At 34.3% G+C, this 57671-nt stretch carries 36 protein-coding genes, 2 pseudogenes and 1 riboswitch (1 of these 39 running past the window's edge); of the genes and pseudogenes, 25 read left to right on the top strand and 13 right to left on the bottom strand.

All coding sequences use genetic code 11. The features are described 5' to 3' along the window. The 6 genes from ACQKMV_RS15365 to ACQKMV_RS15340 all read left to right on the top strand — a co-directional run. Window positions 1-2621, top strand: the 3' portion of a protein-coding gene (locus ACQKMV_RS15365; RefSeq protein ID WP_427505004.1) for an S-layer homology domain-containing protein. Its footprint begins 1738 nt before the window's first position; 2621 of the gene's 4359 nt are visible here — the last part of the coding sequence; the start codon falls outside the window, past its left edge; it ends in the stop codon at window positions 2619-2621. A gap of 360 nt (window positions 2622-2981) precedes the next feature. Then, window positions 2982-3893 carry a peptidase domain-containing ABC transporter gene (locus tag ACQKMV_RS15360; RefSeq protein ID WP_427505002.1) on the top strand — a complete coding sequence of 304 codons (912 nt, stop codon included), beginning with the start codon at window positions 2982-2984 and terminating at the stop codon, window positions 3891-3893. A 521-nt stretch (window positions 3894-4414) separates the two neighbouring features. Continuing rightward, window positions 4415-4585 carry a hypothetical protein gene (locus ACQKMV_RS15355; protein ID WP_427505001.1) on the top strand — a complete coding sequence of 57 codons (171 nt, stop codon included), beginning with the start codon at window positions 4415-4417 and terminating at the stop codon, window positions 4583-4585. Window positions 4586-4680: 95 nt separating this feature from the next. Next, complete coding sequence (locus ACQKMV_RS15350; protein ID WP_427505000.1) at window positions 4681-5538, top strand: polyprenyl synthetase family protein; 858 nt, start codon at window positions 4681-4683, stop codon at window positions 5536-5538. A 9-nt stretch (window positions 5539-5547) separates the two neighbouring features. Then, window positions 5548-7674: an ATP-binding protein gene (locus ACQKMV_RS15345; protein WP_427504998.1), complete on the top strand. Its 2127-nt coding sequence runs from the start codon at window positions 5548-5550 to the stop codon at window positions 7672-7674. Beyond that, complete coding sequence (locus ACQKMV_RS15340; RefSeq protein ID WP_427504997.1) at window positions 7664-8269, top strand: response regulator; 606 nt, start codon at window positions 7664-7666, stop codon at window positions 8267-8269. Before ACQKMV_RS15345 ends, ACQKMV_RS15340 begins: the two co-directional genes overlap by 11 nt. Before the next feature lie 247 nt (window positions 8270-8516). Here ACQKMV_RS15340 and ACQKMV_RS15335 read toward each other — a convergent pair whose 3' ends face one another. From ACQKMV_RS15335 to ACQKMV_RS15325, 3 genes are all read right to left on the bottom strand, one after another. Continuing rightward, window positions 8517-10673, bottom strand: a complete 2157-nt coding sequence (locus tag ACQKMV_RS15335) for a peptidase domain-containing ABC transporter (RefSeq protein ID WP_427504996.1) — start codon at window positions 10671-10673, stop codon at window positions 8517-8519. Between the two features lie 72 nt (window positions 10674-10745). After that, window positions 10746-13898, bottom strand: a complete 3153-nt coding sequence (locus ACQKMV_RS15330; RefSeq protein ID WP_427504994.1) for a type 2 lanthipeptide synthetase LanM family protein — start codon at window positions 13896-13898, stop codon at window positions 10746-10748. Window positions 13899-13976: 78 nt separating this feature from the next. Then, entirely contained in the window at window positions 13977-14195 is a 219-nt protein-coding gene (locus ACQKMV_RS15325; protein WP_427504993.1) for a plantaricin C family lantibiotic, read from the bottom strand. 183 nt (window positions 14196-14378) lie between these two features. Here ACQKMV_RS15325 and ACQKMV_RS15320 point away from each other — a divergent pair, with 183 nt between their 5' ends. Genes ACQKMV_RS15320 through ACQKMV_RS15310 form a run of 3 tightly spaced genes read left to right on the top strand, consistent with a single transcriptional unit; the run spans window position 14379 to window position 16775 of the window. Beyond that, window positions 14379-15299: an ABC transporter ATP-binding protein gene (locus ACQKMV_RS15320; RefSeq protein ID WP_427504991.1), complete on the top strand. Its 921-nt coding sequence runs from the start codon at window positions 14379-14381 to the stop codon at window positions 15297-15299. After that, on the top strand, window positions 15292-16026 hold the full coding sequence (locus tag ACQKMV_RS15315) for a hypothetical protein (protein ID WP_427504989.1): 735 nt from the start codon (window positions 15292-15294) through the stop codon (window positions 16024-16026). The genes ACQKMV_RS15320 and ACQKMV_RS15315 overlap by 8 nt, the downstream gene beginning before the upstream one ends. A gap of 14 nt (window positions 16027-16040) precedes the next feature. After that, on the top strand, window positions 16041-16775 hold the full coding sequence (locus tag ACQKMV_RS15310; RefSeq protein WP_427504988.1) for a hypothetical protein: 735 nt from the start codon (window positions 16041-16043) through the stop codon (window positions 16773-16775). Between the two features lie 118 nt (window positions 16776-16893). Here the strand turns inward: ACQKMV_RS15310 and ACQKMV_RS15305 are convergent, their stop codons facing one another. Together ACQKMV_RS15305 and ACQKMV_RS15300 are read right to left on the bottom strand one after the other, a co-directional pair. Next, window positions 16894-17901, bottom strand: a complete 1008-nt coding sequence (locus ACQKMV_RS15305) for a sensor histidine kinase (protein WP_427504987.1) — start codon at window positions 17899-17901, stop codon at window positions 16894-16896. Beyond that, window positions 17898-18563, bottom strand: a complete 666-nt coding sequence (locus tag ACQKMV_RS15300; protein ID WP_427504985.1) for a response regulator transcription factor — start codon at window positions 18561-18563, stop codon at window positions 17898-17900. Before ACQKMV_RS15300 ends, ACQKMV_RS15305 begins: the two co-directional genes overlap by 4 nt. A 224-nt stretch (window positions 18564-18787) precedes the next feature. Between ACQKMV_RS15300 and ACQKMV_RS15295 the strand changes: the two genes are divergently transcribed. Next, complete coding sequence (locus tag ACQKMV_RS15295) at window positions 18788-19555, top strand: ABC transporter ATP-binding protein (protein ID WP_427504983.1); 768 nt, start codon at window positions 18788-18790, stop codon at window positions 19553-19555. Then, entirely contained in the window at window positions 19542-21542 is a 2001-nt protein-coding gene (locus tag ACQKMV_RS15290) for an FtsX-like permease family protein (protein ID WP_427504982.1), read from the top strand. Before ACQKMV_RS15295 ends, ACQKMV_RS15290 begins: the two co-directional genes overlap by 14 nt. A gap of 371 nt (window positions 21543-21913) precedes the next feature. Here the strand turns inward: ACQKMV_RS15290 and ACQKMV_RS15285 are convergent, their stop codons facing one another. The 4 genes from ACQKMV_RS15285 to ACQKMV_RS15270 form a co-directional block, all read right to left on the bottom strand. After that, window positions 21914-23308, bottom strand: a complete 1395-nt coding sequence (locus ACQKMV_RS15285; RefSeq protein ID WP_427504981.1) for a nucleoside recognition domain-containing protein — start codon at window positions 23306-23308, stop codon at window positions 21914-21916. Continuing rightward, window positions 23280-24005, bottom strand: coding sequence for a FeoB small GTPase domain-containing protein (locus ACQKMV_RS15280; RefSeq protein WP_427504979.1), 726 nt, complete (start codon window positions 24003-24005; stop codon window positions 23280-23282). Before ACQKMV_RS15280 ends, ACQKMV_RS15285 begins: the two co-directional genes overlap by 29 nt. Then, window positions 24002-24256 (bottom strand): FeoA family protein, encoded by a 255-nt coding sequence (locus ACQKMV_RS15275; protein WP_427504978.1) that lies wholly within the window; start codon window positions 24254-24256, stop codon window positions 24002-24004. The genes ACQKMV_RS15280 and ACQKMV_RS15275 overlap by 4 nt, the downstream gene beginning before the upstream one ends. A 416-nt stretch (window positions 24257-24672) precedes the next feature. Further along, window positions 24673-25971: a hypothetical protein gene (locus ACQKMV_RS15270; RefSeq protein WP_427504976.1), complete on the bottom strand. Its 1299-nt coding sequence runs from the start codon at window positions 25969-25971 to the stop codon at window positions 24673-24675. Window positions 25972-26616: 645 nt separating this feature from the next. On the opposite strand from ACQKMV_RS15270, the gene ACQKMV_RS15265 reads away from it, so the two are divergent. The 3 genes and pseudogenes from ACQKMV_RS15265 (at window position 26617) to hepT (ending at window position 31427) form a co-directional block, all read left to right on the top strand. Next, window positions 26617-30369 carry an S-layer homology domain-containing protein gene (locus ACQKMV_RS15265; protein WP_427504974.1) on the top strand — a complete coding sequence of 1251 codons (3753 nt, stop codon included), beginning with the start codon at window positions 26617-26619 and terminating at the stop codon, window positions 30367-30369. A gap of 248 nt (window positions 30370-30617) precedes the next feature. Further along, a complete protein-coding gene (mntA, locus tag ACQKMV_RS15260) occupies window positions 30618-31031 on the top strand; it encodes a type VII toxin-antitoxin system MntA family adenylyltransferase antitoxin (protein WP_427504973.1) in 414 nt (137 codons plus the stop codon). Next, window positions 31024-31427, top strand: a pseudogene (gene hepT / locus ACQKMV_RS15255) (type VII toxin-antitoxin system HepT family RNase toxin). The gene mntA and the pseudogene hepT overlap by 8 nt, the downstream one beginning before the upstream one ends. A gap of 147 nt (window positions 31428-31574) precedes the next feature. Here hepT and ACQKMV_RS15250 read toward each other — a convergent pair. Then, a complete protein-coding gene (locus tag ACQKMV_RS15250; protein ID WP_427504972.1) occupies window positions 31575-34649 on the bottom strand; it encodes an ATP-binding protein in 3075 nt (1024 codons plus the stop codon). Window positions 34650-34764: 115 nt separating this feature from the next. Here ACQKMV_RS15250 and ACQKMV_RS15245 point away from each other — a divergent pair, with 115 nt between their 5' ends. After that, complete coding sequence (locus ACQKMV_RS15245; RefSeq protein ID WP_427504970.1) at window positions 34765-35925, top strand: response regulator; 1161 nt, start codon at window positions 34765-34767, stop codon at window positions 35923-35925. A 96-nt stretch (window positions 35926-36021) separates the two neighbouring features. On the opposite strand, the gene ACQKMV_RS15240 is transcribed toward ACQKMV_RS15245, so the two are convergent. Further along, window positions 36022-37923 (bottom strand): S-layer protein, encoded by a 1902-nt coding sequence (locus ACQKMV_RS15240; protein WP_427504968.1) that lies wholly within the window; start codon window positions 37921-37923, stop codon window positions 36022-36024. Between the two features lie 251 nt (window positions 37924-38174). Between ACQKMV_RS15240 and ACQKMV_RS15235 the strand changes: the two genes are divergently transcribed. From ACQKMV_RS15235 to thiC, 3 genes are all read left to right on the top strand, one after another. Then, window positions 38175-40277 (top strand): methyl-accepting chemotaxis protein, encoded by a 2103-nt coding sequence (locus ACQKMV_RS15235; protein WP_427504967.1) that lies wholly within the window; start codon window positions 38175-38177, stop codon window positions 40275-40277. A gap of 191 nt (window positions 40278-40468) precedes the next feature. Continuing rightward, complete coding sequence (locus tag ACQKMV_RS15230; protein WP_427504965.1) at window positions 40469-41398, top strand: AEC family transporter; 930 nt, start codon at window positions 40469-40471, stop codon at window positions 41396-41398. Window positions 41399-41691: 293 nt separating this feature from the next. After that, a riboswitch (TPP riboswitch) is annotated at window positions 41692-41806 on the top strand. Between the two features lie 139 nt (window positions 41807-41945). Then, complete coding sequence (thiC, locus tag ACQKMV_RS15225) at window positions 41946-43724, top strand: phosphomethylpyrimidine synthase ThiC (RefSeq protein WP_427504964.1); 1779 nt, start codon at window positions 41946-41948, stop codon at window positions 43722-43724. 132 nt (window positions 43725-43856) lie between these two features. Here the strand turns inward: thiC and ACQKMV_RS15220 are convergent, their stop codons facing one another. Next, complete coding sequence (locus ACQKMV_RS15220; RefSeq protein WP_427504963.1) at window positions 43857-45362, bottom strand: catalase; 1506 nt, start codon at window positions 45360-45362, stop codon at window positions 43857-43859. 489 nt (window positions 45363-45851) lie between these two features. Beyond that, window positions 45852-47306 (bottom strand): helix-turn-helix domain-containing protein, encoded by a 1455-nt coding sequence (locus tag ACQKMV_RS15215; RefSeq protein ID WP_427504961.1) that lies wholly within the window; start codon window positions 47304-47306, stop codon window positions 45852-45854. 259 nt (window positions 47307-47565) lie between these two features. Here ACQKMV_RS15215 and hutH point away from each other — a divergent pair, with 259 nt between their 5' ends. The 7 genes and pseudogenes from hutH (at window position 47566) to ACQKMV_RS15180 (ending at window position 57158) form a co-directional block, all read left to right on the top strand. Then, window positions 47566-49080, top strand: coding sequence for a histidine ammonia-lyase (gene hutH, locus ACQKMV_RS15210; protein WP_427504960.1), 1515 nt, complete (start codon window positions 47566-47568; stop codon window positions 49078-49080). 101 nt (window positions 49081-49181) lie between these two features. Then, window positions 49182-50506: pseudogene (locus ACQKMV_RS15205) on the top strand (YjiH family protein). 15 nt (window positions 50507-50521) lie between these two features. Then, a complete protein-coding gene (gene hutU / locus ACQKMV_RS15200; RefSeq protein WP_427504959.1) occupies window positions 50522-52192 on the top strand; it encodes a urocanate hydratase in 1671 nt (556 codons plus the stop codon). Next, on the top strand, window positions 52189-53475 hold the full coding sequence (hutI, locus tag ACQKMV_RS15195) for an imidazolonepropionase (protein ID WP_427504958.1): 1287 nt from the start codon (window positions 52189-52191) through the stop codon (window positions 53473-53475). Before hutU ends, hutI begins: the two co-directional genes overlap by 4 nt. Before the next feature lie 78 nt (window positions 53476-53553). Beyond that, window positions 53554-53919 (top strand): hypothetical protein, encoded by a 366-nt coding sequence (locus tag ACQKMV_RS15190; RefSeq protein ID WP_427505094.1) that lies wholly within the window; start codon window positions 53554-53556, stop codon window positions 53917-53919. Then, on the top strand, window positions 53919-54533 hold the full coding sequence (gene nadD, locus ACQKMV_RS15185) for a nicotinate-nucleotide adenylyltransferase (RefSeq protein WP_427504957.1): 615 nt from the start codon (window positions 53919-53921) through the stop codon (window positions 54531-54533). Before ACQKMV_RS15190 ends, nadD begins: the two co-directional genes overlap by 1 nt. A 747-nt stretch (window positions 54534-55280) precedes the next feature. Next, complete coding sequence (locus ACQKMV_RS15180) at window positions 55281-57158, top strand: SLC13 family permease (protein ID WP_427504956.1); 1878 nt, start codon at window positions 55281-55283, stop codon at window positions 57156-57158. Window positions 57159-57671 lie beyond the last annotated feature (513 nt).

Raw genomic sequence — 57671 nt, 5'->3', positions numbered from 1 at the left:
AGGTAGATTTCACTTCAGATAAAGTTGGAACTTATTACTATATTGTTCGTGAAAAAGGCGTCGATGCACCAACGAAAAAAGAAATGGTAAATCGTATTTCTACTGACAATGTGGCAAGTGGAACAGGCGCAGCAGTGATTAACAAAAACACATTTAAAATCACTAATTTAGGTGAGAAAAAAGAATATGTAGTTTATGTGATGGTCGTGGATGGAGCGAAAAATGTTTCGGATATTAAATCAAAAGAATTCAAAATGAAGGATACTATAGCACCTGTAGTGACATTTAAATCTGTAAATCCACTTCCTGGAGGAAAAAGGGCAGAAGTAACATTTAATTCAACAAAGCCTGGGGAATATTTCTATTTAGTGCGTAAAAAGTCAAATAATACTCCACCGACTGCAGAGGAAATTATTTCAAAACCAACAGATAAGGGTAAGGTTACTGGCAATACTCCCGCCGAGTTAACAAAAAAAATACTGCTAGAAAATCTAGAGGCCAAAACAGAGTATGACTTCTTTATAGTAGTGAAAGATAGCTCAGGTAATATATCGAAGGTTGCTTCAACGTTGATCTCAACACTTGAGTTAGATGAAATACATCCATTTGTTGTAGGTTCTGCGCCAGGAAAAGATAAAGATTTAGTTCCAATTGGCGATAACCAATTTTATATTTATTTCAATGAAGAGTTAGATGAGTCTACTGCCAATGATCCTAAAAATTATGATTTATCTGGTACAGTTATTATTAATATATCAGGTCGTCCAACTATTAAACCATCAGCAGCTGTTTACTCTAAAAACGGAACAGGTTCTAAAGTTTTACTTACAGTACCATCTCAAACAGGCTTCGTAGAAGGTGATACATTAAAAGTAACTGTATTACCGGGTGTAAAAGATAGAGCAGGTAATGAGTTTGAAAATAAAAACACTGTACCTGTTGGTATGGTTCCGAATAACTATGCTGAGTATACGCATAATGATAAAGTTGAACCGAAATTATCGATTAAAAATGTAATAAGAAAACCTGATGAATCAGATGGAAGAGTTAAAGTGGAGGTTGAATTTGAACCTAAAAAAGCTGGTACTTATTACTATATGGTGATTCCTGATACTATTGTTATAAATGGGGAAAATAAAAAATTTGCTGATTTGGGAATTGATCAATTAGATTTTGTAAATGAATTTGAAGCAGATTCATCCAAGCATTCTGGCAAATTCCAAGTGGATGGTAAAGACATTTATATCCAAAAAGAAGGTCCAAAGTCTGCTAATTTAGAGAATACAACAATGAAGTATGACATTCTTATTCCAAAAAATAATCTCAATCCATTTTTAAGTTATAGCGTATACATGGTTCTAAAAGATCGTTCTGGTAAAATTTCGTTAATTGATTCGAAAAAAATGGTGGGAGACACAGAGGCTCCTCTTGTTACAGGTCTTGAGATTAAACCTATGCCTGAAAATGACAAACAGGCTATTATTAACTTCAATGCTGATGAAAAAACAACTTTATATTATTGGGCTGTACCAAAGAAAAATTCAGATGGTTCAGCTAATCCTAATGCGAATTTAACAGATGAAGAGGTTTTGAAAAAGAATTTAATAGACAATAATAAAAAAATCGGATTAGATGCGGCAGGAGCTAGTGGCGATCGAAAGATAGATGGCTTAACCCCCCATACAGAATATGTTGTATATTTTGGAGCTGAAGATACTTATGGAAACTTTACAGTGTTAGGAAAAAATGAAGGAAGTACTTTCCCTAATCCTGCACGTGAAGGAATAATGAAAAGAGAACTATATACTGATGGCACAAAGCCTAAAATAGAGCCAATGATAAAGAAAATCACAGAAAAAGATTTTAAATCTTTCAGTCAAAATCCATTAACTTCAGATTCTATGACATTTAGTGAGGATAAAACATTTGTAGTGACGTTCTCAGAAGCGCTAGATATTACAGATGCTCAATTACTTTCTGCATTAAATACTAAACTAGATGGTACAACTGCAACGATTAGTAAGATAGAATGGGAAGACACATCAAAAATTAAAACATCGGAGCCACGCCGACTCTTAATTCAATTTAATCAAAATGTCTTAAGTAGCTTTACACTTGATATGAACAAAGGAACAATTGTGGTTAAAGACTTTGCTGGCTTAACGTTCGATAAACCACTAGGAGAGTTTAAATATCAAAATATGCCTGGATTCGGTATTTCTGGCGCAGGTTTAATAGGGAATCTTACAAAGAATTCAAGCCTTCCTGCAACATCCAATAGAATTCAAGTAGTATACACTGCAAACTCTAAAGTGCATAATCCAAAATATTATTATGTAATGTCAAATACAGACTATGACATTACATCATCAACAAATATTTTAACAAAGCAACATATCATTGCAGGTATTGATCCAGAAAATAATCTAGCGTTTGATGTTAAAGGTTCTGATATTATGTCCGGAAACTCATTACTAAATATTCTATTATGGCCAGATAATTTGATTGGTACTAGCAATCAACCTGAAAAAGTATTTATTGAAGGTAAATACATCTATATGGTGTTGATGGATGACTATGGAAATATTTCAGATATAGCTAAAACGACTATAATTAAATAGTAAAAAAGACACCACCTGCTGTTGATCCAAAATATGATCCAGTATTTACAAAAGGTAATAACTTCTTTATCTTCACAATTGACCAATATGGAAATATTGTATGGGCTAATGATAAAAATAATCCTAACAATACCTATTTTAAACTTGGTTCTAATATTAAACCTTAATATATCGAAAACCTCAGTAAGGGTTTTAGAATATCAACAAAAGGCATTGAGAAGTGTATGTTCTCAATGCCTTTTGTCATTTTTTTATTCTTGGAAAATCCCTTATTATGCGAGAGGTCCAGCAAACTTTTAGCTAGATACTATACTTTTTATTTCTATCTATTTTGCTTCTATAGGTGATATTTCAGTTGGAATGATTGTCTCAATATATTCTTTAAGCACTATCTTTTTTGGACTTTCGTCAACTGTGTTAGATACCTTTACAAGTTTTATAAATAGTAAAGTATATTTCTCAAGAATAGCTGATATACTTACTAGCGATTTTGAAATAAATGATGGCGAAAAAAGAGAATTAGATGGAAGTATCAAACTAAAAAATGTTTCCTTTTCTTATACAAAGAATTCTAATAAAATTTTAGATGGAATTGATATTAATATTCAAACGGGTTCAAAGATAGCCATTGTTGGTAAATCAGGTTCTGGTAAAAGTACATTGTCAAAACTACTAGTTGGTTTATACACTCCAACAGAAGGTGAAATATTCTATAATAATATATCTTTTAATAAACTGGACAAAAAATCTATAAGGAAACAAATAGGAATTGTTCCACAAGATATAACCTTATTTAATAATAGTATATTTGAAAATATTGTAATGAATAGGTTAGATGTAACTGTAGAAGAAGTAATTGAAGCATGTAAAATAGCAAATATACATGATGAGATAGAAGCGATGCCTATGAAATATCATACTATCATCTCTGAGATGGGGTTGAATTTATCAGGTGGTCAAAGACAACGAATAGCACTTGCAAGAGCATTGGTGAATAAGCCTAAGATCATATTATTGGATGAAGCAACAAGTTTTTTGGATAATATAAATGAAAAACTGGTATCAGATGAATTTAAAAAAATTGGTGCTACGCAAATTGTTATTGCACACCGTCTATCTACAATTATTGATTCTGATATTATTTTTGTTCTAGAAAATGGATACGTAATAGAACAAGGTACTCATGAAGAGTTACTAAAACAAAAAGGACAATATTATTCACTGTATTCAAATAATGATATTACAAATAAAGGGGAGGTAGTATTATCGTGAACCGGTAATAAACCTTCTAATGTTTATTAAAGTGTAAACTTTATAAAGGACATTTTAAAAAAATCCCTGGGCAACTTTAAGAAGGTGATGTCTGTATTGTGCAGGCGTCATCTTTTTAGGCTCTACTGACCACGTGATGAGTGTACCCTGGATCATTTTCCTCTACTCATCAGTTTTAAAGATGTCTTCGACGATGAATCCTAATATTCTTTATATCGAATCCGGCATTTTTAAAGATTTGGTTAGAACATTTTCCCTTTTCATATTCCGCAAGCGTTATTGCCATAAATTCGCCTGTGTAAGTCTTCGCCATCTAGTTGTTATGTTCATTAAAAAAACGGTAATAGAGACTTTTTTATGTCTATCTTATAGGGGACATTATAGATTCATTAGGAGTTTTCAGTTATTGTAATATATTGGTGTTTAAAGTATTATTTAGGAATTCGTTGTTTAAAATATATAGTAAAATATTACAAACAGTGCTATATTATACATATATTATATTTTAAGGAGGATTTATTATGCATACAGCATTATGGAATGTTATACAAGTATTTAACGAAAGTGAAAGAGATAATATAGATTTAGAGGGATTAGGGTTTGCTAAGGAAATACTAGATGAAGAGACGTTTGCATTACTATTAGAGCATTTAAAAAGAAATATTAAAATAACTTCAGAACAATGGCTATAAATAGTTACAATATAGAAATCAAACAAAGTATACAACTTTTTATAAAAGAGTTTCTCAACAAAAGTAATCTACATAATGACATGAAAGAAACTATTTTGAAATTGTTATATTTAGAGGGTAAAATATTTAGTGTAACAAATTCCTATTTTACTTGGAGCGAATTTTCTTTCTATGTATCTTCATTACTCGATAATAAAACCCCGCATTTAAATAGAATTGCACAATCTGCTGCAATAGAATTACTTATTTTGTCAACAGATATTTTAGATGATCTTATTGATAATGATTTCAAAAGAGAGACACTCAACATTCTTACAAAGCCCCAAGCAATAATGCTATCTAATGCATTATTAATGGAGTCTTTAAATTTATTATTACAGAATACTAAAAGAAATCCGAATGAAATATTTTCACTTATTAATGAAAATTTGATTAACGCAAATAATGGTCAATGGGATGATTTATTCTTTACTTTAGATAAGCCTGGCGTTTCTGAGGAATTATATTTTCAATTGATCCAGCAAAAATCAAGCTCTCTTATAAAATTGATTTTTGATTTAAACAACTTATATTCCGAAAAGATTTCTGTACTAAAAGAGATTTCTATGTATATCGGATATGCAGGTCAAATTAGAAATGATGTCAAAGATATTTTTTCAACCATTAAGAACGATCTTATTGAAAAAAAAGCAACACTGCCATTAATAAAAGCTCTTGAATATAGTCAAGAGAAAGATAATGGCTTTTTACTTCAACAGTTGCAAACTATTGAAGTAAATAAAGAAAACCAAGTTCTTTTAAATGCAGTTAAAAAGTATATTACTAAAACAGGAGCAGTGGATTATTGTTTAATTTTATCGAAGTTATATATAAATAGAGCAAAAGAATTGTTACTTCAACATTATCCTAATAGTAGATTACATATTAGCTATATTATCAAACTTATTGATTAGGAGAATAAAATGTATAGAGCTGTTATTTTATTAATAATATTTTCTTGGCTTTTTAGTATTTATCTATTATATGATTCAATATTTTTTCATCAAAAATTAGAGCAAATACAACATAGTTTTGAATTGTTTATCTTATCTCCTAATATATCTAACTTCGGAACCCTAGTTCTATTAATCATTTATCATTATTCAACTTTTTTTATTGGAGCAGTTTATTTTCTAACGGGAATATATGCTTATATCCAAAAATCTACTTCGATTATCATTCGCAATTTTTTCTATCTGATGAGTGCAATAGGAATAGCTATCACATTTTCAAAGCCTTCAAGCTTCAACTTATCTTTGGCAAATGAAATTGAATTGCTATCAGTTAGTTTAACACCTTATTTTCTATTACTTTTTTTCGAATATTTTCCGTATTATAGCGAACGTCTCTTTTTAAAAAAAACTAAATATTTTCTTTTGAGTTTTGCGATTATTATTAATATTGTTTATTATAGTTCCCTCTATATGTATGGAGAAGACAGCTCACTAGTAATGTTATTCATAATATCAGCATTAGTAATCCAGATAGTATTCTCTATCTTCGCTTGTTTATATTTATTAATTAAATTATGGAAATCTAATTCTAAGTGGATTCAAAACCAATTAATTATTTTACTAGGAAGCCTTATTATTTCGTTTAGTCCAATCCTTTTCCTGAGTATTATACCAGGTAGTCTCTTACATCTAACTAATATACCGTTTAGTTATACTATTATTAGTATTATAGTATTACCTTTAACTTTAGCTTATTTATTGATAAAACAGGAAGTACTTGACTTTAACAAGAGTGTAAAAAGGTATGCCTATACTTTATTAATATTATTAGCAACGTTTTGTATAATAAATACTATCTTATTCTTTACTTCATTAAACTTTCAACAGATTATTTATCAAAATTTATTACTGATAGTGGCATTTTCATTATACGGCTGTTTTTATAAAATGATCGAACCAATAAGAACACGTAAATTGCAATCTAAGCTTTCGCAAATTCAAGAAGAAAAACAACTCATATTACGAGAAATTAATAGTGAAAAATTCCTTCAAACATGTGCTGAGCATATTACGAAATTAATACATAAAGTGGTAGACGTTAATGGAGCGTGTATTACCTGGGGAGAAGATAACCCTTTAATTTTATACGATTCTGGATTGTTTGAGAACGATGAAATAGCTGATAAAACAATTCATTCTTTGGTGGGAATCCCTCCTATATCTAGTGATTTTGTGAAAAAACCTCCGTATAATATATTCCCAATATTCAGGGGAGGAAAAATGTTTGCGGCAATAATAGTAGGGCAAAAGAGAAATTTAACAGCAATGGATAAAGAAGAAATAGTATTACTAAAAAAAATTCAAACAGAAGTATTTGACCTATTTATTAATGTACAAAGATTGCAAAAAATAGAAGAAGAATATAAATTATCACAACATTCTATATCATTAATAGAATACTTTAATTCTTATTTATTAAATGAGTTAGAAGCTGAGCGAAAAAGTTTATCGATTTTTTTACATGATGATATTCTCCAAAACTTAATACTATTATTAAAAAAGGTACAAGAGCTACCAAACTCAGTCAATTTTCAGGAATTTGAAAGGTATTTAAAATACTATATTAATGAAGTTCGAGATATGTGTAATAATTTACACCCAGTGTTAGTAGAAGATTTAGGTTTAGAGATTAGTTTAAAATCACTTGTAAAAAAAACAAGTAAAAATCATAATATTTTGCTAAATTTACATTACAACACATCACATAAAATTATACCAACTTCCTTATCAGTACATGTCTTTAGAATGATAAAAGAACTTATCAATAATGCTATTAAACATGCATCAGCAACCAAAATTGATATAAATGTAGAAGCATTTAACGATAATCTAACAATAAAGGTAATTGATAACGGTAAAGGGTTTTCGATTTCTGAAAATTATGATTTATACAATCAGAATAATTTTGGATTAATAACAGTGCAGAAAAAAGTAAATCAATTACAAGGAATATTTAATATAAATTCAACTTTAAATAACGGTACAACTATTACACTCACCTTACCTATTGATTGGAGTGAAAAAATTGGATATTAAAATTGTTATTATAGATGACCATATACTGCTATTAGAAAGTTTGAAAAATATCTTAATTAAAGATCCTGAAATCCAAGTTGTACATACTATTTCTAATCCGAAGTATCTTCTCAAGGATATTATGTTGCTGAATCCAGATATACTGTTAATGGATATTAGACTGAATTCATTTAACGGTCTAGAGTTAACGAAGAGCATCCTCAGTTGTATGCCACAAATTTCTATAATTATATTATCAGGTTATAATTATGAGGAATACATTGAAGCAGCTTATAATGTTGGGGCAAGTGCCTTTATAACAAAGGAAAAGTCAAATGAGGAATTAATAGCAACAATTAAGCAAGTATATATGGGATATAAAATATTTCCGAAGTTTGAAGTTAATCTTTTTTGCGAATCACTTACATCTAAAGAATGTGAGGTTTTGAAACATATAGCAGCTGACAAAACAAATATTGAAATTAGTGAAGATATGAGAATAGGAAAAAGAACAGTAGAGCATCATGTTTCCTCCATTATAAGGAAATTGGATGTAGATTCAAGAGTTGGTGCTGTCGTTAAAGCTATAAAAAGAGGATTACTTGATATTCATTAATATGAAATATTGTTCAATTTCTTTTTTAATTCACTTGTAAAAAAGGTATTGTTAATAGCATAAGTATTTTGCTATAGCTGCTGAAGTACCAAGGTCTTAATTACTTAGGTTAATATCTTTAGTCAAAGGAGCATCATATAAGGAATTTTTTCTTATAAATTGCTCCTTTTTAGAATAAAGAGGTTATCGTAATATGGAATGTTTGTTGATAAATTGAGAGATTGTTATATAACAAATGAAAATTAGATTAAAATGTATCTGGTGTTTCTAAATCGGTACTACGATATAAATCGTAGTATTTTCCATGTAAATTCATAAGTTCAAAATGTGTTCCTTGTTCAATGATTTCACCTTTATCTAGCACATAAATAATATCACTATTTTTTATAGTAGATAACCTATGGGCTATTATTATACATGTGCATCCTAAACTAGTTAAATAATTAGCAATTTTCATTTCATTAATTGAATCTAAGGAACTAGTCGCTTCATCTAAAAGAATGATTTGATGTTTATTTATTATTGATCTTGCCAAGGCAATTCTTTGTCTTTGTCCACCGGATAGATTTGAACCCATATCAGAAATTAATGTATTATACCCCATAGGCATATTTTCAATCTCTTCTGCAATTTGAGTGAATTTAGCTGCTTTTTTAACCTTATCTATCCCTATATTTGAATTTCCCATAGTAATATTATTATAAATTGAGTCATTTAGTAATTGAATTTCCTGAGGTACTATTCCCATCTGTTTGCGAATATGTTTTTTACTAATATATTTTATATTGGTATCGTCATAAAGTATATTACCTTCATTTGCTTTATATAAGCCTATTAGAATTTTCCCAAGTGTTGTTTTACCAGACCCTGATTCTCCAACAATAGCTACTTTCTGACCGCTTTTAATGTTTAAATTAATATTTTTCAATACCATATTTGATTGGTTAGTATATGAAAAATTTATATTTTCTAATTTAATGTTTCCTTTTAATTTAGGATAAGGATTAGAATTTTCTACCTCTATATCATCTTCAATTTCAATATCCGTAATGTCCTTAATTCTTTCTAAATTATTTGAAGCAATCCAAAATGTACTCCAAACCTGAAAGAATGTGGAACTAGTTGAAAAGAAAATGACTGTTAAAGAATAGAATGCGAGTAATTCACCTATGGTTAATGTTCCTTTTAAAAATTGATTCATACCACAAACTAATACAATTAAAGGGGAAATAGTTAATGTTAGTTGATTCAGTGTATTATAGATATTAGATATTCTACTCTGCTTTTTAAATCTATAGAGTACGTCATCTAGTTTATTTACGTATTTATTGTTAATTTGATCTTCCATAGCTGAAACTTTAATACCAAAAATAGAGGAAATAGTTTCTACTTGGATTTTTGATAATTTACTTCGTTCTACAATTTCATATAAATTTAATTCTTTAATTTGAGGCCTAATCATAATGGTGATTAGTAAATAAAAACTAAATAATATTAAAATAACAAGAGTTAATGGTACAGACTTATACATTAAATAGGAAAACATAAATATTAGGGCTCCAAAATCAAGAATTCCTTTAATCATATTTTCAGCTAAAAGGTCTCTAACTATATCAAGACTACTGATGCGATATAGTATATCTCCTTTAGCTCTCGTCTCGAAAAATTTATATGGCACTTTTAATATATGATTGAATATATTTTTAAAGATTGAACTTTCCAGTATTGCTTTAATTACTATCAAGTAATGCCCTTTAATGTATAAAAATAATGCACTTAGAAAAATAAAGCCTATAAAAACTAATAATATAATCCAATCTAACTCGTTACTATAAATAACATTATCCATTAATTTTTGTATAAGAATAGGTAATGCTAGTGTAGATATATAAATAAGTAAGGATATTAGAAATATCATAGTAAATAACATCTTGTTATTTAAGATGTAAGGAACTAACATTTTAATTGCATACTCTTTTTTATTATAGGGAGAAAATGACTCATCAGGTGAAGGAACTAAGATAACACCTGTAAAGCTTTTTTCAAATTCCTCTTGCCCTAATGTTATTCTCCCAATAGCAGGATCTACAATGATAAATTTTCTACTCTTGACTTTTTCTAATACCACAAAATGATTGTTGTTCCAGTGTAATATAATAGGACTGTTAAATTTTTTTAACCCATCGACAGAAGTCCTATAAGCTTTTGAATAAAAGTTCATCTTTAAAAATAAATTATGTAATTGATTTAATGTCAACCCATCTCTTCCGGTTTCTGATATTTCTCTTAATTTATACATTGGCTGATAACTTTTATGATATCTTAAAATCATAGCTACACAGCATAATCCACATTCAGTTGGATGTAATTGTTCAATAAATGGGACTGATTTTTTTTTTTTCATCCTATCAAACCCTTTGCAATATTTGATAATAAGGCACTATTAATATTCTAATAGCACCTTTTTTGAAATCACTCACTCCATCCACAATATTTCAGGCATCTCTGCCTTGTGTCCATATTTCAATAAGCTATAACCGTATCCAGCTAATCCAATCATTAAGCCGTAAACACTTGCTGTTCTAAACGATGGTTTGTTCCAGTTTTGAGAGATATGATGATTAAATATCTCGTTAAAAGTCTCATTGCATTGTTCAAAAAGAGACTCATCATCTAAAACAGTGGCAAGATAAAACAAAACCCCTATACTTCCCAAATCACCATGACATAGAGTTATGTTATTTCCAAAACCTTTCTTAAGTGTAGTCTCTAATGCAATATTTATTTCTTCAGTGATTTCTTCATCAAAATAACCATGATTTATTAAAATACTTCTACTTAATAAAATGCCTGTAGCGCCATGGCACCATGCAATACTGTCAGAATCTCCACTGATTTGTGTTCGCCAATTTTTTGTTACTGGTGAGTACAATTCTCTCTCGAAATTTAAAGCTTTTTTAATCAATTGAGAGATGTTTTTATCTTTTGTAATTTTATAGAAACGGCCTAAACTTGCAATAATACCACTTGTTCCATGAGCAAAGCCTGTATAACCACCATCTCCATTAGTGTCAACCTGCCCCCAAAAAATTGAATTTTCATTGAATTCAATTGTATTTTTTGATATTTTTTCGAATATGCAGTAGCAAGATTTTAATAATTTGTTTTTAATTTTTTCGTTGTCTGAGACATTATATATAGAAATAAATACAGATAAAGCACCAGCCATTCCACCCAATAACTCTATCTGCGTATCATTATCTAAATGTTCCAGTGTGGTATCTATATGCTGTAAAGCTATATTTTTAAATTTTTCTATCTCCAAGATATTTCCTACATGATATACCGTATACAAAATACCGGATAGACCTGTAAAAGCACCAATATTCAAGGGTATTTCTTTGTGTTTATTAATACTTTCTAATACTTTTAGAGAAGGAGAAAGTGTTTCTATAGCAGCTTGTTTAAATCTTTCTAAATTAGTGATAGAAGCTAAATATGCAAAAAATAATGATATTCCACTATTCCCTTTATATACATCTACGTCTACGGAAGAAACATGAGATGTTACTTCATTTTTTCCATATACCATTAATCCAAACCAGGTTCTATCTCCAGATTCAGCATTATAAATACTTTCATTTATTAAACGATCCCCAATTTTGATTGCCGTATTCAGGAAATCAGATTTAGTAGGTTTTTCTACTCTACTAAAATCCCTAAAAGTTTTAAATTCTATATTTGTTTCTTGTTTTTCATCATTAATACTTGTATGCATATAGGAAAGATCAATTAAAGTAATTTGCTTATTTAAATCTGTTTCATTCATTTGTTGGATTTTAGTAATAACAGTTTCTATAGTGGAATGCTCAAATTCAAAATTAGGAATAATTTTGTTTTTTGAATCAACTAATACTTTTTTATCTACATACACAGAAAAGTAGGGAATGTCACCATTCATTAAATCTCTATGCTCTTGATATGAAAAATATTCAAATCCTTTTTTTAACTCTGACAAGGCAATTCTACTAAAGTAAACTTCTCTATGAATGGGGTTCCTTAATAAATCCGGATGATAACTAGATGTTAAAAGTTGAGAGTAAATAAACGTAGGCTTACAAACTACTCTACATTTTTCATTGGTATATAGTTCGCGGAGTTTATTTGTAAAACAAGTTTTATTATCCATTATCCACCTATACATATTTATAAAACCGCATTGTATATCATCTATAAACAATTCAGATTGAATCAATTCTTCATTAATGCGCGGATTGTTATCATTAATATCTAATAGACCATAATCTGTTATTACTCTAATTTCGTCTGAGTTTTTATTAATTATCACACTTGATTTTATAGGAGCTTGTTGTTTTGTAGATCCTGCCATTCCACCGAAGTCGACTACCTTGGTGTTATTTTCATTTTTATTAATCGTCATTCGACTGGGTAGAAGAAATATTGAATATACCGACTTATTAATAAAATCCTGTGTGGTATTAATAACAGTTTCCTCACGTAACTTATTTTCAAAATCGGGCTGTAATAAAGTTTCTAAATCTATTAAATAAGGATGCTCTCCTGAAGCAATTAAATTTTCACTATGGAAGTCTTTGGCGTTCAAAGCGTATAGCAAGCATAATAATTGTCCAGATCTAATATAAAAGAGTTTAACTTGATCAATATTGTTACATGATGTGTGTTCAATAAATTCCATCCAACCATGGTCATCTTTGGTATATACTTTAGCTGATTTTATATCTTTTAAATGTTCACTTTTATTATTCTCTATCCAAGATAAAAGCTCAGAATATTTTTGATCAAATGCTAAAGATCTAGGTTTATATACAACCTTTTTATTACCTTCGAATGTTAATATAGATACCGTTTTACCTCCGTTATGAGTGTCTCCCATATTTAATGAAACATTAATTAGTTTACCGATACATTCTGTATCGAACAGTGCAATAGATATATTCTTTAATTCTTGAGATGTGGTATGTAACATGTTAAAAAGAAAGTTTAAATAATTATTGATAATTGTAAATAATAAATTTGTTAATGATTCATATTCTATATATAAAGCTTTTAGATATTCTCTATTTTCTAATTTTACGTTTGTATAATATTGAAATCTCTCTTCTGAAGTTTCACCGAAAAGATTTCCTTGTTCTTTTTCATAATCAATTTCAAATATTAACGTTTTATAACTAACATTGAATGCAATATGGTACATATGAATAAAAATATCAGAATAAAATGAGTCCTTATTATATATAAAATTTAATTTGTCGAAATTTTCTGTGTATTTGTTAAGCTCGTTTAAGAAAATAGGTTTGAAAAAGTTTAAAAATGGGAAATCTTCTTTTTTTAAACTAGAAAGAATACAAGATAAATCTTTATCCGGATTAAAATTAAAAAAGGAATCAATCTTTTGCTTATTAAGAGCAAACCGTATTGATTCTTTTTCCCATTCTTCTTTGAAAACAGCAATGTCTTTATTAGTTGATTTGAAAATTATGTCTTCGAATTCGTTTGGGTCTTTTAATTCTGGGAAGAATTTTTTCCAATAATTTAGTACATCTTGAAAATCAATTTTTGGAATTTGTTCTCTCTCATTTATTATCATAATCTACTCCTATCTAAAAAGGGCGGTACCAAAATAGAGTACGCACCCTTTTCGAAAAACTTCTTTTTGACAAAAAAATTAGCAGGGAGTTGTTCCATTACATTCTGCAGACCAAGTACAAGCCATTCCATAATTGTTCCCTAGTCCAGCAGCCTGAGCAAGCGCTCTAGAGATAGCATCATTTGTTCCACCAGCTACTAATGACATGTCTTGTTCATTAATTTCTTCAAAAAGATTTCCTGCAGGATTGTTGTCATTTATTGAAAGCTTATTTTTAATAATTGGATTTTTCGTCATGAAAATCCCTCCTTTTTATTGTAATGAGATATCTCAAATACTATTATACGGATTTATTTTACAAAAAAATCCGTATTTACCGAAATTATATATAAAAATTATTTTATGTAAATTCGTTGATTGTATAGAAATGGGAATGTTATTATATGTAATTGAAACTATGCGACAGAGGGAGGAGAAGAATTGAGTAATATTTTAACGTTGTCAAATGTTACGAAGAGTTATAAAAATACCAAAGTTATTAATAATGTTTCTTTCTCAGTTCCAAAAGGGGAAGTAATAGGTTTAGTAGGACCTAATGGAGCAGGAAAGACAACACTTATGCGAATTATTATGGGGTTAATAACAAAATTTGAAGGTGAGGTTCAGTTTAATATTGAAAAGCAGTCTTTACCACAATCTCATGGAAAACGTATAGGAGGACTGATTGAATATCCTAGTTTTTATCCCCATATGAGTGGGATGGATAACCTTATTTATTTTTCAGAGATTTCAGGTGGGTTTGATAAAGACAGTGTTTTATCTATCATTCATTTATTGGGAATAGAGGGTTTTATTTATAAGAAAGTTAAGAAGTATTCTTTAGGAATGAAACAGAGATTAGGAATTGCACAGGCATTAATTAATAATCCTAAATTATTAATTTTAGATGAACCTACCAATGGATTAGATCCTGAGGGGGTTGCTGAAATAAGAGAGATATTAGAAAAAGTTTCAAAAGAGAAAGGCATATCAATTCTTATATCCAGCCATATTTTATCAGAAATAGAAGCTGTTTGTGATAAAGTCTTGTTTTTGAAGAAAGGAACAGTAGTAGATTATATTGATTTGAAAACAGAAAAACAGACTGAAAGAGAAATTCATGAATTTATCATAGAATCTAAAAAAATAGAAATGGTAAAAAAATTTTTAATTGATGTTAAGAAAATACCTATTATAGAAATAGATCAAGATAAAATAAAGTTTCAATATGTTTATAAGGAATCGGAATTGCTTATTGTGGAATTGGTAAATAATAAAATTAGTATAAATGCTATTTATCCTCTGAGAAAAGACTTAGAAAAGAAATTCTTTGAGTTAATGGGGGGAAATAAGATTGAATAGAGCTATAAGAGTATCAATATTAGAGGTTAAGCAATTATTCAAAAGATATGGGATATGGTTAAGTGTATTTATTGCAGTTATGTACACTATTTTAATTTATCTAAAAAAATCAATGTATCCATCTCCTTCGGATTTGGATACATATTACGATTATTTTGGTGATATTTCGTACTATATTATCCTTATTATGCCTTCTTTTATAGTATCAAGAGAGTTTTCATTAAAAACTTCCAGAATTATATTCACAGGATCTTTATCGCGTACAAATATAGTTCTATCTAAATTACTTACTCTACTTTTAATTGGTTGTATTGTAGGAACTATACACCGATTATTAGCAAATTTATTATGGATAATTGAACATAATAAATTTACCTTGGTTAATCTTACACACGATATATTAATTAATATAATAAATTATTTACTTATTTCTTTTTTTGTTTCGGGTTTATCTTTCATCATTGGGTTTATTACTTTTAGTCAAATCGCAACAATAGTTACCATTATTTCCGTATTCTCATTTGAAGGTATTATTAGAGGTATTATATTAGTAAAATTAGACGCTACTACAAGATTAGCTTTTTGGATTAGAGAGAATCCATTGGCTTTGGTTTATAAGGGAATACAATATAATGATATAACAATATCTAATAGTATTTGTTTAGCATTAACAGGTTTAGGATTATTTTTAATATCTTTAATAATTATTAATAAAAGAGAAATTTAGGAGATTGATAAAATATGACCGGAATTTTTTCTGTAAGTCGATTGGAAATAAAAAAAATATTTGATACTTCAACATTCGTTTTTTTATTATTATTAGCTATTACAACAATTGTGGATAATGTTATTTATCACCAAATGAACTTAAATAAAAGTGTAGAGTTAAGTGGTAATATTGGTATATCCTTATTTATTATCCAAATTTACTTCATTTATTTGGGAAGTAATATGGTTGGATCTGAGTTTGGTTATGGAACTTCGAACATAGTGTTTAGCAGTATATATAGAAGAAGTCAAATAATCCATATCAAGACTATTTCGTTTTTATTTTATACTTCTTTATATGGTATTTTTAATATACTAATTGGATTAATCATTCAACTTAGCATTGGTAAAAGTTTTACTGTTATGGAGATACTAAGTACGCTATTCTCAGTTTGGATTGTTTATATTATTTATTTCTCCTCGATCTTATCAGTAGGTCTTTTTACAATATCTATTACGTTTAATCGAGTGTACGCATTACTAATTGGATATGTTTTATACATATTTTTATATAGTATTGGTACACAAATTATAGATAGAGATGATAGTTGGATTAAGACGATTATGGAGTATACTCCGTTTTATATCGCTTCAGATGGTTTTAATGCGCTTAACTATAGTTTAAATGATATTGTTTATTTAAGTATTTTTTCAATTATAATTTATATTATAGGTCTCTATATTATGAAAAAGAGAGATTTGAAATGATATAAAGGATGAGTTGTTTTATTTAAAAGCTTTAGATTTAATTATCTTCTTGATTTAATATTGTTTGTCATCGTTATGATGGAAACTATGATTGAATTAAAAATAATACTATATTGTTTTATTGAAATATTCTCAGTTTATCCGGGAAGTATAATTTTAATGTAGTACCTATATTTTCTTGAGAATCGACACCTATTTGTAAGCCTAACTTTTGAGATAAAGTCTTACAAAGATACAAACCCATTCCAGTCGATTTAACATAGTTCCTTCCGTTAGTTCCTGTGAATCCTCGATTAAAAATTCTTTCAATATCAGCTGCTGCTATCCCTATACCGTTGTCTGATATTAACAATAAAGTACCGTTCTCTACCTTTTTTGCAATAAAAGATATTTTAAGTGAATTATGTCGATACTTAATAGCATTATCTATTAACTGTTTTAAAATAAAAACGATCCACTTTGAATCAGATGTGACTTTCAAATCAAGGTTATCCTTATGTACGTTACCATTAGCACGAATAATACTTAGTGATAGTGATTTAATGGCTAAATCAACAACAGTTTCTAGGGTAAATGTTTCAATTCTATAATCCTGATTTAAAGTACTACTTCTTGCAAAATATAAAGTTTGTTCAACATAACCTTCAATCTTTAATATTTCTTCTTGTATAGGGATATTTTCAGTCGTTTTATGATTGCTTAAAATTAACTTTAGAGCAGTAATAGGTGTTTTTATTTCATGCACCCATAATTCAATATAATCGTTATAATCACGTTGAGAATTTTTTAGTGAAAAAATACAATCGTTCATGTCTTTTGTTGCTTCTTTCAGGAAGTTGTAAAATAATTTTCCGGAGAAAAAGTGGGGTTCTTCTATAATGTCTGCAATATATGTTTTTTCTTTGATTTGTTTTGAAATAATTTTTATCTCATCATAATAGTTTTTTAATTGATAGTATTCTACACCTAATGGTATGAAGAAGAAAAAAAGGGAAATTAAATTGATTACTATTACTAAACTTCCATTTTCATTATACAAGTAGAGTATACAAGAAATAATAAACAATGAAAGAAGGTGAAATAGTACTGATAACTGTTTTTCCTTTAGGAATGCGGTTAAATTCATAATTGATAACCTTGTCCTCTCTTAGTTAGTAAATACCTTTTTAAACCAATGGATTCCAATTTACGTCTTAACCTTGAAATATTAACATTTAAAGTGTTTTCATCAACGAAATCACCATTCTGCCAAAGTTCATTCATTAATTCATCTCTAGAAACAACGTTACCTTTATTCAACATTAGAAGTCGAAGAATACATAGTTCGTTCTTCGTAAGTTCTATTTCTACTTCGTTATAAATCGCCTTGCTTTTTAATACTTCCAGAGTCAAATCTTTATATGTAAGAAGAACGCTTTTGGAAATTTCATATGTCCTTTTTAAAACAGATTGAATATGAGCCAAAAGAATTTGTAAATCATAGGGCTTTGTAATAAAGTCATCCGCCCCTATTTGAAGACTTAATAGTTCATCAAAGGAATTATCGCGGCTAGTCACTATAATAATGGGAACTGATGATGACTTACGAATCTCTCGACAGACTTGAAAACCGTCTCTAATAGGAAGATTGAGGTCTAAAAGTATTAAATGAGGCATGCTTTTTAATACATCCTCTTCAATTTTTGTAAAATCATCGCTACTTATGCACTCGTATCCATATTTAGATAGGAAATCAAAAAGTTCCTTTCTGATAATGGGATCATCTTCGATTATGAATATTTTCATCATACATTCTCCTCCGTAAAAATTTACTCTTCATGTTAATGATAACCCAATAACTGGATGAAACTCTATAGTATTCAACTAATTAGGGGCTATTATAGTGAAATGTTAGAAAAATTACAAAACAGTAATAAAATGATATAAAGACCGATATTTTATAAAATTGTTTAATGTTAATCTAATAGTAAGAGATGGATGAATGGCCCATAAAAGGGGGTAGTTGGAGATAAATGAATACAATATTAAGAGTTGAAAATATTGAAAAAGTATATGGAAATAAAGGGAATGTGACACATGCACTGAAAAATGTTTCATTTGAAGTGCAAAAAGGTGATTTTATTGCCATCATGGGGCCGAGTGGAAGTGGTAAATCGACCTTGCTTAATTGTATTTCAACCATAGATACTACAACTGCAGGTCATGTATTTATAGATGGTGAAGATATTACAAAATTAAAGGGCAATAAATTATCAAAATTCAGAAGTGAAAAATTGGGGTTTATTTTTCAGGAATATAATTTACTTGATACATTATCCGCATTTGAAAATGTGTCTTTGGCGTTATCTATAATCAATTATCCAGTAAATGAAATTGAATCCGAAGTCGATAGAGTTGCCGCTGCATTAGATATAAAAGAAGTATTATACAAGTATCCATATCAAATGTCGGGAGGTCAACAGCAAAGAATTGCAGCAGCTAGAGCAATTGTAACTAGGCCTACTTTGTTATTAGCAGATGAGCCGACGGGGGCTCTTGATAGTAAGTCTGCAAAAATGTTATTAAAGAATTTAGAAATTTTAAATCAACAACAGGAAGCTACTACTTTAATGGTTACTCATGATGCTTATAATGCTAGTTTTTGTAGAAGAATTATTTTTCTAAAGGATGGGCAAATTTTTAATGAACTAATAAGAGGAAACGATGATCGTAGAACTTTCTTTAATCGAATTATGGAGGTTGTCGCACTGTTAGGGGGAAATATCAATGATGAATTTTAAATTGATATATAAAAATGTGCGCAGAAGTATTAAAGATTACGCTATTTATTTTCTGACTCTTGCTTTAGGTGTTAGCTTATTCTATGCTTTTAATTCAGTTTCATCTCAGCCAGCCTTAAATAATTTAAATTATTCAATGGAGGTTTTTGGTGATGCGCTAGTTTTATATATAGGACTATTAACGAAATTTATTGCAATTGTTTTTGCTTTTCTCATTATATATGCAAATCAGTTTATAATGAAGCGAAGAAAAAAAGAGATGGGCATCTATATGACATTGGGGATGAGCAAATGGCGGATATCCTCTATTTTTGTAGGTGAGACCTTTTTAGTAGGCTTATTTGCTTTAATTATTGGACTTGGGCTTGGATTTTTAATGTCACAAGTAATTTCAATACTAGCTTTAAAAATGTTTGTAGGAAATGCTGTTGGATATAAACTGTTGTTATCTATAGAAGCTATAAAGGAAACCATTACAAGTTTTTCTATTATTTTTATTGTAGTGGCGCTCTTTAACACACGTAATATTATGAATATTAAACTTATCGATTTATTAATTGCAAATAGAAAAAACCAAGAATTAAAAGTTCATAACAAATGGGTAACAAGTATTCTTTTCTTATTATCAATTATTTCTATAATTTTTGGAACATTATTGTTAATGAAGTATGGGCTTGATAAGAAATACCTAACGGGAATAGTATCCCTTCTTGGTGTGGGTATTGTTTTGTTCTATTATACAATTTCTGGTGTAATGATATTTTTAGCAAAAAGAAATAAGAAAATGTATTTTAAAGAGTTAAATTCATTTTTATTTCGACAATTTGGAAGTAAAATGCAAATAAATTTTCTCGTGATAAGTATCTTATGCGCATTACTGATGGCTTCACTTGTTGTACTAGGGACAGGATTTAGTGTTACTAGTTCAATGAATAAACAAGTTACCTCGGCAACTCCATTTGATCTAACAATTGCTCAACCATATGAAGATAACATAGGTCTTTTAGAAAGAGCGGAACAAGATGATATTCCACTTAAAGAAAATCTTAAAGATTACGTTGAAATAAAGTTATACAATACCGGTTTAACATACGGAGATTTGTTTAAAGGGCAGCAAGTAGAACTATCTGACTTAGAACAAGAAATACTTATGTCGCAAGTTACTTTTATAACTGAAACAGATTACAATCAACTACTGGAATTATTAGGGGAAAAACAGATCAAGTTAGAGGAAAACAATTACATTATTAATGCAAGCTATGAACGTTTTATAAAGTATATACAGTATTTCCTCAACAATGAGGGGAAAGTTTCGATTGGAGACAATGAACTAATTCCTGCAGACAAAAATGTATTTGATAATATTATTTACTTAACAAATTCGACAACGGCAAATGATGTAGGGACAATAGTTGTACCAGATGAAATGAGTAGTTTAATGAATCCAGATAGTTTTTTACTAAATGGTATTTTTCCCTCACAAGAAATTGAGGGCAAGGTCTATAAAGTAATGAATAATAAATGGATTGAGAAATCTTTGGATGGCAGCATATACTATGTCACTAAAGGTGTAATACAAGACACATACTTCGGAGTGTTTGGTGTAATAGCTTTTATTTGCAGTTACTTAGGAATAGTATTAATGATTGTCACCTTATCAATATTAGCATTACAACAACTAACAGAAACACAAGATAACAAAGAAAGATATATGACATTATCAAAAATTGGTGCAGATAAAAAAATGATTAATAGGCTGTTATTTAGACAAATTGGGTTTTATTTTATTTCACCTTTAATTTTGGCTAGTATATTATCAATCTTTACTACTAAAGTAGTGTTGGAGAAATTAGAACCGTTTTTTGAAATCTCAATTAAACAAAATATGTTTGTCAGCTTTGGAATTATACTATTACTTTATGCAATATATTTTATTGCAACTTATCAAAGTGCAAAGCAAGTAGTCGTAGATGGTAGACTTAAATAAAGAAGGAGCAGATAGAATGACTGAATTTCTAACGAGTATGGGATTATCCAAAGGAATTGTTGAAACTATAAAGTGGTGGATACCATATTTAAGTTTTATAATGATAATTATTATCTTAACGGTTTTAATTAGAGTTATTCGTAAAAAGAAAAAAACTGAGATGTAATGGCACGATAAAGTACATACGATTTATAACCACATAGTACCAATTCTATATTGATATCATAGTAAGATTCTCAAAAATCCTTTGGAGCGTCCTTTTCAAAAACATCCGAGTGGATAAAGAAATACTATTTTATTGAATATCTAGTGGTTTAATAAAACGTAAATTTCATATAAAAAAAGAGGGGGGTTTAAACAACCCCTCATCATCAAACCCAACCAAACGCGCGAGCAATTGTCGCTGTTAGCCATGTCACACCAATGGCAATAACAGTTGGAATTAAAAATGACATAAATGTCCACTTCGCACTTTTCGTTTCTTTATAAATGTTGACTAAAGTCGTTCCACAAGGGTAGTGCAGAAGTGAGAATAACATCATATTTAAAGCTGTTAGCCAAGTCCAACCTTGGTCGATAAACACTTGTTTTAGCTTCGATAAATCCTCAATTTCCAGCATAGCTCCCTGAGATAAATACGCCATGATCAGGATAGGGATAACAATTTCATTGGCTGGGAGCCCAAGAATAAATGCAGCCATAATAAAGCCATCCATACCAAGAGCGTGACCAAATGGCTCTAAAAAGTTAACAAAATGCATTAGAATGCTCGTATCACCAACGTAAATATTGGCGAATACCCAAGTTAAAATAGAGGCAGGCGCTGCAACGATAACTGCTCTTTTTAATACATTCCATGCTTTATCAATACTTGCTCTTAAAATGGTATCCCAGAACTTTGGTCTTCGGAATGGTGGAAGCTCTAATGTGTAATGGGTTGGTACACCCTTTAAAGCTGTTTTAGAAAGAACCCAGGAAACGGATAATGTTACAACGACTCCTAACATAACAAATCCTATTAAAATGGCCGATGTTACAAGTGTACTTGTTGCACCTGAAAAACCAGTTACCATAAATAATGATGCTAATAAAATAAGTGTTGGCCATCTCCCGTTACAAGGAACAAAATTGTTTGTTAAAATGGCTAACATTCGTTCACGAGGAGATTCTATAATTCTCGTTGACAGAATAGCGGCAGCGTTACAGCCAAAGCCCATTGCCATTGTTAATGACTGCTTCCCGTGTCCACCTGCTCGTTTGAATAAACGGTCCATATTAAATGCTACTCGTGGTAAGTAACCGTAGTTTTCTAATAGAGCGAACATAGGGAAGAATATAGCCATTGGCGGTAACATAACGCTAATAACCCAACCGGTACCTCTAAATAGCCCAAGAATTAACATACCGTGTAGCCATTCGGGTGCGTGCATTGCTTCAAAAAGAATTGTTAGCTTACCTTCTAGATAGCCAAATAAGTTTGCTAACATATCAGATGGTATGTTTGCGCCAGCAATCGTAATGTAAAAGACAGTCCCAAGCAAGATAAGCATAATAGGGAATCCCCAAATGCGGGATGTGAAAATTTCATCTAACTTATCAGATCTGTACATTGCAGGCTGCTGCGTTACTACTTTTTTACATAAAGATTTGCTTTTAGTATAAATATCACTAACAATTTCATCTCGAATATCCTCATTCGATACCTCATTCACTTCAGCTAAAATACCTTTAAGCGAATTATGATTTAACACTGACTGGGACTCCATTCGTTCTCACCTCGTGCTGTTTATTATTCTTATGATTTTGCAGTTTTAAAATCAGTTCCTCATCACCATCAAGTAATCGAAGGGCAACCCATCTCGATGGATATCTTTCATCAAAATAACCTTCTAATTTCGATTCTATTTTTGTAATGGCTTCCTCTATTTCTTTCGAATATTTCATGCGATATGGAGTTGTCACAATTGTCCCACTCACCAGTTGACTTAATGTATCCAACAATCGATTAATACCTTTTTTGTTTCTTGCCGATATTTTTACGACTGGGACTCCTAGTTCACGAGCTAATTTCCTTTCATCAATTCGAATACCTTTTTTCTCAGCTTCATCAATTAAATTGATACAAATGATGACGTTATTAGTCATTTCTAAAACTTGGAGCGCAAGATTTAAATTTCTCTCTAATGAAGTTGCATCAAGCACAACAATCGTTGCATCCGGTTGGTCAAAAACAATATGGTCTCTTGCAACTTCTTCATCTGCTGAATTGGAAAATAGAGAATAGGTCCCGGGTAAATCCACGAGTACATATTGCTCTCCTTTGTGTTCAAAAGATCCTTCTGCATGAACAACCGTTTTCCCTGGCCAATTCCCAGTATGTTGCTTTAATCCTGTTAATGTATTAAACAATGTACTTTTACCGGTATTTGGGTTACCTGCTAAAGCTATTCTATTTACTTTCACTTTGTATTCCCCCTAACAATTTCGCCCAAAATCATAGAGCTTTCTTCATTACGTAATGCAATCATCGTATTACTTACGCGATATGCAACAGGGTCTCCTAACGGACTTTTGCGAAGAACAGAGATTTCTGCTTCTTTCACAAAGCCCAAATCTAATAATCTTCTTCTTAAAGGACCCTTAATATTTATTTCTTTTATTAAAAAGCAGTCTCCAAATGAGCATTCAGAAAGTGGTTTTAAGGTTTTTTCCATACGAATTTTTTATTCCTCTCTATAATAATATTTCCCGTACTTAATATTGTTTCTTTAAGGAAACTTTAATAATGATTATCCCTGTTTTATGACAATTGTCAATGGTTTTCTGAAAATTTTTAAAAAAATACAATTAAAGAGCGTACTGATGAAAGGAACAATGGCACATTGTTTAATTAGTTGTTGGACCAAGAAATGTTAAAAAGTTTGGCATACGAAGCAGGGCAAAATTGTTGATGTAATGATATAAAAAGGTCCTCTTTATGATGTATTAATGTAAGTAGGATTTCGTTACAGGTGCCTATAGAATTTTTGAAAGAAGAGGTTCTGCTTTGAAGAAGCGATAGCGGAGCAGAAAAAAATTATAACCCTCTGCTAAAGTATTGGCAGAGGGTCATGATTTTTTTACTTGGAGATTAATATCTAATTTGGAATGAACCAGATGTAGTTGTTTGAATGAAATGACGATTTCCTTCTATTGTGTAATCAGCTAGCTCTTGATCGCCAAAGTCATAGGTACGAACGATGGAGGCATTCGGTGATAAATTCTCGATAATGATTTCCATATCTGCCTCAAATTCAACTGGTTTTTTATTTAATGTTGCTTGGAATATGATACGATTCAAATTTCGCGTAATTTTAATTTCCATAACACCAGTATCCTCATTAAGAAGAGTTCCTAGCGGTGGAATAATAACAGTCATATTGGATTTTGTTGTTAAAACGAAGCGCTCAGTACCATTTTCCGAGTCGGCAACGTTTATTTTTGCTGTATAGGTATTTTTGTTTTTAGTCATAGCTGTAATTTTACCAGGTTCGGCTGCCGTATCCGATAAAATTGGAGTTTTTGTCCCGTTCCCCTTAGTTGGTAGCTTATATTTGCCGTTTACATAGTCTGCTAAAGTCCAGACATTTGGGACAAGCTGCTGTTGTACAGGTGTTAAAGCTTCAAAGGCTGTTTTGACTGCCTGTACATCTTGGGCAGTGGACGTTTTAGGCGATAAAGCTGCAATGGCGTTTTCCACTTCCTTAGCCGCTGCCTTATCCTTCACAACAAGCTGTTCGGCATCTAATAAAAGCTGCTCTATGCCAACAGGTAAAGAGACGTTTGCAAATTTTCGTAGTGCATTGAGCTCAGCCCTAGCATCAGCTACATCTTGATGGAAGCTAATACGAGAAGAGTTTAACAATTTAATTTTATTAGTCACTTTATCAATAGATGTATTTGGTGCGATAGTGGACGTCAGTATCTTTTGTGATGCAGCACTCACAAATGTTTTCTGTGCTGCATTTAACGTATTGTACCAATCTCTCGTTTCAATAACATTTTGATAGTAATTGACGGAAGTTGATTCTACCGAAGCTAATTTCTCTTCAATTTGATCAGCAAGCTTACGATACGCTAGTTTTGTCTGTTTATGATTTGACAGCGTTGAATAATTTGTGACGTACTCTTGTTCCGTTACGGTTAACGCATCGTATGCTTTGCTAGCAGTCTCTAAAGTTGTTTGGAATGAAGCGGTTGTATTATTAATATTTGAAATAAGTTGAACAACATTCGCAACGTTAGCGTTGTAGTAATAAGTATTATTGTATGTGTAGGCAGTTTTTACCTGTCCTGTTATATCAGCAGCTGATGCTGATGTAGGTGCAGTATAGATTAGTGAAGGAGCCGCAACTAGGGCGAGTAAGGCTAGTTTTCTTTTGTTTTTCATAATACGGGAAACCTCCTAATTGGTTTTTAGATAATTGCGATGGATTCAATCATAGGATTTTTATCCTAGATGAAATCTTTGATTGATTTGAGAAACGGTTTATTATTTACCAGTTGAAATGAGTCCTGTCTAGACGTAAATAACCTAATATATGTTGATAACCCAATTTTATCATAGCTTATGATTTTTTTATGTATATTTTTGGTGAATAGGTAGATGGGTTGTGTGTTTTATTTAAAGAATGTGTGTCTTATGTACTTAAAAGAGTCTAGAAGGTTAACGAAATATAGTGATAAAAACAGGTGATGTCGATGAAAGTGATATTACTTGTTTTTTTATGTGTATAGAAAGCGTTCTATTAAATGAGAATTGTGGATATTGTCATGGGAGTAATTAAAGTACCTGTGGCTATTTATTGTTGTAAATGTTTTGTATAGGTCGATTTTCTATAGTTAATGATGAGGGAATCTGTCGAAAAGTAACGGATTTCTTGGGGGTTTTTAGGAATCACTAAATTTCTTATAAAGATGCTTTTAACAAAAGGAGGATAACAGGAAACGGGAAATTGTTCACATTGTATTCAACAAACCTTTTTAGAAGAAAGAAATTTATGAAACTACTATGGAAAAAGGGAGAGAATAAAAGATGAAGAATAGCGCATTGTTTTACGATAAACTTTTTAAAACAGCAATGGCTACAGCAATGGCGACAAGTGCAATTGCTGTTGTAGCACCAGACGCGACCAAAGCAAGTGCAAAAGAGGCAGTATTTACTGATGTCAAATTGATCTCTGACTACTATGAATATGTTAATGAATTATTTGAGCGTGGCTTTGTAAGTGGATATGAAGACGGCTCTTTCAAACCAACAGGGCTATTAACACGCGCACAGGCCTCGAAAATTTTAGCACTCAATTTAGGATTAGATATTACTAAATCATTTAATCATACGTTTAAGGATGTTCCAACGACTGACTGGGCTTACCCTTACGTAGCAGCATTAAAAGAAGCGGGCATCATTGATGGATATCAAGACGGGACATTTAAGCCTAACGCGCCAATTACACGTAATCAAATGGCAAAAATAATTGTTAATGGCTACGGTTTAAAGCCAGCTACAGAAATTAATCTACCATTTACAGATACACAAGTAGAAAATAATTGGGCTGCTCCTTATATTCAAACGTTATTTGATTTAGGCATTACAAAAGGTCAAACTGCCACAACCTATGGTGGAAATTCAACAGTAACCCGTGCCAATATGGCTGCATTTACAATCCGTTCTGAAATAACAACAGATTACCGTGATAATCGTCGACCAGATGAAAATGTTATTTCTGCTATCGAAGGGAATAAAATTACAATCGACAGTCAAGTTTACTATATCAAAAAAGAACTACAGCCATTACTAAACGCTCGAAATATAGCTGTTTTAAATGAAGCAAACCTAGACTTTATTAAAATTGGCACAAAGATTGTAGGTATTCGTAATCTTGAATTATTAAACGGTGGTACGGCTGAAAATCCACTGACATTGGATTTAGCTGGAGGAACTGTTGAAGCAAATATTATGATTGCTGGTGATTATATTAAACTTGCGAATGCTAATATCACTGGCGATATTACAATTAAAAAAGGTGATCAAAAGCAAATTGAATTAAGTGGTCTTGAGTTAAATGGCCGTTTAATTATTGAAGGGGAAGCAAAACGTAATCAAGAATCTGTGATTAAGCTTACCAACACGACAGCAGATGAAATTGTTGTAAATCGTGACAAAACTAAAATATGGACAGATAATTCTGCAACAACTATTAAAGTAGGTGACAACGTCTCTGAAATTAAACCTGAAGGTAAAATAAATTCGATTGATTTTATTGGCAATCAGGACGTTTTCGTAAAAGGAACACTTGAAGCAAACAAATTAACAGTCGAAGCCCCTGTAAAAGTAACGCTTGAAAATAAAGCACAGTTACCAACAGTAGAAACAAAACAATATGGTAGTCAGTTAATTGTTCCGACAGACAGTACAATTGGCACATTAATTAAACCTGTCAATGTAAAACCAGAAGAAGCGGTGAAATTGCCTGCAGGTGGCATACCGACAATTGGTACTATCACTAATACATCGGAAGTAGTGCGACCAACAACGCCGCCAGTGACACCGCCAACAACAGGCAGTGGTTCGACAGGTGGCAGTTCAGGTGGTGGAGGAAATGGTGGTGGTGTGACGAATCCATTTGTTTCTCAAACATTATCCGTGAATAATGTCGTTGATGCACCAAATACAGATCCACTAGCGGTCGGCATGATTGGGACAACAACGACAACAAGCAATCCAAATGTCGCAACAGCTACACTAAAAGACGGCAAGATTACGATTACATCAAAAGGTCCTGGTACAGCTGTCATTACTGTAAAAGAAGGTGCGCCATCACTGAATGAGGCACAAATCCTTGTGACAGTTGATAGTTATGGGAAAATAACTCAGAAGATTAAGCGTCCGCTAGAAGTAGTACAGGAAAAACTTAAGGCAACTCCAACACCAGCTACAGAAGATTTAGTGAAGCTGTATGATGCAATAGACATTAAAGGCATTACACCAACAAATGTAGCCGATGTAACTGCAGCCGTGAAAAAGGCCATCGCAGAGAAAGGTAAGCCATTAACAGAGGAAGAATTGAAATTAACAGTCGATATCGCCTTACTACCTGAAAAAATTAAAAAGGAAAATCCAAGCTTACAGCAAGTTTCAACGCCACTAGACTTAATAGCAATGGGTCCAAACGGCACAGTCTTTGATTGGAAATCAGTAACAAAGGTTGGAAGCCATAATGCTAATATTGATTTAGCAACAGGTAACGTAACGCGCGATGATGCGGATAATGAAAATGATAAAGTAAAACTAAACGTTACGGCAAAAAATGGTTCGGTATCAAAGGATGCATCAATTGAGGCGACGATTTTAGAAGTTAAACTGCCTGGTCAAGAGTTAACAGGACCACTTAGTATTACAAGTGGTACAGATATTACCTCTGCTAAAATTCTAAATGAAGATGGTTTGTTATATTTGGTGAACATGGCTGATGTAAAAGATATAGTTGATGTTAAGAAAGGTGATCTTAACACATCGACCTCTGAAGTATATCCAAATAAAGAGTTAACTCAAGACGTACTGAATAAGTTGGTTAAAGCTGGAAAAGCCAAAAAGGTTGAAGCCATTAATAACGTTTATGCGACAACTCCTACAGACAGTCTAACATCGGGGATATACCGAATTATTGCAGTTGATAAAGCTGGGAATTTAGCAATTCGTTTTACAACGAATATTGTAGAGCTAAAAGAGGGTGCGGCTACAGACATTAATTCGATTGCGGATAATTTAACAGCAGATGTTATTAGAAATCAAAATCCATCATTAGACGAAGTAAGGACAGCATTGAATTTACCTACTTCATTCGGAGGTGCAACGATTGAATGGTCAGCGAATGCAGTTGATGGTGCAACGATTGCTCCTGAAGGCACAGTAACGAGAAGTGCTAATGATGATAAAGATGATGTTGTCACATTAACGGCAACAATTACATTTAATGGTATGACTACAACAAAAACGTTCCAAGTAACTATCAAAGAAAATAAAGCGCCTACTATTGTACGAGTAGAAACAGTAGATCAAGATTTTAACGGTAAAATAGACAGATTGAAAATTACACTTAGTGAAAGTATTAAAGATTCTACAGTTGATGTAAAAGATTTCACTATCAGTGGATACAATAATTTAGGGTTTGAAACAGGCGACAAAGAAGATAATAATGAAATCTACATTACATTTGATGAAGGGGCAGTTTACGATACAGGTCAAACGCCTAAGCTAACATATACTAAAGGAACATTAAGTGATTTATCTGGAAACGTACTAGCTACTGATTCAATTGAGTCATTAGACAAAGCAAATCCAATTCTTGTTGCTGCATCTATAAGTGATGATATGTGGAATACGATAGGTGACATACTTACATTAACATATAGTGAAACAGTAGAAATGGACACTAACTCAGAAATGTTTAGAGATAAATATCCTGATAGCGATGGGCTTCAAATTTATTTCCCAGCAGTAGATGCTCTCATTGGGCTAGATACAGCTAATTTTGGGGGGAATGCTCTTAAAAACACATTTAATATAAAGACTACACAAAGTAATGAAGGATCAAGAATAACAGCTGATGTTGCCGGAGACAAAATTAGACTTATTATAATACATCAGGATTTTATTAGCGGTGGTGTTCCAGCTAATGCAGCATTTAATATTATTGATAAAACTATTGATGACATTAAAGATAATTCGGATAACAAATTAAAGCATACAGTTAAAAAAATTACTGTTGAACAGCTTTCTAAATAAGGAATAGTTAAAGTAGGCTAGGGGAATCACGAGGGCACTGAAAAGGTCGATTCGTACTAAAAATATTAGTATGAATCGACTTTTATTTTTTTAAAAACTCGAAAATCACAATTTACTACTATGATTTTTTGAAGTTTCTTAGTTTTTCAGTAGCATCGGGAATCCCTTAGCCTGCTCTTTTTATCGAGACGGATAGAACCCCATACTTAGGGGCGAGTTTTGTTATAATGATTCTAAGAAGGAGCGGGGTGTTTTATTTGCAACGAAACTGGCAGAAGGTAGTTGTTGAAAAGTTAACTTTAGCTGTTAATCCAGCCTTTGTTATTGTTTTTGGTTCTTATGCGCGGGGTTCGGCACGTGAAGATAGTGATTTAGATATAGCGTATTTTGCAGATAAGCCTCTCTCAAGTTACGAACGTTTTCTATTAGCCGGAGAAATTGCACAGGCTTGTAATGTTGATATTGATTTAGTCGATATGAAGACGGTTGATACAGTGTTTGCAGCACAAATTTTTTCAAGTGGTATGGTCATTGATTGCCAAGATGAAAACAGCTTTGTTAAAGAACGAATGAAGGCCCTATCAATGTATGTAACGTTAAATGAACAACGTGCGGAGATTTTGAAATCAATTGAAGAGAGGGGTAGTGTCTATGGTGACTAATGATGTTGTACTAAATAAAATCGCTACAATTGAACGCTATGTGAAGCGTGTCAACGAAGTGTATGATGGTAATCCTGGAAATTTGCAAGATTTTACGAAGCAGGATAGTATCATTTTGAATATTCAAGTGCGTGTGAAGCTAGTATTGATTTGGCCATGCATATTGTTAGTGATTTAAAGCTTGGTTTACCTAAAACGAGTAGAGAAGCATTTAAGTTACTTGAGGAAAATAACATTATTGACCATGTATTAGCAAAAACATTAATGAATATGGTTGGGTTCCGAAATATTGCTGTGCATGATTATCAAGCTATAGAATTAAATATACTCCAAGCGATTATCGAGAATCATTTAAGTGATTTTAAAACCTATACAGAGGTAATATTGCTTACATAAAAGAAACAACAGGCTGTAGAGATTTTTCTAGCCTGTTGTTTTTGAATGTAAGGCGGATAGAATCGCCGAAGTGACGGATACAACCCTCTAACTGACGGGTAGATCAACCAAACCTCAAATAAATATAAAGACGAGATCGCCTTACTCCTATTTAGGAATTGGGAACGAAATGGTCGTGCCTTGTCCAATTACACTTTCTACCGTTAATTCCACGCCAAATAATTGCTTTAGGCGTTGTTCAGTGTTAACGAGGCCAACGCTTGATTTCTTTTTTGGGCCAGTGTTATCGAAGCCAACACCATTATCGGAGATGGCTATTGCAAAGTGCTCCTCGGCTTCTGCAATACGAATTGTAACGGTTCCTCCTTGTATGCGAGGTAGAATGCCATGCTGGATGGCGTTTTCGACCAGTGTTTGAATCGACAGTGGAGGGACTGATAGCTCTATATTTTCAGGGATGTCCCATACTACTTGAACTCTATTACCAAAGCGTATTTGCTCTATGGCTATATAAGAGCGAACAAGCTTTAATTCGTAGTTGATAGGTACAACTAAGTTGGCATTTTGGAAATCGAAGCTCATCTGTAAATAATCACTGAAGGCTAGCAGTAACTCTTCCATTTGCTCATCGTCTACTCCGTGTAGAGAAATAATCGAGTTAAGTGTGTTAAAGAAAAAGTGGGGCTGGATCTGTGCTTGTAGCCATGCTGCCTCGATGCGTAGACGTTCTTCACTGGATTGCTTAACACGAACGAGTGCATGGACCCTTGATTTAAGCTCCACATATTCCACTGGTTTTTTTACATAATCATTTGCACCACTTAAAAAGGCAAGCTGTATATCCTCTCTTTGCTGACGAGCTGTTAAGAAAAGTATAGGTAGCTCGGAAATAGAGAATCGCTCACGAATATGTTTTGCTAACTCATAGCCTGACATATGCGGCATCATAATGTCAGAAATGACTAAATCAAAACTGCCTTCTTGCAGTTTTTCTAGAGCCTCGGCACTACTTATTGCCGTTTCAATATCGTATGGCTCTGTAGACAGTACATTAACAAGCACCTGTAAGTTTACAGCGTCATCATCAACAATTAAAATACGCGAATGACTTGTCACAAGGGACTCTTGTTCGATAGTTGCAGCAATTTCGCTTTCAAACCTGGAAAAATTACTTAGTAATGAAACGTATTTTGAAAGAGTAGCATCATTTTCAGTGTTTAAGTCAGCTTCATCCACTGCGAATTCTTTGGCTATCGGTAACGAGAAAGTAAACGTAGAGCCTATGCCAACAGTGGATGTCAGCGATATCGTGCCTCCGTGTAGGATAACGAGCTCTTGGCAGATACTTAAGCCTAGTCCAAGTCCACCACCTATAGAGGTCATACTCGAATCAACCTGCTCATATGGCTCAAATATTCTTTCTTGCATATCCTTTTCAATACCAATCCCTGTATCTGTAATAGAAATATATATTTTTTTACCAACCACTTCTCCATCAAATGTAATAGAACCTTTTTCTGTAAATTTAATGGCGTTATGAATTAAGTTCGAAAAAATTTGAATAAGTCGAGTCTCGTCTGCTAATACAGGCGGTAAATCTTTAGGGATGTTTATTATTAGCTCTACTGGTTTACCTTTTAACATAAAAAGAAAAATGTTGCTTACACCGCTTGCTAAATTATAAACATTGATCGGCTTTGGCTGAAGGTGAATAGTTTTTTCCTTTAGATTTACTAAATCAAGTAAATCATCAAGCATATAGGACATATGATTACCGATTGTTAGCAGAAGCTTTAAATCATCATTATTTTTTTCAGCGAGCTGATGATCCTGCTTAACTAACAGTGTTTGTGCAATACTCATCATGCCGTGCAGTGGATTACGAAGCTCATGAGAGGTATTCGCAAGAAAATCATCCTTCGTGTTAATCTCTTTTTGCAGCTTTACTGAAAGCTTTTCAGTTTGCAGCGTTGTTTGGAAATATTGCGTAAACCAAAATGCTGATAAAGCAGTAATACCTATTAATAAGTCGAATGGGTAATGACTATAAGGTAATTGCGTTTTTTGACCTAATGAGAAAAATAACGAATTACTTGCAACTGCAGTACCTGTTAATAATAAAAATACTACTCCATTTCCTTCGTTAATTACTATAATCAGCATAAAAATAGTTATAATAATAGGTGAAACAATAAAGAGTATTGTAAAAATAATTTTAGTACTAACAAAATAATCGATAGGAGCTATGATAATAAATAGTAAGTATGCTGCCAATAGTATCGGAATAACATTTAATATTTTGGGTTTTGAATATTCCTTGACTAGATCGCGTAAAAATAAAAAGAAAAATAGCATGTTATTAATGTAAAAGAAATAATATATCTTATTCGCCCAAACCCAGTTAATGGGCATGTAAATATATAGAATTCTATTGCTCGAAACAAGTACGGTTATACAAGTAGAAATAATAATCATTGTGAAGTAAATAAGTGATTTACTTCGAATTCCTATCGCATAAAGTAAAACGGTGAAAAGTAAGTAAAATATAAATACTAGACAAACTGCGATCTGTGTTGCAATTGAAAAAAACTTTGAGCGTTCCATGGAGTGTAAATCGCCAAAAATAATATCTTTAGTAAAACCACCCTGTGCATAGTGATTTGTTTGCACACCTTGTATAATGATCTCGCTTTCATTGGAATCCAGGGTAAAATAATGTGTGATAGGTCTACCAATAGGGGTAGTTTTTTTATTATCTTTTGTAATGTCTCCTAGACCACCGATAAGCTGTCCATCAACATAAAGCTCATATGGTGACAGTCCTTCAGGTATGGTAATGCCATACAGTTGAGGCTTTTTGTGATCTTTTAAAATTGTTAAGCGATAAGAACCATAATGAATATCTTTTTCGTTGATAAAGTATTTATCCCAGGATTCTGGTAAAGTGGAATAAATTTTATGGCCATTCTGTTTAGATGGTTTTTGGTTTTCTGAAACGAGTAGGATATTCGGGTAAAACTCCCATTCACCCTGTAGCTTTCTTTGAAAATCTTTACTTGTTTCAATGCCTCTTAAATCGATAGTACCTTGTTTCGCAATTACTCCTTCTTGGACATTAATGAAATCCATCCAGGTAAATCGAAGTAATGCGAGTAAGCTAAAGAATAAGCTAGTAATCAGGAGAATTTTTAAATTTTTGGAGATAATTTTTGTTTTAATCATAGAGTGTAGTTTTCGACAGATTTCTCAAAACTCCTTCAAAAGTAATGTTTTTTATCAAATGTTTAAATAATTGAACGATATTAAGGGTATGGCTGATTTTTAAGGAGGGGATGTTATGAGAATTGTGATAGTTGATGATGAACATTTGCCATTAACAAGACTAAAAACCTTACTTGAAAAAAGTGGTATCCCGGGAATTGAGATAGTTGGAGAATATGTAGATTCTTTTGAAGCGATTGCTCAAATACAAAGTTTACAACCAGATGTTGTATTTTCAGATATTGTAATGCCTATTATGGACGGTCTTGTGCTCGGTGAAAAAATTCAAGAACTCTTACCAAACGTGGAAATTGTTTTTACCACAGGCTTTGACCAATACGCTATAGATGCTTTCAATTTGCATGCTATAGATTATCTATTAAAGCCTGTGCAAAAGCCTCGTTTACATAAAGCATTGGAACGGTTACAACGGATTATCGGAAAAAATCCGCCAATCACAACTAAGCATAAAACGATTCAGCTTTTAGGGGGCCTGAAGGTGGTTACGCCTGATGGTAATGCTCAATTAATGAAATGGCGTACATCGAAAGCAAAAGAACTGTTTGCTTATATGCTTAATCATCGCAATGAAATGATCTATCGAGATACCATTTTGGAGCTATTTTGGCCAGAATCTGATATAGATAAGGCCTCCAAGCAGCTATATACAGCTATTTATACCATCCGACAAACCTTTAAAAATTATGGATTAGACGGTGTGCAAATTTCAAGTCCGTTGTTGAATTCAGGCTATAAATTATTGTTGGAAGATGTAGTAATTGATGTAGAGCAATGGCTGGCTCAATTAAAATCTTTGCCTCTACTTGAACAAGGGACAATAGAGGAGCATGAGCTTATATTCCAAGCTTATACAGGACATTATTTGGGTGATAACGATTATATATGGTCAGAAAGCGAAAGAGAGCGACTGAGACGATTGTGGTTGCACCATGCTCAGCAACTAAGTGAATTTTATATTAAAAATAAAGACTATCAAGCTGCTGTGAAGGTGCAAGAAAAAGTTCAATCATTTTCTCCTGATGAGGAAGATAGCTATTTTACCTTGATGAAGCTCTATGATTTACTGAACAACGCTGCCGCAGTTGAAGAACAATATTGGCTGTTAACGAAAATGCTGCAGGAGCAATTAGCAGTGGAGCCTAGTGAGGAAATTGAAGAATGGTATAAAGAGTGGAGAAAAATGAGTGCAATTTCGGAGGTAGTTGTTTTGGGTTGAAGTCAGTATTTAGATAAAAGGGAAGGGACTCTGCGTTGTGCAGAGTCCCTTTATATTCTACTCTTTACAGTAAATATAGAGCTAAATCTTATTTTTTTAATAATACCATCCATATTTATAAGAATTTTTGTAATTCGTAATAGCAGCGTTCAGACTGTTGATAGCATTAGCAACGTCATTCTGTGTTACGTAATAATTATTGACCACAGATTGAGCAGATGAAACAGCAGAAGCCAAAGTATCTTTTTCTGTTTGAGTCGTCCAAGGTTCAGAGTTTACTGCTACATCACGGCCATTAGTCCAAGAAACGGTTACATACGTAACAGAATTAATAAGGTTCGTTAATTGAGATTTATCAGCGTAATTCCCATTCGTCCCGTATTTATAAGCATTCTTGTAAATCGAGATAGCATTGTTTAAATTATTCGTAGCATTGGTAATATCATTTTGAGTAGAGTAGTTATTATTCACAACTGTTTGAGCAGATGAAACAGTTGAATATAAAGCATTGTACTCAGCTTGAGTTGTCCAAGGCGTGTTATATGGAACGTTGTAGCCATCCGAAGAAATGGTTACATATTGAACAGAATTAATAAGTGATTGAAGTGAAGTCTTATCACCATAATTCCCGTTCGATCCGTATTTATAGGCATTCTTGTAAGTCGAGATGGCATTGTTTAAATTATTCGTAGCATTGACAATATCATTTTGAGTAGAGTAGTTATTATTCACAACTGTTTGAGCAGATGAAACAGCCGAAGCTAAAGCATCTTTCGCACCTTGAGTTGTCCAAGGCGTGTTATATGGAACGTTGTAGCCATCCCAAGAAACAGTTACATATTGAACAGAATTAATAAGCGATTGAAGTGAAGACTTATCGCCATAACCATATTTTGTTCCATTCTTTTGTCCTGCTTGATAAACGGCTAATGCATTTCTATACTGTGTAATTGCATTGTTTACTTGTTCCTGAGAAGCGTTGGAATTATTAGCTACTACTTTTGCGCTGCTTACGGCAGATTCGAATGCTGTACGTTCAGCTTGCGTCGTCCATTTTTCAGTTGTTAAAACGTCATATCCGTATATAGATACTGCAACGTACGGAGGTGTAGCTACTAAATTACTTAGCTCAGTTTTATTCACCACAGGTAATGTCACAGAGGCTTTATTATCATCCACTTGCACCTTGTTAATTAGATGTCCTGAATCTAATGCCACCTTTGCCCCGTGCTTAACGATTACTTGATCAATTTTACCTTCTCCGTAAAGACTAAAATCTTTCTCAACATCGATTGTTAGCTTATCAACATTGGCATTCACTTCAAATGCTGCAACTTTACCTACTACATCAACTTTAGAAATATTTTTGTCAGAAGTTACATTTACTTTAGTACGCTCTGAGTTAATGTTTGGAGATTTAATATCTTTTAGAGAGACATTTAACCAATTAATTTTTCTCCCTGTTAAAGGTTTAAATGTAATTGTATCCCCGATGGCAACGTTATCAATTGTAATTGCTTTTTTCACACGACTAGTTACGATAAGCTCATCTTTAATATTTACATTTTGAACTTTTACATAATCCGCATTTACAGTTAGGCTTCCGTCAATTTGTTCGCCACCGCCATCGAAATATACCGCTTTATTGTTTGTACCAGCTTTAGATAATATTAGTGATGTAATACTTGTAATTTCACCGTTCTGTACGACAATAGTAGCCTCAGCATTTGCCAATGCAGTGCTATTGGATGTACTTAAGAGAGGCTTCAACGACTGACTAATTTTAAATTGGCCATTGGATGTAAGTACTTTATCTTTAGTGATGTTGTTAATGGTAACGGTTTGCCCCTTAGCTTTTGCTGCAGCTACCTGCCCATCAATTTGAATTGAATGGTTTGAAGATGAATCATTAGAAGCAGCGTTTGCAGGTGACACCGGCAAAACTAATGATGCTGTAATAGCCGTTGCCATAAAAGTTGATAACGCTTTATTTTTCAAGTTAATCACTCCAATCGTAGTATTTAGTAGTTAATATATCATATATTTCAATATTTTAGTATATAAAGGGTAGGTTCTACTAGTCACAAAAAACAAATAGATAATTAGTCCTTTTTTATGCAATCCGAATTTTTGGAATAAAATCAGCAAAATTGTCTATAAGTTAGTAAAATTCTACTTAATTCGCTAAATATTTTATTGTGATTCAATCTTCCGTGCATTATTATTATGTATAAAAATGGGGTGATGTGATGGGGAAATCTAGGAGTATTGCATTAAAGCTATCTGCCCTAATTATAGGGTTATTTTTAGTGTTATTTATTACATATACTGTTATTACGGGTGTTATTTTAAAGACCCAAAGTGTTGAAGATGCAGAAAGTGCAACACTGAAAACTGCTGAATATTCGTCAGCAAAGATGAGCGAACGCTTTAAAAAAGCTAACACTACTTTACTCGCGACGAAACGTATAGTCGAGGGGATGGAGAACAAAGGCAAGCTTTCTGCAGAAGACATAATAGATATGATGGAAACTAACTTAGTTAATAACGAAGATTTACTTGGTGTAGGGGCTGTTTTTGAACAGAACTCCGTAAAGATAGATCCGACAATTCATGCTACTTTGGTGGATTCAAAAAATCGCTTTGTCCCTTACTTAAGTAAAGATGGGAGTAAAATAACAACTGCTTCACTTGAAGGCCTTGAAGATAAGAAAGTTTCTGAGTGGTATTGGATACCAAAAGAAGAAGGACGAGCAGTTCTAACGGAGCCCTATGATTATAATATAGATGGAAAAACAGTACGTATGACAACGATTTCTGTTCCATTAGTCGATTCTTCGGGGGTATTTTTTGGCACACTGACTGCTGATATATCTATTGATTATTTAAAGGGACTGACAGAGTCTGTAAAGCCAGATGGTGGTTATGCAGCTATTATTACTAATAAAGGCATTTTAACTGCAAATAGCTTTGGCGATACATTAGAAGGATTAAATATGCAGGATCATTTAGACTGGACAAGCATTAAACAAGCAATGGATAAGGGCGATCTAAAAAGTATGTATTTGGATTCCGACGAGCTTAAGGAAAATTCATTTAATGTTTTTGCTCCGATGAAATTAGACGGAATTAATGAAACTTGGACTGTACAATTAGTGCTACCAAAATCTAAAATCTTAGAAACCTATAATCATGTGCTTGTTTTTACCATCATAGCGTCGATTATTATGGTAGTTTTAATGACCGTCGCTAGTGCATTGTTTATCTATAAATTACTAAAGCCATTAAAGTTATTACGCAATTCGATTGAAAAGGCAGCAGATGGAGATTTAACTCAAAAAGTTGATGAGAAATATATTAAGCCTGATGAGATTGGTACTGTTGCTTTAGCTTATAATAATATGTTAGATCAAACGAATAGTGCCATTCAAACGGTACTGAATTCTACGACATTGCTCAATCAATCATCAAATCATGTTCATGAAACGTTTAATGAAATAGTGGCTTCAAGTCAAGAGGTCTCGGTAGCTATTAATGAAATTGCGCAGGGAGCATCGAAGCAATCTGAGGATACAGAAGAAACCAATTATCGAATGATTGATTTATCTGATCAAATTGATGCTATTACAACACTTTCGAATGAAATGGATGAGCTATCGGATAAAACGAAAGCAACTACAGACAAAGGAATGAAAGAAGTCGAAAGCTTACGTGAACGTAATTCAGAAACGAATGCAATGAATGAACGTATTCAACAGCAAATGGAGTCGTTGTCGTCAAATATTTCCAATATCAATCAGATTATAGCGTCTATTCAAGGTATTACCGAGCAAACGAATTTATTAGCCTTAAATGCAAGCATAGAGGCTGCTCGGGCTGGTGAACATGGTAAAGGTTTTGCAGTTGTCGCTGAAGAAGTACGGAAGCTAGCAGAGCAATCTAGAAATGAAACGGAGATCATTAAGAAAACGGTGGATAATATTCTTGAAAATTCTCAGCAAACAGTTGCTGTCATTACCTCAAACGCCGGCTTAATACAAGCACAAAATGAGTCTGTACAAGGCACAGAGATTGCATTTAAAGACAATAGTGAGCTTTCTAGTTCTATCGCAACATCAATTAGTGAGTTAATGAATAAACTTTCTCATATGCTAGACCATAAAAATCAAGCAATTATGGCGATCCAAAGTATTTCTGCTATTTCTGAGGAGACTGCTGCATCAGCAGAACAGGTAAGTGCATCTGCTATTGATCAACAAGCGGAACTACAAAAGGTTGCAGAATCCATCGATAATATGAATGAGATTTCAAAAGAATTGCAAGAGGTCGTTAATCGATTTAAGCTTGCTTAATAGCGTTTTCAGAAAGGCTGCTTCATATCTGAGGCAGTCTTTCCTTTTGTGATATTTCCTGATAACAGACATTGGATTAGTGTTGAGCATTTTTGGGAAAATGCCTTGTTAGGAGTGATGAGATAACGTTGAGGTGCATTGACCGAGCATAAAAACAGCACTACTATAGAAAAGGAAAGGGGGACATCGATATGATGTATCTCGGTATGATTTTCTTCCAAATAGTAGCTCCTATTTTAGTGCTTCTAGTACTTGGTGCAGTTTTACAAAAGAAATTTCGTTTTAATTTAAAGGCGTTATCTCAGCTTATTACATATTGCTTCATGCCAGCAGCTGTTTTTGTGAATTTATATGAAACGAGTATAGAGCTGTCAGTGCTTGGACAAGTTGCGTTATTTATTTTACTCTTTATCGGCAGTCAAATGGTGCTTAGCCATTTTATAGCAAAGGGACTTGGTTTAGTAAAAACAGAGGCTGCAGTGTTTAAAAATAGTGTTGTCCTTATTAATTCAGGCAACTATGGTATTCCGGTCGCGCAAATGATTTTCGTGACGCAGCCGATTGGAGTAGCGATTCAGGTCATTCTCGTGATATTTCAAAATATGACGACCTATACATACGGCTTATACAATTTAATTTCTTCAACAAAATCGGGCATGTCTATTGTGAAAGACTTCCTCAAAATGCCTATTATTCATGCGCTTATTATTGGTGTTGCAATGAATTATTTTAATATCACTATTCCACAGTTCATAAGAATTCCGGTAGATCATGTGGCAGATGGCTTTATCGCGGTGGCATTAATAACTTTAGGGGCACAACTATCACAGCTTGAAATCAAATCTATGTTCAATAAGATTGTATTCATTAGCTGTTTTACACGACTAGTCATAGGGCCAGCCATAGCATTACTTATCATTTTTACACTTGGCTTAGATGGTGTCGTGGCACAATCGCTTTTTATAGCTAGTTCGTTCCCAACATCCAGAAATAGTTCTAGTCTGGCATTAGAATATGACGTAGAATCGGCAACTGCTGCACAAACCGTGTTATTTTCAACGATTGTGAGCTGTATTACAGTGACGATTGTGATTTATGTAGCGGAGCTGTTGTTTACCTAACAAGTATAAGTTTATTAACAAAACGAGGGAATGAGTCACCCGTAGTTGATAAAAACTGAGATTGTTCTGATAAAACAAGATAATATTCCGATAAAATCTGAAATTGTTCCGATAAAATGAGATTTTGTTCCGATAATTCTTCAAAGACATATTTTCTCGAGGGCATCCGATGAGTCGCATCGCTTGCGCGCTCATGGTCTCATCTGGACGCTAACTCTTGATGATAAACCAAAAATAATCAAATGAAGCTTCCATCTCTTAGCAATATCTGCTACACTATCATCAAACTTAATAGTATTAACTAGGGGAGTCTGATGAGTCAGGCTGAGAGGGAAACGCTTAGAGGTTTCTTGACCCTTTGGACCTGATCTGGCTCATACCAGCGTGGGAAAGTTAACCATTATTGCACTCTATGTTATTTGCGATAACTATACCTTTACATTCTTAGCCGGATCCAAAATTTTTTTTGGATTCGGCTTTTGTTTTTGTTGGGGTGAGCTAGATTCGGTCCTTGTATAAAAATACGTAAAAGGGAGCGAATTAGTTTATGACAACAGTTACCGAAAAGAATATTACGATTATGTCAAATTTTGATGGAAGTAAAAAAGTTTATGTAGAAGGATCTCGACCAGATATTTTAGTGCCAATGCGCGAAATTGCTTTAAGTCCGACGACAGGAAGCTTTGGTGAAGAGGAAAATGCGCCAGTACGTGTTTATGACACGAGTGGCCCTTACACTGATCCTACGTATAAGGTGGATATTACGAAGGGATTGCCAGCTTTACGTAGGTCATGGATCAAAGAACGAGATGACGTTGAGGAATACGAAGGCCGTACTATCAAGCCAGAAGATAATGGATTCCGTAATGCTGAAGATCCACGAATTCAAGAAAATGTTTTCCCAGATTTATCTAGAAAGCCTTTGCGTGCGAAGAAAGGTAGAAATGTAACACAGCTTCACTATGCACGAAAGGGAATTATTACTCCAGAAATGGAATTTGTAGCAATTCGCGAAAATATGGATCCTGAATTTGTGCGCTCAGAGATCGCGGCAGGTCGTGCTATTTTGCCATCTAATATTAATCATCCTGAGGCTGAGCCAATGATTATTGGACGTAACTTCCACGTAAAAATTAACGCTAATATTGGAAATTCAGCGGTGTCATCCTCTATTGCAGAAGAGGTAGAGAAAATGACGTGGGCTACACGCTGGGGCGCTGATAACATTATGGATTTATCGACTGGTAAGCATATTCATACGACACGTGAATGGATTATCCGTAATGCCGCAGTGCCAGTAGGAACGGTGCCGATTTACCAAGCGCTAGAAAAAGTAAATGGTGTGGCAGAGGATTTAACGTGGGAAGTGTATCGTGATACGTTGATTGAGCAGGCCGAGCAAGGTGTTGATTACTTCACGATTCATGCAGGGGTACTGCTACGCTATGTGCCATTAACAGCTAATCGTGTAACAGGCATAGTGTCTCGTGGAGGCTCGATTATGGCACAGTGGTGTTTATTCCACCACCAAGAGAGCTTCTTATATACACATTTTGAAGAAATCTGTGAAATTATGAAAGCCTATGATGTTGCCTTCTCCTTAGGTGACGGTTTGCGTCCTGGTTCTATTGCAGATGCTAATGATGAAGCTCAATTTGCGGAGCTAGAAACGCTAGGGGAATTAACGCAAATTGCCTGGAAGCATGATGTACAGGTGATGGTTGAAGGACCAGGGCATGTACCAATGCATCTTATAAAAGAAAATATGGACAAGCAGTTAGAGCTGTGTAAGGAAGCTCCTTTCTATACCTTAGGGCCGCTGACAACAGATATTGCTCCTGGCTATGACCATATTACATCAGCCATTGGTGCTGCGATGATAGGGTGGTTTGGTACGGCAATGCTTTGCTATGTGACGCCTAAAGAGCATCTTGGCTTACCAAATCGTGAGGATGTTCGTGTAGGGGTTATTACGTATAAAATTGCTGCACACGCGGCTGATTTAGCGAAAGGGCATCCGGGAGCGCAGCAGCGAGATGATGCGCTATCTAAGGCACGCTTTGAATTCCGCTGGCGCGATCAATTCAACCTATCGCTGGATCCAGAGCGTGCAGTTGAATATCATGATGAAACATTGCCTGCAGAGGGAGCAAAAACTGCGCACTTCTGTTCAATGTGTGGACCTAAGTTTTGTAGTATGAGAATCTCACAGGATATTCGTACTTATGCAAAAGAAAAAGACTTAAATACGACTGAAGCAATCCACAAAGGTATGCAGGAGAAGGCGGAGGAATTTAAAAAGGCAGGCAGTCAAATTTATCAATAATTATCAGAGAGGGCTTGTGTCTATTAAATTAGGCACAAGCCTTTTTTGGGTCGTTAAGATAAAAAACTCCATGTGAAGTTGCTCTTCACATGGAGTAGAAAGTTGGATTTGGATATCAATAATCGTGGGAAATTAGACGTTAGTTGTTTGTTTTACGTATGGGTTTGAAAGGTCCATACCTTCTAATGAAAGACCCATAGCTTTTGCTACACCTTCACCATATGCTGGATCAGCTAAATAGCAATGAAGGATGTGACGACGTTTGATGAACTCTTCAACTGACGCCATATCGTTAGCTGTAGTTTCGAATAGGCGTTGTTGCTCTTCTGCAGTCATTAGAAGGAATAATTTACCTGGCTGCTCGAAGTAATTGTTGTCATCTTCACGGAAGTCGTGGATACCAGCATGACCGTCAATACGTAAGTCAGGTTCTTTATGGTCTAAATTATGCTCCCATTCGCCGTAGCTATTTGGTTCATAGCCCAAAGTTGAACCAAGGTTGCCATCGAAACGCATAGCACCATCGCGGTGGAATGAGCGGAATGGGCATTTTGGTGCGTTTACAGGAAGCGAGTGGTGGTTTACACCTAAGCGGTAGCGATGTGCATCAGCATATGCAAAGATACGACCTTGCAACATTTTGTCTGGAGAGAAGCTAATACCAGGAACAATGTTAGATGGTGCGAACGCTGCTTGCTCAACTTCTGCAAAGTAATTGTCTGGATTTTTGTTTAACTCGAATTCACCAACAGGAATTAGTGGGAAGTCTTTTTTATACCATACTTTTGTTAAGTCAAATGGGTTATATGGTAATTCACGAGCTTGTTCTTCTGTCATTACTTGAATGTACATCTTCCATTTAGGGAAGTCGCCTTTTTCGATTGACTCATATAGATCGCGTTGTGAAGATTCACGGTCTTTACCGATCAATTCCGCTGCCTCAGCGCCAGTTAAGTTTTGAATACTTTGCTCCGTACGGAAGTGGAATTTAACCCATACGCGCTCGTTTTCAGCATTAATGAAGCTATAAGTGTGAGAACCGAAACCATGCATATGGCGGTAGCCAGCTGGGATACCACGGTCAGACATAACTATTGTTACTTGGTGAAGTGCCTCTGGTAATAAAGTCCAGAAATCCCAGTTTGAATTTGCGTTTTTCATATTTGTACGTGGATCACGTTTTACCACGTGGTTTAAATCTGTAAAGTGTAATGGATCACGGAAGAAGAAGACAGGTGTATTATTACCAACTAAATCCCAGTTACCCTCTTCTGTATAGAATTTTAGCGCGAATCCACGAATATCACGCTCAGCATCTGCTGCACCGCGCTCACCCGCAACAGTTGAGAAGCGTGCGAACATTTCTGTTTTTTTCCCAACCTCTGAGAAGATTTTAGCTTTTGTATATTTAGTAATATCATGAGTTACAGTGAAAGTACCGAATGCACCTGAGCCTTTAGCGTGCATACGACGTTCAGGAATCACTTCACGGTTGAAGTTTGCTAATTTTTCAACTAACCATACATCTTGAAGTAATAGAGGACCACGAGGACCTGCTGACATTGAGTCATGGTTGCTTACTACGGGTGCACCACCTGCTGTTGTGAAGCGGCGGCTACGATCATTTGCGTTTGTCATATTAGTTTACCTCCTGAAGAAAAGATGAGAGTTGAACTCTTCATGAATTACTATAACAAATATAAAATAGAATTGCTAGTAAATTATAATGATTATTGTTAAAGAATTTTTACATTAAGATATAAACTATAAACATATGCAAGGTTTAAAGAGTTTATGAATAGTTTCTATATCGAATTTAGCTTTTTTAAACATTATTCGAGAATTATTTGAAAATGAGTTATAGAGAAGAGATAGCTCGAAATTAAAAGTGAATTCTTTTGTTTATCTATTCTTATTGAAAATAGGATGTGATAATTGAAAAAATGTTGATTTTAAAGGCTCATTATCAAAGGATGAGGATTACATTTGTTGGAACTTATTCCGTGTATCTAAGTAGATTGAAGTGAAGGCTGGACGACTCATTGGGAATCAGCGTTCCCAATGAGACCTTTTTCACCAAGCGGAGTTGGAACTGAAATAAACTTCGCGTTATGGTGAGGAGCCTTTTTAAGCTTTACGATATCGATTAGGAGTAATCCCAATTTGCTGTTTAAAAATTTTAATGAAATAATTCGCATCATCAAAACCATTTAAATATGCAATTTCACTAATTGCAAAATCTGTTTCTACAAGCATTTTTGTGGCATTATGAATTCGGACCTGCTGTAAGTAGCGCTTAAATGGCAAACCTTGTTTCTTTGGAAAAATTGTACTTAAATAATTGGGGCTAATCCCTAATTTATGGGCAACGAAAGGTAAAGATAACCCGCTATCCTGAAATTGTTGATCGATAATTTCTATGGCCAGTTCTACATAGTCAGCTCGTTTTTCCATTCGCGCCTCACGAGCCAATTCAATAAGTCTTTGTGTAAATGATATGATGCCATTTAAAATGGTGTAAAATATAGGATGCTCAATAATTAAATGAAAAAGCTGACGATAATTTTGCTCAATTGAAGCTTTCTCATGTAATTTATACTTCAGCATAAAGCGTCGAATTTGCGCCAAAACACTCGTTAGATGAATACGTAAGTCATCTTGCTCGTAATAAATTCCTTCATTAGATAGTCGATATAAAAATGCTTTAACGGCTTCAATATTCCCGTCCTCTAAACTACTTATTAGTAATTGTTGCTCTTCGGGTGTTAACAAAGGATCGAAGGGCTGTGTCTCTAATTGTTTACTCGCATAAAAAATGTGTCCATAGCCTTCGTAAAAGCTTTGATGAAGTGTACGCTTCGTTAAGGTATACATATTCTTCATGGTAGTAGGTTCCCCATCGTAAATCCCAATATTTAAAGAGCTATTATTTGTTAATCGCCATTCCTTCATTAATGTACGAACATCCTTCTCGACGATTTTTAAATCGTCTGTTTGGAATAAGCAGACAATTCTATCGGACAAAGGATAAATCTTCATATGATAATAAATAGGAGTTTGCTGAAGCCAGTTGTATAGTTTGTTAAACATTTCGGAATGCTCAGGCTCGATCATTGTGAAATGTATATTTGTCTCTAAGGAACTTGTTTTACTATCTAAAAATAGTTGATAGTAAAAGGATTCATCTGTAGCTTCTTGATACACTGCCTCTACCTTTGGTGTTCGAAGGGAAATGGCAGTGAGCTTTTGCTTTAATACTTCTAAATCAATTGGTTTAACGAAAAGATGTGCAACCTGCAAATCGATTGCTTTCAATGCATTTTTAAATAACGGCTCTGTCGTCATAGCTAAAATAGTCCCTGAATGTTTTTGTAAAACACGATAAAGTGCAGTTAAACGATTATTTGAGAATAAATCGATATTCAGCAGTATCACCTCGGGCTCGAATTGTTGGATACTTTGAAGTGCCTCATTAACAGTGGTACTTATTTCAATGGTTACATCCCCAGGAAAATATGTATGTAAAAACCACCGAATACCTGAAAGATCAGTGGGATCTCTGTCAATTAATAACAATCTCATAACGATCAACCTTCCTTAAAATTATCTAGTTTCTTAAAAAAATACTATTATATTATTAAAATAACAAAAAATCTGAAATAATTCATGTTTTCTCTTTTAAAATTCTCTATTTTCTGAAAAAGCAAATTTGTACAATGTAATTAGAGTAATTGCTACTTATCTTCTTTTGGCAAATCACTTCTGCGCGAAAGCGAAGCGGTAGTAATATTGTATTCTAAGCATTTTTTTCATAGCTTTAAAGGGAACAGGGGGATGTCATATGAAATCTATCATCGAGCTCGATGGCAAGACATTAACAAGACAGCAAATAGAGGAAATTGTAAACGGTCGTGCTACAGTAGCGCTATCTGAAGACAGTGTGGAGCGTATACGTTTAAGTAGGGAACGAATTGAAAAACGTTTAGCTGAAGGGCAAACGATATATGGTGTGAATACAGGCTTTGGAAAGCTAAGCAATATAAAGATTGAAGAAGAAGACATTGAGCTTTTACAGTTGAATTTATTGCGCTCAGATGCAACAGGTGTTGGTGAACCGTTCCCGACGGATGTTGTACGTGCAATGATGGTTTTACGTGCCAATGCTTTAGCGCGTGGTTTTTCAGGAATTCGTCTGGAAACAGTGCAGCTGCTATTAGACTTTATAAATAAGGGAGTACATCCAATTGTACCGTCTCAAGGTTCAGTTGGAGCAAGTGGAGATTTAGCGCCATTATCACATTTGGCTTTAGTGCTAGTGGGTGAAGGTAAGGCTGAGTTTAATGGAGAGATTGTCAGTGGCGGTACTGCTTTACAGCAAGCTGGGCTAGCACCTGTCCGACTACAAGCTAAGGAAGGACTAGCGCTTGTAAATGGTACACAAGCAATGACAGGTATCGGAGTTTTAACAGTGAACGAGGCAGAGCGTATTGGGCTAGCGGCAGATATGGCAGCGAGTTTAACACTTGAGGCACTGAAGGGTATTACTTCAGCATTTGACCCAGCGCTTTTGGCGGTAAGACCACATCCGGAATTAGAGCTTGTTGGTGGACGAATCCGTAAGTGGCTTGAAGGAAGTAAACGTGTGACAAAGCAAGGTGAAATCCGTATGCAGGATGCCTATTCACTACGTTGCATTCCGCAAGTGCATGGTGCTTCATGGCAGTCATTTTTCTATGCGGAGGACCGCGTGCAAACTGAAATGAATGCAACGACAGATAATCCGATAGTTTTAGAAAATGGAGAAGTATTGTCCGGTGGGCATTTCCACGGTCAACCAATTGCATTAGCAATGGACTTTTTAAAAGTCGGTGTAAGTGAGTGGGCTAATATTTCAGAGCGACGTACGGAGCGAATGGTTAATCCGCAACTTAATGAAGGTTTACCACCATTTTTAGCGACAAATCCTGGTATTGAATGTGGGCTAATGATTGCTCAATATACAGCAGCCTCTATCGTATCTGAAAACAAAGTATTGGCACATCCTTCAAGCGTGGATTCGATACCTACATCAGGTAACCAAGAGGATCATGTGAGCATGGGTACAACATCAGCTAGACAAGTACGTCAAATTGTACGTAATGCCGCTCATGTCATTGCGATAGAAATGATTTGTGCATCGCAGGCTATCCATTTAGACAAGGCGGAAGAGCAGTTATCTCCAACAACGCGAAAGTTTTTAGAAAAAGTACGTGAATTCTGTCCGCCACTGTTAGCAGATCAACCAATCGGCGATGAAATTGAAGCGCTTTCACGGTATTTATTAACGAGTGATGTTCTATTAAATGAGTATATATAGTTAAGGCGATAACTTCCTAGAGAAAATCCAAAAAATCCTTCAACTTGTTCGGATGAAATGGGGGATCTCTTTCAGAAAGAGCACTTGCATGGGGGGATAGGATGGAATTTCAACATCAAGAGCTGAGGCAAGACTCGGATTTTCGAGTCTCCTCCGCTTTAAAGATGATTATCTGTAGTTTAGTCGGAATATTTAGTTTTTTCATCTCATTTGAATGGCAAGGTAAGAGTACGATTTTAATTGATCACATTGTGAACTTTATTCGCGCCGAAGCACCACTGTTTGTAACTGCATATGTACTCATAATGCTTGTAGGTGGAGCGATTCATCCATTCCTTACTAAGAAATGGAATAAATCGATAGTCAATATTGTAATGTCAATCTTTAAAGTAGGCGGTATGATCGCGGGGATATTGTTAATTTTCAATATAGGTCCTGCATGGTTAGCGGATGAAAGTATCGGCCCGTATTTACTGGAGAAGCTTGTTAAACCAGTGGGAATTCTAATTCCAATCGGATCTTTGTTTTTAGCACTTTTAGTAAGCTATGGATTGCTTGAATACATCGGTGTTTTAACACAGCCGTTTATGAAACCTATTTTTAAAACACCAGGACGGTCAGCAGTGGATGCAGTAGCATCATTTGTCGGTAGTTATTCGGTTGGATTACTTTTAACGAACCGTGTTTATATGGAAGGTCGCTACACAGCGAAGGAAGCCGCAATTATTGCAACAGGTTTCTCGACTGTTTCTGCAACGTTTATGGTGGTCATTGCAAGTACCCTTGATATTATGCAGCATTGGAATGCGTCTGGGTGTCACTCGTTGTGACATTTGTGGTCACTGCGTTAACAGCGCGTATTTATCCACTTCGTTCGATGAAGGATGAATACTACGAGGGAACGACCCCGATGCCAGAAAAGATTGTTCAGAAGGATCGTTTTAAAGAAGCGTGGCGTCAAGCGATGGATGCTGTTGAGCAAAATCCACCTTTATCTAAAATTTTATGGATGAATTTAAAGGATGGTTTTATCATGGCGATGGGTGTTATTCCGTCGATTCTATCAATTGGTCTGTTAGGGCTTGTACTTGCAACATATACACCAATTTTTGATTGGCTTGCGTATATTTTTGTGCCATTCACATATGTATTACAAGTTCCAGAACCATATTTAGCAGCGAAAGCACTGTCATTATCGTTAGCAGAAGTATTTTTGCCAGCACTTGTTGTCACACAAGCAACACTTGTGACGAAATTTATTGTGGCGGTCGTATCAATATCGGCAATTTTGTTCTTTTCAGCCGTTATTCCACTTATTTTATCATCTGAAATTCCATTGACATTGCGCCAAATTTTACTCATTTGGTTTGAGCGTGTCGTATTAACTCTAATCATCGTAACACCAATAGCATTTTTATTATTTTAAAGGAGCGTGTTTTTAATGGTAGTTAAAACAAATATTCGTGCACCACGTGGAAAAGAATTAACATGTAAGGGATGGACACAGGAAGCTGCAATGCGTATGTTAATGAACAATTTAGATCCTGAAGTAGCAGAAAATCCAGATGAACTAATCGTTTATGGTGGAATTGGGAAAGCAGCACGTAATTGGGAGAGTTATGAGCAAATTATTGCGTCATTAAAAGAGTTAGAGAATGATGAAACACTTCTTATTCAATCAGGAAAACCGGTAGCTGTATTCCGTACACATGAACATGCACCACGTGTATTAATTGCAAATTCTAATTTAGTACCAGCGTGGGCGAATTGGGAGCATTTTTATGAGCTAGAGGACCGCGATTTAATGATGTACGGTCAAATGACGGCTGGTAGTTGGATTTATATTGGCGCACAAGGGATTTTACAAGGAACGTATTTATCGTTTGTAGAGGCAGGGAAAAAGGTATTTGGTACAGCTGATTTACGCGGCAAATTCATCCTTACAGGTGGTATGGGTGGTATGAGTGGTGCACAGCCTTTAGCTGGGAAAATGGCTGGCGCTGTCATTTTAGTAGTCGAAGTGGATCGCGCTCGAATTGAACGTAAAATAAAAGAGGGCTACTGCGACTATCTTGTGGAGACGGTAGATGAAGCTATTGAATTAGTTAATAAACTACGTGACCAAAAAGAGCCTGCATCGATTGGTCTTGTTGGCAACTGTGCAGACATTAATCGTGAGCTATTGAACAGAGGAATTATCCCTGATTTTGTCACTGACCAAACATCTGCCCACGATCCAATAAATGGCTATGTTCCAAATGGCATGACGTTTGAGGAAGCGCTTAAACTGCGTAAAAATGATGTAAAAACGTATGAGCGAAGAGCAAAAGAGACAATGGCTGAGCATGTTCGTACAATGCTTGAATTCCAACAGGCGGGTGCGGAAGTATTTGATTATGGTAATAATATTCGTGCTTATGCTAAAGAGATGGGTGTAACAAATGCATTTGACTTCCCTGGCTTTGTTCCTGCGTACATTCGTCCATTATTCTGTGAGGGTAAAGGGCCATTCCGTTGGGCTGCGCTTTCTGGTGATCCTGAGGATATTTATAAAACAGATGCACTTGCAAAAGAAATGTTTGCTGAAGATGAAGGTCTTGTGAATTGGATTGATATGGCGCAAAAAATGGTGAAATGGCAAGGATTACCTGCGCGTATTTGCTGGTTAGGCTATGGTGATCGTCATCGTTTTGCATTGAAGGTTAATGAAATGGTTGCCAATGGTGAGCTATCAGGACCGATTGTTTTTGGTCGAGATCATCTAGACTCAGGCTCAGTTGCATCGCCAAATCGTGAAACAGAGGGCATGCTTGATGGCTCTGACGCAGTATCAGACTGGCCAATTCTAAATGCACTTGTCAATACAGCAAGTGGTGCAAGTTGGGTAAGTGTTCATCACGGTGGTGGTGTAGGTATGGGTTACTCTCAGCATGCTGGTCAAGTGCTAGTAGCGGATGGTTCTGAGCTAGCTGCAGAGAAGATTGCGCGAGTGTTAGTTTCGGATCCAGGAATGGGTGTTGTGCGTCACGCAGATGCTGGCTATGAAATTGCCATTAATACAGCAAAGAACAAAGGTGTGCATATCCCAATGTTAAAGGATGATGCTAAGTGACAATTTTAATTAAAAACGCCAATGAAGTGATCACGTTAAAAAGTGCCGTACAAGGTCCTCGTACGAAGGGACAAATGGGTGACATTGCAGTAGTGGAAAACGGCAGTGTTTTAATGGAGGGAAATAGCATTATAGCAGTAGGTTCAATTGCACAGCTAGAAGCGGATTTCCCTGATCTTGTAAAGGTGGCTGAGGTCATTGACGCCTCAGGTAAGATTGTTATGCCGGGTCTCGTCGATTGTCATACGCATTTAGTTCATGGAGGTACACGTGAGCAGGAGTTTAATATGCGACTCAATGGTGCCACATACATGGAAATTATGAATGCGGGTGGTGGTATTCATGCCACGACAAAGTGGACACGAGAAACTAGCTTTGATGATTTATATAGAAAAACTATGAATCATTTAGATGTGTTTTTAAAGCATGGTGTCACAACGGTTGAAGCAAAATCAGGCTATGGTTTAGATTGGGAAACTGAAAAGAAACAGCTTGAGGTAGCTAAGGAATTACAAGCTACACATGACATTGATGTCGTTAGTACCTTTATGGGGGCGCATGCGGTGCCGCGTGACTATAAGGGGCGTGAGGATGAATTTGTCGATGTAGTCATTCATGACATGCTGCCGAAAGTAGCGGAGTTAAAGCTTGCGGAATTTAATGATGTGTTTTGTGAAAAAGGGGTATTTACTCCAGAGCAATCACGACGCATTTTAGAGGCTGGGAAAGCGTTGGGGCTAACACCGAAAATTCATGCAGATGAAATTGAGCCTTATAAGGGAGCGGAGCTTGCTGCGGAAGTAGGGGCAATTTCAGCGGAGCATTTACTAGTTGCTTCTGATGAGGGTATAGAAAAAATGGCGGAAGCTGGCACGATTGCGGTGCTGCTACCTGGAACAGCATTCTTCTTACGTGCTCCATTTGCAAGGGGACGCCTAATGATTGATGAAGGGGTACCTGTAGCTATATCAACTGATTTTAACCCTGGCTCATCCCCAACGATGAGTCTGCCATTTATCATGAATTTGGCTTGTATGCATATGGGCATGACATTGGAGGAAGTGTTAACAGCGACAACCATTAATGCAGCATATGCACTTAACCGTGGACATCAAATTGGCTCCCTTGAAGCAGGCAAACAAGCTGACGTCATTATATTGGATGTTGCCAATTACAAGCAGTTACAATATTTCTATGGCATGAATCATACGAATACTGTAATTAAAAATGGACGAGTTGTTGTACAGGACGGTATTCTTTTGAAAAATCAACTTGTGAATTAAATAATACGAAAGGCATAAATAAGGCAGAGATGCTTTATTTATGCTTTTTTAATTTGATTCAGCGGGTTTGGGCACCCGCTGAATTATCTTGCATTTGACTACGAAAATCCACAAGAGGAAGAGCGCTTGAAAATGTTCCGCTCGGTTCATACTTATATCAGCAAATTTGTAATAAATTTTACAGCAAAAGATTTACATCAAGACATTGTAGTAAATGGGTCTATTCTTTACAAGAAATCAACACTTCAGGAAATTCGAGTATATGTAGAAGAAAATTTGCATCTACTATGGAGTGAGTACAAACGAACGATGAATCCAGAAGAGTATCCAGTCTATTTAAGTCAAGCATGCTGGGATAACGAAATGACAAGAAATAAAGAAATTAAAGGAAAAGTCACGAAGATGATGAATGGTCATAGGGAAGAGGAGTGGAGGGATAGATAATGACGAAAATAGGAATTTACGGATCATCCTTTGATCCAATTACAAATGTTCATCTGTGGACCGCAAGCACAGTCGCACATCGTTGCAAATTAGATAAAGTAATTTTTTTACCTTGCTCAAATAAACGAAAGGACAAGGAGATAAAAACAGAGAATACTCATCGATGGAATATGCTACAGCTGGCTATTGCAAAGGATGAGCGCTTTATTGCTGATTCATACGAAATGGGGCAAGAAGGCTGGAACATTTACACATATGATACGATGAAATATTTTAGAGAACAACTTCCGAATGATGAAATTCATTTTATTATGGGAGCTGACTTATTAGTTGATATTGGGGCAGGAAAGTGGAAAAAAGGAGAAGCGTTAGTAGCTGAGAATAAATTTATTATAATGGCAAGGCATGGGGTAGATATGTTATCAACGATCAGTCACTCTCCAATTTTAAGAAATCATGATGATGGAAGATTCCATTTAATTGACAAAGGCTTAGCGATGGAAATTAGCTCTACCTATATTCGAGAAGAATTCGCAATGGGTGGTGAACCAAAATATCTACTGCCTGACGCTTGCTATGACTATATTAAAGAGCATAACCTTTATCAAAAATAATCTAGTATGGCCGATACATGATAGTAGAGTGCGGAGTAATACCACGCATTTTTAGACTATAGGCAATAGCTATTTGTTGTAAAAAGCTGTTTGGTAATTTAATCGGCAGATCCGTCATGTTTCGTATTGTGAGGAGCATTGAAATTATCTCGTTTTCCGCTATGGTGAGGTTTACCTTGAATGAAAGTTAACTAAACATATCCCATCCTAATTTAGGCTGGATTTTAAATGTTTTAATCATCGCTATACTCTTTTGATTCAAACTGCCTACTTATACTAACGATGAGGAGCTATGTGTTCTTTTTGGAAAAGTTGGGGGTGTAGGTCAATGCCATACTTATTTTTATTGGGATTATCATCAAAAGTGGGGAAAACATTTGTTAAAACGTATACTAATTATATAAGTCGATTGGAGTGGAGGCTGGGTGACTCCTTGGCAATTAGCGTCAGGGGAACGAAGGCTAAAGTCATCACGTCCTGTGATAACGCCTTCGTGACCAACATCCTGTTGCCCCAAGCGGCTCATCGGACGCCCCCAGGAAGCTTTGCTCTGTGCGAAAACGAAGCGACAGCGATAAAAGCACCCAGCCGGAACGGAAATCAACCTCGCACTATGGTGATGAATCTTTTATTTCGAAAAGATGGTGAACTTTCCTATATATCGTTTTGGGTAAGATATAATAAATCTAAATGATATAAACGTGCAAGGTGCTACAATACAAAAGGTTTTGTATATCACCTAGCACAATGATTAATGTTAGAAAGGAATTCTTAGAAGTGCAGCTTACATTAACATTTCTTATTTTAGGAGCAACAATTTTTGCATTTGTGACGAATAAAGTACGAGCAGATCTCATTGCGATTGTGTCACTTCTTGCTTTTGTCATTACAGATATTTTAACGCCAACAGAGGCGCTTGCTGGTTTTTCGAACTCTGTAGTTTTAATGATTGCGGGGCTATTTGTTGTGGGCGCAGGAATTTTGCGCACTGGACTTGCTGGGGTGGCAGGGCGATTATTGTTGAAATGGTCAGGTGATAGTGAGCGGAAGTTATTTGTGTTATTGCTCATTATTGTAGGGTCGGTAGGTGCCTTTATGAGTAATACAGGTACTGTCGCTTTAATGATGCCGATCGTAGTTAGTATTGCTATTAGTATGAAGGAAAGTCCATCAAAATTTTTACTACCCCTTTCTTATGTTGCGAGTCTTTCTGGACTTATGACATTAATTGCTTCACCGACAAATTTAATCGTCAGTCAGTTATTAGTAGATCGCGGCTATAATAAGCTAGGATTTTTCGAAGTGACACCCATTGGTATTGTAGGAATGATAGTTGGTATTATTTATTTAGTGCTGGTGCGCAATACTCTTTTACCAAATGAAAAAAATCGTACACAAACAAATGCTGACTATAAACTATCTCCCAAAAAAATTATTAAACAATATGATTTAAATAATCGTTTGTTTAAAGTATTTGTGCCAGAGGATTCGTCTATTATTGATGCAACATTAGCAGAATTAAAGCTTCCGGCCAAATATATGCTCTGTATGATGAAAATTCACCGACGATCACAAGAAGGCATTAATTTTTTACCGATGACATATCAGGAAATGGCAGGTCCGACAAGTGTGATACATGCCAAAGATGAATTGTATGTCCAAGGTGAGGAAGAGAATATTCGTCATTTTGCCTCAGATTATAGTCTAGAGATGCAGGAACTTGCTGAAGGAGAAGCTGATGAATTGGTGTCGAAGCATCTTGGTATTGCTGAAGTATTATTAACGCCAAATTCTAGCTTTATTAATAAGACTGTTAGCACCCTAGGCTTTCGAGAGAAATATAATCTTAATATAATTGGCATTAATCGTAGAGGCGGCTATAAGCTTCAAGATATGGTGACGCATAAATTGAAATTTGGGGATGCCATTTTAGTGCAAGGAGCATGGGATGAAATTCTATTACTTGCACGAGAAACGCAGGATGTCGTTGTTGTGGGTCAACCGAAGGAGCATGCGAGTGTCGCGGCAGCAACGGGTAAAGCAGGTATTGCTGGTGTCATTATGCTTTTAATGATTATGTTAATGGCTTTTGAAATTTTTCCTGCTGTTATTTCCGTTATGATTGGTGCTGTATTGATGATTTTAACAGGCTGTTTACGTAATATGGAAGATGCATACAGTAACATGAATTTTGAAAGTATTGTGCTTGTAGCTGCAATGCTTCCGATGGCGACTGCGTTGGAGAAAACAGGTGGTATGGTCATTTTATCCGATGGTATTATTAACGCGCTCGGAGGTTATGGACCTTATGGAGTACTGATTGGTGTATATATTTTAACAGTGATTTTCGGACAATTTATTAGTAATACGGCGACTGCTGTATTGTTCGCGCCGATTGCTATGAATGCCGCGATTGCAATGGATGCAAGTCCAACGACATTTATGATTGCTGTTGCTGTAGCGGCAAGTATGGCGTTTGTCACACCAATTGCTTCTCCAACAAATGCGCTTGTGATGACAGCAGGTGGTTATAAATTTATGGACTTTGTGAAGATTGGAATTCCACTACAGATTATTATGTTTATTGCTATGATGCTAGCAATTCCATTTTTCTTTCCATTTTAAAAACTCGGTTTCTATACCGAGTTTTTTTTGTTAAATTTTTTGTGAAGTATACTAATTTTTTATTTAAGGTTATGATAAAATTCAATTTTAGATAGCTATAGAAGTTAAATTAACTTGAGATGAATAATCTAATTTTAATTTTTTTTCGTAGCTATATAAATAGGAAGTTTTTCGATAAAATGAAAAAGGTATAAATTTTTTCGGAAAAAGTGTTGACCTTTTTAAAATATGCGTGTAATATTATACGAGTCGCTAAGATAACTAGTGAAAAACAATTAAATTAAATAAATTAGTTGTTGACATCTAGTAAACGACGTGATATTATATAAGAGTTGCTGCTAAAGAAGTGGTAACGAAATGAACCTTGAAAACTGAACAAGCAAAACGTAATCAATAAAGTTTTTAGTTGCTGACCTTGAGTTAGTGAACGAAACAAAATTTTGGACATCAAACATGATGCCAGCAAAACAATTTGAGCTAATCAAATTTCTTTTTATGGAGAGTTTGATCCTG

The sequence above is a fragment of the Lysinibacillus sp. NPDC094403 genome, from assembly GCF_050278745.1.
Lineage (GTDB): Bacteria > Bacillota > Bacilli > Bacillales_A > Planococcaceae > Lysinibacillus.
Note: the sequence above shows the minus strand (reverse complement) of the source record. Positions and strands in the feature narration are given on the sequence as shown.

Bases quoted from the DNA above. Each gene is read 5' to 3' on its own strand.
- hutH (WP_427504960.1), top strand. From the start codon at position 47,566: ATGAAATCTATCATCGAGCTCGATGGCAAGACATTAACAAGACAGCAA.
- ACQKMV_RS15295 (WP_427504983.1), top strand. From the start codon at position 18,788: ATGAATACAATATTAAGAGTTGAAAATATTGAAAAAGTATATGGAAAT.
- ACQKMV_RS15305 (WP_427504987.1), bottom strand. From the start codon at position 17,901: ATGAATTTAACCGCATTCCTAAAGGAAAAACAGTTATCAGTACTATTT.
- ACQKMV_RS15345 (WP_427504998.1), top strand. From the start codon at position 5,548: ATGTATAGAGCTGTTATTTTATTAATAATATTTTCTTGGCTTTTTAGT.
- nadD (WP_427504957.1), top strand. From the start codon at position 53,919: ATGACGAAAATAGGAATTTACGGATCATCCTTTGATCCAATTACAAAT.
- ACQKMV_RS15230 (WP_427504965.1), top strand. From the start codon at position 40,469: ATGATGTATCTCGGTATGATTTTCTTCCAAATAGTAGCTCCTATTTTA.
- ACQKMV_RS15330 (WP_427504994.1), bottom strand. From the start codon at position 13,898: ATGATAATAAATGAGAGAGAACAAATTCCAAAAATTGATTTTCAAGAT.
- ACQKMV_RS15310 (WP_427504988.1), top strand. From the start codon at position 16,041: ATGACCGGAATTTTTTCTGTAAGTCGATTGGAAATAAAAAAAATATTT.
- ACQKMV_RS15275 (WP_427504978.1), bottom strand. From the start codon at position 24,256: ATGGAAAAAACCTTAAAACCACTTTCTGAATGCTCATTTGGAGACTGC.
- ACQKMV_RS15290 (WP_427504982.1), top strand. From the start codon at position 19,542: ATGATGAATTTTAAATTGATATATAAAAATGTGCGCAGAAGTATTAAA.
- ACQKMV_RS15265 (WP_427504974.1), top strand. From the start codon at position 26,617: ATGAAGAATAGCGCATTGTTTTACGATAAACTTTTTAAAACAGCAATG.
- ACQKMV_RS15360 (WP_427505002.1), top strand. From the start codon at position 2,982: ATGATTGTCTCAATATATTCTTTAAGCACTATCTTTTTTGGACTTTCG.
- thiC (WP_427504964.1), top strand. From the start codon at position 41,946: ATGACAACAGTTACCGAAAAGAATATTACGATTATGTCAAATTTTGAT.
- ACQKMV_RS15235 (WP_427504967.1), top strand. From the start codon at position 38,175: ATGGGGAAATCTAGGAGTATTGCATTAAAGCTATCTGCCCTAATTATA.
- ACQKMV_RS15220 (WP_427504963.1), bottom strand. From the start codon at position 45,362: ATGACAAACGCAAATGATCGTAGCCGCCGCTTCACAACAGCAGGTGGT.
- ACQKMV_RS15325 (WP_427504993.1), bottom strand. From the start codon at position 14,195: ATGACGAAAAATCCAATTATTAAAAATAAGCTTTCAATAAATGACAAC.
- ACQKMV_RS15335 (WP_427504996.1), bottom strand. From the start codon at position 10,673: ATGAAAAAAAAAAAATCAGTCCCATTTATTGAACAATTACATCCAACT.
- ACQKMV_RS15270 (WP_427504976.1), bottom strand. From the start codon at position 25,971: ATGAAAAACAAAAGAAAACTAGCCTTACTCGCCCTAGTTGCGGCTCCT.
- ACQKMV_RS15245 (WP_427504970.1), top strand. From the start codon at position 34,765: ATGAGAATTGTGATAGTTGATGATGAACATTTGCCATTAACAAGACTA.
- hutU (WP_427504959.1), top strand. From the start codon at position 50,522: ATGGTAGTTAAAACAAATATTCGTGCACCACGTGGAAAAGAATTAACA.
- ACQKMV_RS15250 (WP_427504972.1), bottom strand. From the start codon at position 34,649: ATGATTAAAACAAAAATTATCTCCAAAAATTTAAAAATTCTCCTGATT.
- ACQKMV_RS15300 (WP_427504985.1), bottom strand. From the start codon at position 18,563: ATGATGAAAATATTCATAATCGAAGATGATCCCATTATCAGAAAGGAA.
- ACQKMV_RS15355 (WP_427505001.1), top strand. From the start codon at position 4,415: ATGCATACAGCATTATGGAATGTTATACAAGTATTTAACGAAAGTGAA.
- ACQKMV_RS15180 (WP_427504956.1), top strand. From the start codon at position 55,281: ATGATTAATGTTAGAAAGGAATTCTTAGAAGTGCAGCTTACATTAACA.
- ACQKMV_RS15215 (WP_427504961.1), bottom strand. From the start codon at position 47,306: ATGAGATTGTTATTAATTGACAGAGATCCCACTGATCTTTCAGGTATT.
- ACQKMV_RS15285 (WP_427504981.1), bottom strand. From the start codon at position 23,308: ATGGAGTCCCAGTCAGTGTTAAATCATAATTCGCTTAAAGGTATTTTA.